Consider the following 57,671-nt stretch of genomic DNA (forward strand, 5'->3'; position numbering starts at 1 on the left):
CTAGATGATGCCATAGTTTCTCCTTCGATGTTTTCATACTGCCCAGACCAAGCTACAATTTTGGGGTTGAATGGTCTCGCGGCTTCTTCAGCTTGCCGGGTGCGGTACAGGTAAACAATGTTCAATCTTACCATGAGTGCGGATTGGCTGGAGTTGGACTGATTCATCAGGCCGTCTACACCAGCAATAAAAATGTTCATGTTTGACGATATCAAAGAGTAAACATGAACCTTAAATTATGCTACCGTAAACCGATATTCAACTTGATGGAGATAAATTATGAACGGCAGTTGGGCTGACTTCTTTCCGTACTTTGCTGGTGCCTTTAAGATTATTGTATTAGGGATTGTGGCCTACTTAGCCATTAAATGGCATTTTGATGAAGAGCGACGGGTGAGAGAAGCAGAAGGTGCGGTATTTGATACACCAAGTGCCATGAAAAAGTTGTCAATGATATTCGCCTTTATCGCCTTTTTCGTTGTGCTGATCGTTCTGGTGGTTTATGCGACGAACTGGGTACTTTACTGACGGGGTTACTACAAAGATAGAGACTCATCACAAAGAAATCAGCGAGTGTATCTCGGTGAAGTAATGACCATCATTGTTGCTTTTCGTCGTAAAATGAATGCGCGAAAAGAGCTATGGCTCAGGCGGAGCAGTGATAAGTGACTGCCCCACCAAAGTTGGTGGCGAAAGCTTAGCCCCGGGCCACATATCCTACTGCATAAAGCTCTTGCCCTTGGTAGGCACTGAGCTCAGCGTCGCAAATCCATGTGACGCTCAGTGTTTGCCAGGCATGGTAATTGATGCCTTGGATATCCGTTTCCGTTTGTTGATTGGCATCATGAGCAATAGATGCAAAGTGATGCTGTTCAGCGGGTGGTGTCGGCACAGTATCAAGAAACCAAGTTTCGACGTTGGGCCGGCCAAATTGCTGACACAGCGCTTTGAATCCGTCACTGTTGAGAAAGGCCATCATCGCCTGATGATCTTCCCACACATACAAGGGCGCATAGCAATTCACCGGGCTGTGATATTGCGTTGCATCCTGACGTGCATATAAGTAAGCCTTGAACACTAACCCCGGCCAGCCATCTAATAAATATCCCTTATCTTTGATCCTGCGTTCTATCAGTTCCATGTCGTAATCAGCAGGGAGTACGAATTTGTATTGCATTGCTATCATCATGATTTCTCCTGTGAATCTGTGGCTGGAATACCACAAGTAAAAGACCAGTCTTCCGCCTGATTTCATTGAGACGGGGTTGTATCTAAACGTTCGAACGCTGAGGCGGCGACAGGCCATCCGGCATAAAAGGCTAAGTGGGTGATTGCCGCGCTAAGCTCTTCGGTACGCAAGCCATTGTTCAACGCACGCGTCAGGTGGCCGGGTAATTGTTCCATTCGGTTGAGCACCACAAGGGCGGTAACCGTGATTAAACTCCGGTCTCTTTGGCTGAGTGTGTCATCCTGCCAAACTTGTCCGAAGAGCACCTCTGAAGTGAGCTGGTGGAACTGAGGCGCAAGCCGGGCAATCATTGCCATGAGTTCGGTTTCCTGAGCAGTCATCTGTTTTCCTCGCCTGATTGAAGTGACAGGGAAATCATAAGTTGAAATTTTGATTCAAAAAATCAAAACTATTGGTATTAATTGTTTTGTTTTTCGGGATTATTGATGATGCGTAGCCTTGATTTAGATGCTTTGCGGTGTTTTGTGTTAGGGATTGAACTGGGCAGTTTTGCACTTGCCGCCGAGCGGCTGAACCGTTCTCCGTCTGCCGCCAGCGCACAGTTAAAGAAGCTCGAACAGCAGTGTCAAACACAGTTAGCCGTGAAAGTGGGGCGGAATCTTGAACCGACGGAGGCCGGGGAAGTGGTGCTGGGATACGCCCGGCGAATGTTGCAGTTAAATGATGAATTACTGAACCGTCTGAGCGGCAGCCGACTGGCAGGTAAAGTCACCTTTGGCTTACAAGAAGATTTTAGTGATGTGCTATTACCCCAATTGTTAGGTGCGTTTTCACGCAGCCATCCACAAATACAATTACAGTCAATTGTCGGACGTCATCAAGAGCTACTGCGTGATATTGTCTCTGGTGAGTTAGACTTCTCACTGGGATGGATGGGTGAAAAAAGTGCGCCTTACAGTGAGTTTTTAGCGGAATTACCCATGCAATGGTATGGACCGGCCAGTAAACACCTCAGAGAATCCGTGCTGATGGCGCAGCCTTTGCCGTTAGTGATGCTGGACGGCTCATGCCTGATCCGTCAGCAAGCCACCGAAGCGCTAGATCATCACGGGATCCCGTGGAAAATTAACTTTGTTGGCAGAAGCTTAAGTAATTTATGGCGTGCCGTTGAAGCCGGGTTAGGGATTACCGTACGTTCCTCTTTCAGCCACCCGGAGAGCATAACCAAACTGAGCGGTTTACCATCGTTGGGGAAACTCAAATTGTGTCTGGACAGAAGCCAATATCAGCTCGATGACGTTCAGGCTCAGTTGTATGCAGAATTGAAACAGCAGCTATTGCAGTATCTGGAAATTTAGGGGGCAGACTGCTCTCGACGCTATCAATATATTCCAAATAAAGGGTTGGTGTTTGAGGTGGAATTCAGAACATTTCTCAACAAAATTCTCAAGAATACATATGATGCGAATACGCAAGGACTCTATTAAATATGTTTGATTCTCCGTCCTCTTTGCAAGGGAGAAAACCTTCGAACCCCCAGCTAAATAATCGCGTTCTGATGATATTAGCCATATCCGTTTTTTTGGTCGGCGCAACAGAATTTATGCTGTCTTCTATGTTGCGTCCTCTTGCTGATGCCTTCAATACCACGACCGTCAATGCATCATGGCTGGTTGCCAGTTATGCGATTGCTTATGCTGTCTCTGCGCCTATTTTAGGGTACATATCAGATAGAATTGACCGGCGCTCGTTACTGTTATTGGCTCTTCTGGCATTTTCTATTGATGGTGCCGCGATTTCGTTTGCTCCAACGTTTGAGGTTGCTGTTGGTCTACGTGTTTTTGGTGGGATTGCTTCTGCGATTATTATCCCAACGACCTTTGCTCTGATTTCAGAATGGGTGCCCCGGATGAATCAGGCAAAAGCGATGGGAATATTGATGTTAGGGATGACTGCCGGAATTGCTTTTGGACCGGCACTTGCAGGTATACTTACCGAAGAAATCAGTTGGCGTGCGCCATTTACAATCACGTCATTAGGCTGTGTGATGGTCTTTATTGTTGGTTTTTACATTCTTCCTCAAACAGGTAAACAGCCAATAATTTGCCAAAATCGTACTGGACGTTGGTATAGGAAATGGCTTGTTTGGCGGCCATTAGTTGCTAAAGGCTGCTGGAATGGTTCCGGTGTTGCCGCTTTCTTACTCTCCGGAGAAATCCTACAACACCGATTCGGATATGATGCGGCAGAGATAGGGATGACCGTGACTGCGTTTGGTCTTGGTCTTGGCCTTGGCAACCTTGGCGCGGGGATATTAAAAAAGAAATGTCGGCGCGAGGAATTATCATTAGTGGTCGTAACTACTGTGCTGATGTTATCCGTTTCTATATTTATGCTGGTCACACTATCTGTCTTTGGCACGATTATCTGTCTTGTCGCTTGGGGGGCTGCTCTGGGAGCCGGAGCACCATCAAGTACGGTCATTCTGGCAGAGCGCTCAGCTCAGGATAAAGGCACGGTCTTATCGTTTGCTGAAACAATGAACAATATTGTCATTTTTGCTGCGATACCACTCGCTTCATTGTTATTGGCAACACAAGGTACAAAAGAAGCGTATACGGTCATTGCGTTTGGTTTGGGGATAGGACTATTGCTGACGGTGACTGATGCCATTGAAGCCGTCAGGAAAGAAGCGACATCCAAAATAGACGAATCCTTCCGATAGCGGGTAACTTTTTATAGCTACCCGCTAATTCAGTTCGTGTCATGAGCAACACGATATTTTATCGGTGATGCTGACTTTGGTTCCAGAGAAACGGAACGTTTTTAGTGGCAGAGCAGCATTAGCAAGATTGCTCCTGTGCCTGCCATCATTTCCCGGGCAAAACTTGGATCAAGTCTTCAGTCCGGGATTTAGCCATGCCGTCTTACACACCAAAGCGTTGGATTTGCAGTTTTAACGCATCGACTTGTGCTAACAGTTGCTCCTTCACTGTGACACTAGCGCGGGTTAAGTCCGCATTTTCACTGGCGTTACTGGCAATACTTTCGATTTGCTGATTCAAATGCAGCGACGATTGACTTTGCTCATGGGTTTTCGCGGTTATCTCTTGGTTAGAGCGACTAAAATCATTAATCGCGGAGATAATTTCATCAAATAATACCATGGCGCTTTGGGCTTCAGATGACACTTTACCGGTTAGCTCTTGCGAGTCTCGCATCGCATTGGCAGCGCTACTTGAACCTTTTTGAATCCGTTCAACCACGGTTTGAATCTCAATTGTTGAGGTATGGGTACGATTTGCCAAGTTGCGTACCTCATCGGCAACCACCGCAAAACCACGTCCGGATTCTCCGGCTCGCGCAGCTTCAATCGCCGCATTGAGCGCCAGCAAATTGGTTTGTTCTGCAATACTGCGAATGACCTCCAGCACCGAACCAATGTTTTGTCCGTCTTCTTCGAGTGTACTGATCACACTGGAAGCCTGTGTCATTGAGCTGACCACTTCATCGAGAGATTTCACGGTACTTTCCAGCGTTTTCTGGCCTGTTGCTGAGCGCTCCTGTACTTGTGTCGCGCTGAGCAGCGTCTGACTGGCTGACTCAGCGACTTCATTCAGTGACAGGCTCATGTCTTGGATGGATGATGCAACCTCATTGGTATCATGATTCTGTCTGCGTGCCCGCTCATCGATTTGTTGCAGGTTATCGCCAATTGAATCAGCGAGACGGGTGGTGTTTTGCATCGTGTCACTGACCTGATTGACGATTTTGAAAACCACGTCGATAAAATGATTGATATGTCCGGCTAATTGTCCAATTTCATCGTTACTCTTTACATCGAGCTTCATATTTAGGTTGCCATTTGAGCTACCCAGTGAAGCAATACGTGTGATCATAAAATGGAGCGGCTTAAGGACTAATGTTTTAACGGTCATCACCACCGCGATAGCAATTAAAATTGCAGCGATTAAAACGATGAGTGAATAGTTTTTTATGCTCGCGGTCGTGCTCTCCAGTGCGATGGCTGTTTTCTCAACTTTTTCATCGCCGGATTCCTCCAGATGCCCGATAAATTCTTGCATCGCGTCAAACTGAGCCAGTAGTGTCTTTAAAGCGCCGGACTGAGCGTTATCACTGGCGTTGAGTAAAGCATTTTTACTGGTTTCAAATTCGGTCAGGTAAATATCTAACTGTCTGGTTTTATCTGGCTCAATTAGTCCGGCCTCTTTGAGCCGTTGGAAAGATTCTGTGGTTAAAGCAGTGTGCTCGTTTAAGGCTTCTAACGTTTTATCTCTGGAAACTTCACCGGATGCAAAGCGTTGTAACTGAATCAACTGTCCCTGTAACCCGATTGTGCCTTCCATCGCGCCATCAGCGGTTGACCATGCAGGCCCGGTCACAAACTCGATCGCATTAATTAATTTGCTTATGCCTGAGTAACTTATCCAATAATTAATCACAACCAGCGAGATAAGCACGCTAATACTAAGATAGAGCTTCGAGCTAATTTTCATCATCCATTCTCAAATGCCTTCAATATTACATAACTATAGAATTAATTATGGTTTCTGCTACTCAAGGACATCATTAGCTCGATGGTGCTTTGTGACAACATGTTGCAAAGTCTTACTGACTCATCAGATGCGGACCTGCGCCTTTTTCACCTAATTTATCGTAGGGATTGAGAAGCCGGCATCTTTCAAGCGAAAGACAGCCGCAGCCAATGCAATCGGTCATCATGTCTCTTAACTCAGTCAACTGCGTTATTTTTTTATCGAGTTCGGTTTTCCATCGGGAACCCAATGCTTCCCAATCCTCAAGTGTGACACGGGCACGGTTCGGCAGGCCTTCAAGCTCCGCTAAAATATCGTCCAAAGAAAAACCGGTTCGTTGAGCAACTTGAATCAGTGAGACAATCCGAATGACGTGTTTGGGGTATTGTCTGTGATTGGCAGCGTTTCTCTGACTCTTGATTAAGCCTTTTTTCTCATAGAAATGTAACGCTGACACTGCAACGCCGGTTCTTTCACTCAGTACGCCGACTGAGATCCACTCTGGGATGATTTTCTTCTGCATTCGTCTGTTGACCTCAACTTAAGTTTAGGTCTTATGATAAGTATCAACCGAGTATTGCTCAAGTTTTGTTCTTCATCATCCTACTGAAGAGCTGCGTGTTGCTGAATATCAATTTGATTTCAATTATTCGTCAGTTGGCGGCGTCATCACTTTCTCAAAGATGAAGTATTCATATTCATATAAATCCGTCAGGTTGTAATCGCGGAGATCGGCAGGGAAGTGCGTATCCGGATGATAGCGATTGTAAAATTCAGTAATGTGGAAGCCACACTTGTTGAGATAAAAGTGGACGTTTCTTTTTTCAAAGTAGGGCGTTCCGGTTTGCCAGACCTTGGTTGCCGGATAGGCCGCTTCTATCGCCTGCCATGCAGCAAGGCCGAGCCCTTGGTTATGATTGTCTGAGTCGATAAAAAACCATTCTAGTTCATGATGTTGCGTCTCTTCGTTGATCTGCAGAACCGCGCCGCCAACGGGGTTATCATTGGATAAGATATGGTAGAGAACCATATTCTCCGCATCAAATGACGACTCAATATCTTTATCTGAGGGAATGGGTTTACCATGATACTGACCAAACTCTTTGATCACTGCATCGGTGAATGCGGTCTTTAATTTTTGTTTGAATTCGAGCCGGTCTTCTTGTTGAACCGGCATGAGTGTGACGTGTTTTTCTTGCATCATGGAAATCACCTTTTACTGAATATAAATGCTGCTGATTGAGTATACCGCGCGAGCCGAACCGTTAATGCGATTCAGAGGAGGCCACTAATCCGCCACCTAACGCTTTGTATAGAAATACGGTATTATTTAAAGCTTGTTGTTTGAGTTCCAGCCATGTTTGTTGTGCCGCGTAGAGTTGCCTTTGCGCATCCAGTAACGTCAAATGTCTTTCCACACCTGCCTGATAACGCAGTTTAGACAGGTGTGCTCTGCGCTGTTCTGCTGCGACAACGTTCATTTGTGCCGCGATTTGTTGTTGATATGTTTCACTGCCTGATAAACCATCCGCAACTTCTTTAAACGCGGTCTGGATGGTTTTTTCATATTGCGCGATGGCACTGGAGCGGTTGACTTTTGCCAGTTGTAATGATGCATCAAGCCTTCCCCCTTGGAATATGGGCAGCTCGATTTGTGGCGACAATGACCATACGGAATGCCCTGAACCGACCAGATGCTGGATATCTGAACTGGCATAGCCAATGGCACTGGTCAGAGAGATGCGAGGGAAGTAAGCGGCTCGCGCTGCACCAATATCTTCATTGGCTGCGATGAGGTTTTGCTCTGCCTGCAAAATATCCGGCCGATACAGTAATAAATCCGAAGGCAGTCCTGCGGGGAGCCGGTTCATGACACCTTGGTCTGCCAGTGTCCGGGGCGCCGGGAGATCGGCTGGTAAGCTCGAACCGACAAGGAGCCGCAGCGAATTTCCGGCTTGTGTCAATGCGCGTATTTTGGCCGCTCGGTTGGCCTGAGCACTGGCGACCTGACTCTCCGCCTGAGCGACATCAAGTGCACTGGTTTGATTGCCCATTCTGAGCTTTTGTGTCAAGTCGAGCGACTTCTGCCAGTCAGTTAACGTTTTCTCGGTCAGCTTGAGTTGTTCAGCGGCCAGACGTTCAGAAAAATAAGCGTCAGCAATTGAACTGATCAGTGCAACTTGTGCGGCCTTACGGCCATAATCACTGGCTAAGTAACGCGCAAATGCAGCATCTGACAGTGAACGCATACGGCCGAATAAGTCAATTTCAAACGCGCTGAAGCCAATATTCAGATTGTTCTGTTGTTGGATTTCCGATGTTGTGACACCGCTGTCGTTTGTTCGGGTTCGTTGGCGACTGGCACTCATGGTTAAATCCAGATGAGGAATTCGTGCTGAACGCTGAATCCCATATTGGGCTTTCACCGCTTCAACATTGAGGATCGCAATCCGTAAATCGCGGTTATTGGCCAATGCCAGCTCGATGATCTTCTGTAAGCGCTCGTCACTGAATATATTCCGCCAGCCAAGTTCGGCAGTTGGCGTTGAAAGCGTCCCTGCCTGACTGTCATGGGGCGGATAGCCTGCCGGTACAGGGAGTGCGGGCTTGGTCATTTCGGGCGTCAGGGAGCAGGCTGAAAGTAAACCCGTCAGACAAAAAATGAATACACGTATCATATTAACTTAACCTTTGGACTGTACCGATGAATTTTGTTTCGCTTTTCGCCAGTTGGTGAGGCGTTCTTGAAAATACGTCACGAATACAAAAAATGTCGGAACAAAGTAGATAGCAAGGACAGTCGCACTGACCATGCCGCCAAATACACCCGTCCCAATCGCATGTTGTGTTTCGTGACTCGCACCGCTTGCCAGCATGAGCGGCACAACGCCCAGACCAAATGCCAGCGAGGTCATCAAGATTGGCCGTAAGCGTAATTGAGCGGCTTGTGTGGCAGACTCAATTAATCCGTGACCTTGTTCGTGTAGTTGTTTGGCAAATTCAACGATCAGAATGGCATTCTTCGCCGACAAGCCAATCACGGTAATCAGACCAACTTTAAAAAACACATCATCAGGCAGGCCGCGTAGTGTCACGGCAATTACCGCGCCCAGCAAACCTAGCGGAACCACCAACATCACGGACAGTGGAATCGACCAGCTTTCGTAGAGGGCGGCCAGCACTAAAAATACCACCAGCATGGAGAGCGCCATCAGCAATGGTGCCTGTGAAGCCGATTGACGTTCTTGTAAAGATTGTCCTGTCCACGCAATGGTAAATCCGGAAGGAAGTTGTTTTGCGAGTCGTTCAACTTCGGCCATTGCTTCGCCACTGGAGACGCCGGACGCGGCACTGCCGGAAATGCGTAACGCCGGATAGCCCTGAAAACGAACAAACTGCGGTGAAGTTTCACGCCAGCTTGGCGTGATGAATTCTGACAGTGCCACCATACCGTTATTTTGATTGCGCACATAAAGTTGCAGGACATCATCGATCTGCATCCTTGCCGGAGCATCCGCCTGCATGATGACTTGCTGCATTCGTCCGGCATTGGGGAAATCGTTGATGTATAACGATCCCATTGCGGTTGATAGTGTGTCACTGATATCTGTATATGAGACGCCTAATGTTGCTGCTTTCTGACGATCAATCTCTAAATGAATGCTTGTTCCCGAGGGAAGCCCGTCTGAGTATACCTCGGTCAGTTTCGGACTTTTTTCAGCGAGCGCCAATAGTTGCGCTTCCGCTTCTTTGAGCGCTTGCTCACTATGACCGCTCCGATCCTGTAAAAAGAAACTGATCCCCGAGCTGGTGCCGAGTTCTTCAATCGCGGGAGGCATCATATGCATGACGGTGCCTTCCGGTACATCAGCCATCGCTTGCTGAGCCAGTAATAATTCCTGCCGTGTTGAAGTGTCATCGCGGGTTTCCCAATCTCGTAAGGTGGTAAAGGTTTGGGCGGTATTGGTGCCTGAACCGGAAAAACCAAACCCGATCACCGTCATGGTGGACTGCACCGCAGGCCGGGAGAGGATATAGTCTTCAAACTTTTTGACGATGGTTAAGGTTCGCTCGGCCGTAGCATCCGCAGGCAACTGAATATTGGTCATAAAATATCCCTGATCTTCTTCGGGCAGAAACGAAGTGGGTAACTGGCGGAATATGACAACCAGTAGCGCACTCAGCACAATAAAGAGCATCATCATGCGTCCTTTACGCCGAATACAGCCTTGTACATGAACCGCATAGCGCTGGTTGAGATGTTCAAAGCCGCGGTTGAACCCTTGAAAGAATCTGCGTTTTTCGTGTGTCGCCTTGACCGGCTTGAGCAGCGTGGCACACAAGGCCGGTGTCAGGGTGAGGGCTAAAAATGCAGAAAACAGAATAGAGACTGCCATGGAGAGGGTAAACTGCCGATAGATCACACCTACCGAATCTCCGGCCAGACCCATCGGAATAAAGACTGCGGTGAGAACCAGCGTAATACCGATAATCGCACCCGTGATCTCTTTCATAGCGATTGTTGTGGCGGCCGGTGGCGAGAGCCCTTTTTCTGACATCAGGCGCTCGACATTCTCGACGACAACAATGGCATCATCAACGATGATCCCGATCGCGAGCACCATACCGAACATGGTCAGTACGTTAATTGAAAATCCTGTGACCAACATGATGGTGAATGTCCCCAGCAGCGCAATCGGGGCGACGATTGCCGGGATGAAGGTATAGCGAATATTCTGCAAAAATAAGAACATCACGCAGAAGACCAAAATCATCGCTTCAATTAACGTCTGGATCACTTTGTAGATCGAGACTTTGACGAAAGGAGCGGTATTAAACGGGATTGAATCTTTCATCCCTGCCGGCAGGCTGTGCCTTAATTCCGCGAGCCGTTGTTCGACGGCCTCCGCTGTGCTGAGTGCATTCGCCCCAGGTCTCAGGAGGATCGCGGCAGCCGTGGCATTTTTACCATTTTCCCGGTTTAAAAAACCATAGGATTGCGACCCGATCTCCACGCGAGCCACGTCACCTAACACCACTTTGGCACCATTGGTCTTGGTTCGCAGAATAATATTGGCAAATTGTTCCGGGGTCGTTAACTGACTTTGTACTGTTAATGGCACGGTCACACGCTGTCCGGATATGGTTGGTGCAGCCCCGACGCTGCCGGGAGCGATTTGAGCATTTTGTTGCGTCACAGCCTGACTGATATCTGCCATGGTTAAGCCCCGAGCATTGAGTTGATCCGGTTTGACCCAGATACGCATCGCTTTTTCTGCACCGAATGACTGTACCCGTCCGACCCCGTCAATTCGGCGGAGTTCTTCAACAATATTACGGGACAGATAGTCGTTGAGGGCGACTTCATCGAAGCGGCCGTCATCCGATCTTAATCCGACAATCATGAGAAAGTTCGAGGTGGCTGACTCAACACTTAGCCCGTTCTGACGGACAGCCTGCGGCAGTCGTGATTCAATCGTTTTGAGCTGATTCTGAATATCAACCTGAGCAATATCGGGATTGGTTCCGGGTTTGAACGTGGCGGTGATTGAGGCTGAGCCGGAGGTATCTGCGGATGATTCGAAGTACATCAGGTTCTTTACATTGGATAATTCGCTCTCGATGAGACTTAAAACTCCGTCGTTCATCGCTTTGGGCGTCGCCCCCGGATAAGTGGCCATAATACTGACGGTTGGCGGTGCCACCGATGGATAGCGGGAGACCGGCAATTTCGGAATCGCCAGACAGCCGAATAAGATAATAAATAGTGCAATCACCCACGCAAAGACCGGGCGCTGTATGAAAAACTGAGACATAAGAGGACACTCTCACCTAAATCATGGATTGTGGATGTGTTGACTGTGAATATTTAAAGGGTCGCTGACGATTGCCATGGCCGTTGATGAACTGTCATACCGTCTCGCAGTCTTTCTTTACCTTCAACGACTGCATGATCCCCGGGATGCAGACCGGATTTGATATGGTATTGGCCTTGCACCAATGCACCGAGTGAGACGGCTTTCAGTGCTGCTTTGTCTTGGGAGTCGATGATCCAGACATGGGGCATACCGCCGATGTGGGTGATGGCTTGCTGCGGCACGGTCAGGGCGTTGGCATAACGCGAGCGTAAAACACGGGCTTTGACAAACATCCCCGGTAGCAACAGGCGCTGCTTGTTATCAACCAACACCCGCAATAAAACATCTCCGGTGTTGGTATCAATATTGATCCCTGAAAATAGCAGTTGCCCTTGCAGCGGATAAGGCTGCCCGTTCGAGCGTAAAATACTGATATTGGTTGGTGTTGCAGCGATTGGTTCAGCCGTATCTGCTGCGAACGTCTCACGGAGTGATTCAAGTGATGATGACGGACGGCGGATATCGATAAAAACTTGGTCAATCTGCTCAATGCGTGTCATCGGGGTATTATCTGAGCGGCTGACAAGCGCCCCTTCGGTGACGAGAGTCTGATCAATGCGTCCAGCAATCGGGGCGGTGACACTGGCATATTTTAAATCCAGCAAGCGACGAGCAAGCGATGCTTTTGTTTGGGCAACGTCTGCACTGGCCTGATCGCGTTGTAAAACGGCATCATCATATTCCTGACGACTAATCGCGTCTGCCTCAACCAGCGGTCTGAGATAGGCGACTTTTTCTAAAGCGCGTTTTAAGGTCACTTTCGCTTTCTGTAAATTGGCTTTGGCCGTATCAACATCCGCTTGAAAGGGCGTCGGGTCAATTTGAAATAAGGGTTGACCGGCTTTGACTTCAGCTCCTTGTTTGAAGAGGCGATGTTGAACGATACCACTGACTTGTGGGCGGATCTCTGCGACGCGGACAGCCGCGACTCTTGCCGGTAGATCTTCAAAGATATCCAGTTGAGCTGGTTGCATCGTCATAGTTGAAACGAAAGGGACATCAGCCTGAGGTGCTGTTTCTTTATCTGTTTTTTTATCGTTCTCAGGCTGATGACAAGCTACTAAAAAGAGCAGGGTCAATATATGTAAGTGACAACGGACACATATATTTATCTTTTTCACTGAGGTATCCTTTTGTTAATCATTGAAGCGCTGGCGCTAGAGATAGGTTAAGTCTACCGCCCCTATGTGGAGGTTGTGCCGAGTAAATGTGGAGATTTGATGGAGATGAATGATTTACGCTTTGATGCGCAGAAATGGTGTGCTGATTCAGAAGGCGCAGAAGCAAATCATCAGGCTCTGATTCTGATCGCTGAGGATGAGCCCGAAATTGCAGATATACTGGCGGCGTATTTAGCACGCAGCGGGATGCGTACCGTACATGCAAGTGACGGGGTAAAAACACTGGCGCTTCATTCATCGCTGAAACCTGATCTGATCTTGCTCGATATTCAGATGCCGAAGATGGATGGATGGAAAGTTCTGGCTGAGCTGCGTCAGCACAGTCATACCCCCGTCATCATGTTGACGGCGATGGATCAGGATGTCGATAAACTGGTGGCGCTGAGAATTGGTGCCGATGATTATGTGATTAAACCGTTCAATCCGGCTGAAGTTGTGGCGAGGGTTCAGGCCGTGCTTAGGCGGACAATGGACAGTCGTCAACACCATGAGCAGCGGATATTGCGTGTTGCTCCCTTCGACGTTGACTTAGACAGCCATGAAATCTCAGTCAATCAAGACGGGCAGCGCTATTTGCTCTCTTTAACGCTCACTGAATTTAAGTTACTGACTCATTTTATTCGCTCACCGAAGCGGGTCTTTACCCGGGGGGAGTTATTGGATGCGTGTTTACCGGAAGGCGACACTCTGGAACGCACCATTGACAGCCACATCAGTAAGATCCGTAAAAAACTCGAAGCTGTCGGTATTCATGGTATTCCCGCCGGTGTACGTGGGGTCGGGTATCGTTTCAGGGGAGAGTCATGAAATTAGCGGGGCTGAGTCGCCAGATTGCATTATCGATGATGAAAATTGCGATGGGGTCGGCGTTACTCGTGATTTTCGGATCATTTTTATTTTATTACCTGTGGGAAAAGTATTGGCCGAATGACATTCCCAGTGAGAGTGATATCACACCGTCCTTCCCGGAATGGGTTTGGATTCTGTGTACTTTTGTGTTTGTGATTTGGTTCGCTGTCCACGTGGCGATTAAGCTATCCCGACGGATTTTAGAGCCGTTAAACTCTGTTGCGCAAGGGATACGAACCATTGCCGAAGGGGATCTGGATGTACGGGTATCGGTCGGGGATCGTTCATTAGGCGAGGCCGCACTGCTGGCTGAGGATTTCAATCTTTTAGCCGAGAAATTACAACAGATGTCTGAAGCGCAAAACTTTTGGAATGCGGCGATTGCCCATGAATTAAGAACCCCTGTGACTATCTTACGGGGGCGATTACAGGGATTAGCCGAGGGCATTTTTACCCCGGACAAAGCACAGTTTCTGAAGTTATTAACTCAAGTCGAAGGCTTATCTCACTTAATCGAAGATTTAAGAGTTGTCAGTTTAATGAATAGCGGTGAGCTGAACATCAATATCGAAGCGGTCGAGCTCGCTGCGGAAATCAAGTCGGTGACAGATATGGCTGAGAATATGCTGCAGGCCGCAGGGCAATCAGTCAGACTGGACTTGCATACCCAGTCCGTTATCTGTGATTCAATGCGGATCCGGCAAGCATTACTGGCAATACTTGAAAATACCAGCAAATATGCTGTGCCGGGAACCGTGACGATTCATTCAAGGGAACAAGACGGGCGTTATTTTGTCAGTGTTGCCGATCAAGGCCCCGGTATTGAACCGGCATTATTGCCGAATGTGTTTACGGCATTTCACCGGGCAAAAGATACTTCACAGCGAGGGAGCGGGCTAGGCTTAGCCGTCGTTGCAGCGATTGCTCATGCTCATCAGGGTGAAGTGAGCTGTGTGCTCAATGAAGCCGGCGGGACGACTATTGAGTTATGCTGGCCTGCGTCCATCCCTGCTTCAGTGAGCGATACAACGGAGCAGTGATCACGAGTGCCGGAATACATTGGTGACCAACAACAATGAAAAAGGGAGCCGATGCTCCCTTTTAACTATTTATCTATTTTACTATTTTGCTCAACCGTTATGATTCAGCCCGCTCACTCGTCAGGGGCAATACTTCACTGTCAGAGGTTGTGGTCGGTTTCTGACCGGTCAGACGCTCATAGCGACGTTCCCAGTACTCTGCGCCTTTAATGCCCAGTTTCACCGGGTTAAAGGTATATTGCTCAACCCCTTGTTTCTGTTGTTCTTCATAATCACTCAGGGCCGACATCGCCGGTTTGTTGAGGAAGAAGATAATCAGAATCCCGATGATATTGAGCCACGCCATCAGACCGACACCGATATCACCCATTGCCCAAGCGAGGTTAGCGGCTTTCACCGAACCGTAGAACGTTGCACTGAGCAAGACAATCTTGAGTAGGAAGGTCAGTGCCTGAGAGCCAAAACGACGACAAATATAGGCGACGTTGGTTTCAGCGATATAGTAGTAAGCCAGAATGGTAGTAAATGCGAAGAAGAACAGCGCAATCGCAACAAACGTTTTGCCGACGCCCGGCATCGCTTTTTCAATCGCAATCTGCGTAAATGCCGGGCTGTTGGCCGCTACATCGGCAGCCAGATGCTGAACAAGGAATGTCCCTTCAGCTGCACCGTGCACGTTGTAAGCACCGGTAATCAGAATCATAAACGCAGTTGCGGAACAGACCAGCAGCGTATCAATATAAATAGAGAACGACTGAACTAAACCTTGCTGAGCCGGGTGTTGTACATGCGCAGCGGCTGCCGCGTGAGGGCCGGTTCCCTGACCTGCTTCATTGGAGTAGACCCCGCGTTTGACACCCCAGCCAATCGCTGCACCGACACCTGCCATCGGCGTGAATGCATCTCCGATAATCAGACTGAAGACCTGTGGTACCTGACTGATATTGAGCAGGATAATCACGAAAGCGGTAATGATGTATGCAAGTGCCATAAAAGGGACGACAATCTGAGTGAAACTTGCAATACGTTTAACGCCACCGAAAATGATGAAAGCCATCAAAATAGAAATAACAGTTCCGGTTACAATTTTCGCCATACTGAATGTGCCAATGGCGGTCTCAACCATTTCACCACTGCCGAAAGCGGATTCAATCGCATTACCGATACTGTTTGACTGAACGCCCGGTAACATCACGCCACACGCAATGATGGTGGCAACCGCAAAAATCATGGCGTACCATTTTTGTCCCATCGCTTTTTCGATGAAATAAGCCGGCCCACCACGGAACTCCCCATTTTGTTCTTCTTTATAGATTTGAGCCAAAGTTGACTCGGCATAAGCTGTCGCTGCACCGAGAAACGCGACCACCCACATCCAGAAGACTGCGCCAGGGCCGCCAAAGCCGATTGCGGCTGCGACACCGGCAATATTCCCCGTTCCGACACGGCCGGAAAGTGAGACTGCCAAAGCCTGAAAGGAAGAAATCCCCTTCGTTGATGTTTTTGCCGAAAAGAGTAAGCGGCACATTTCTGCAAAGTGACGGACCTGAACAAAGCGAGTCAGGATCGAATAGAAAAGTCCGGCGCCAAGGCATAGATAAATCAGTGCCGGGCTCCAGATGATCCCATTCAAAAAATCAACAAGTGACTGCATGGTTATTTTTCCTGTATTTGAGTGTTGTTGTGTGTCATTGAGGCGGTGTTGTGTTTGCAATATATTCATCTCAATGTAAATCAAATGTTAATATATGTGACTTTCTAATGCTATCTATTTTTAAAACGATGTTAAATTTTGAGTTGTGCCAATAATTTGAATATATATTTCGAATTAAAATTAACTATATAGATAGTTGTGTCAGTTTTGGGTTTATTTATAGAATAATAAATAGCTGATGTTTTTTGGGCATTTTAAGCGAGATGTGACTTGTGAATAAAATATGTTGATATTTTATTCTGCACCCGGTCGGTATAAAGGTCAGAACTTAGTAGGAATGGTTAAATTTTAAACATCTGTGTGGGGTGGGAATGTTTCCGGTGTGGTATTAAACGTGAAACACTATTTTGGTTAAAAATGCTACAAAGATGGTCAACGGCCGATTGACCATCTTTGCGAACAATCGTGATTTACAAGCTATCAATCACACTCAATGCCCGGAACTCATCAAAAGCGAACTGATCAGTCATACCACTGATGTAATCCTGAATCAGTCGGACCCGAAAGTAATATTCCCAGCTGTCTTCATCCAGTGAATACCCTCCCGGGGAATCCCCCCGCTGAATTGCTTTCAGCGCATTTTCGTAGGCGCGCATATGTTTGTTCGGTAACTTTTTATATAAGCGCGCAGGGAGAAGAGGTTTGTTCTCACCGCCCACGATCGCTTCAAACTGCTCTCTGCTTAGTTCTAATAACGGTTTATAGAATTCGAGCAGGCCAGTGATGATCTGATAGCCTTGTAGCTCCCGGGCTTCCACTTCTTTATCACAGAACGCATGTTTTTTGGCGACGTTTTTCAGCGTCTCGACCAGCACATGTTCGGTGCTGTCATCTTCAATCAGCGCACGGTCGAGATTGCCGTGGTATATGGCCTCGATATTGTGAATAAACTGCTCGGCAGCATGTTTCGGCAAGCGCTTGCTGATTTCGACCCGTAAGGTAATAAAAAAGTGGCTCACCGCGCAGTTATTGGCACGTGTGGCACTAGCGAGTGCCGTTTCAACAATGCTATCCATCGTCTCTTGAGCGGCATTCGGGTAATCGGTTTGTCGCAGGCGCTGATACTCAGCTTTCAGTGCGGCACTGGTCTGTTCGATATCTATAATGCCTTTCTCGACGGCATCCTCAATATCAGCGACACCATATGAGATATCATCGGCTGCTTCCATAATATAAGAGAATGGCGCGCGATTGCCTTTTTCCAGAGAAAGAGAACGATACAGTTTATCGATAAAGATCTCTTCACTGAGATAGTAACCGACTTTCTTTTTCAGATATTGCAGCTCACCGGCAGTAAACTGATGACCTTGAGCCTGCAATGTCTTCGGGCTTAATTCATCGCCACGACGGGTATATTTGAGGATCGCTGAGATCTGTGTGTAGGTGAGGTTCAGGCTGAGAATCGAATGAACCAACCGGACGGCCTGAGCATTCCCTTCAAATTCGGTGAGATCCCGTTGCAATGGCTCGGGAAGCGGAATCGTTGCTGCTTTCAACGGAATATAGTGATGGAACCAGTCATTGATTGCCTGCTCTCCGAAGTGACCAAAGGGCGGGTTGCCGACATCATGCATCAGGCACGCCATTTCCACGATCGATTCAAAGTGGCGTTCCAGCGATTCAAGTCCGTAGCGTTCTGCATCTCGCCCCAGCATCTTATAAATTTGCTGTACGATATGACGCCCGACTTGCTGCACTTCCATCGAATGGGTCAGACGACTCCGGACCGAGGAGTTGCGTTCCAGCGGAAAAACCTGCGTTTTTTGTTGCAAGCGTCGAATTGCAGCGGAATTAATGATCCGGCCGCGATCACTTTCAAAGCAGGATAACGACGGGATTTTCCCATTGTGGTTATATGGAATGATACTTTCTTCTTTGCCGTTACTTTGGTCATAAGGGCGGTTGAATCTGAATCTGGCTCTGAAATCGATCGACATAACTGACTCGTTCCATCTGTGTCACACGGGTGTTTGCTATTTAAAACAATTTTTTAACGAATGAAAACTGATTCTTATGATTATCGTGACTGATCCGCGTCCGCACGTGTAGTTTATGACTGGGTCTGAATAAATTTACTGTAGGAACTGAGTTGTCCGTTAATATATTCAATACCGCAGTGAATATTTTGTTCCGCACAACCGACGACCTGATACTCAATAATAAACTCGCCACTGATCACTTTCATAAATAAGAAACCATCCACCACTTTCCACAGGCCGTGTAGCGCTTTGTCACTGAATAAATCCTGTTCGGTCAATGTTCCGTTCGGCAACAAACACAGACTGGAAGACGCTCCCTCAACGTTTACTTTGACCCACGGCTGATGATGCACCTCATAAGCAAGGATCTTACGACGTTGTTTGAGCCAGTGTTTGAGTTCCTGTGCTTGGGTTGGTGACAGTGTTGGCAAGTCTTCCATATCAAGCAGTGTGTGATACTTCTCATACCAGAATAGTTGTAAGTGAATTAATTTCATCAAATTGCGAGTGAGATCAGCGTTATATGCACAAGCATTCACCTTGCGACAACCCGGGAAAGATGTCAATTTTCCGGTTAAACTTTTTACTCTGCGTATATGTTCTTCTCAGGCGTGCTTTGGACTAAGAGATGAATCGGTTTTATGCAGAGACAGAGAGCAAGGACAGAAGAGAGCAGGACAGACACCGAGGTGCCTGTCCGAACCGTCAAGGGAGTTAATGAACGGCAACTGCCGGTTGTGGAAAGAGCGGTGGCAGGTTTGCCACCATGCAGGCTTGGTTGAGACGTTGCTGGGCGGTGTGAATATTATCTTGCCAGCGCTCATCCTGAGCCCACATTTCGAGCACTAACGGCACCACGCAGTCAAGCCGTTTAAGGGTGCTGAATACTGCCGAAAAATCAACGTCGCCTTCACCGATCACCAGATCGCGGAACTGCCCCGGATACCCCGGTTTGACCGGATGGGTATCTTTAAGGTGAATCTGCGTGATGTGCGGTAAGCTCAGCGCAAGTTCCGTACAAACGTCGTAATTCCAGCCACTGATGTTACCGACATCCGGATAAGCGGTGAAATAGGGGGAGTGCACCGCGCGATTCAGCACTTCAAATTTACTCAGCGCATTGAGATACGGCGTATCCATAATTTCTACCGCCAGCATGACCCCGGCACGTTCTGCCAATTTTGCCGCGCGCTTCATCCCTTCCACAAAATAGGCGTGAGTTTGTTCGCTGGTCGGCTCGTAATAAACATCATATCCCGCGAGTTGAATCACCCGGATACCCAACTTGTAAGCCAGCGTGATGGCTTTTTCCAGATGCAGATCCGCTTGTTGACGAACCGCCGGATCCAGCGAACCGAATGGGAACTTGCGGTGGGCACTCAGGCACATCGAATGCAGCGGTACCTGAAGTTGCTCACACAAATGACGCAAGCCATAAATGGTATCGTTATCCCAGTCGAGCCGACTACGCCGCTCGTCCGATTCATCAATCGAAATTTCAAGGAAATCGAATCCCAATGCGCGCGTCGTCGTCAGTTTTTCTTCCCATGTCATGTTGGCTGGCAGGGCTTTCTCATACAGGCCGGTCCGGTGACGTTGTACATGTTGGTACATCCGCTTACCCCCAGAAACGTTCTATCTGTCCTTTCAGCGCGGCGGCCGTTTCGCGGCCTTGCGCTCCGGCCAGCGCCCGTCCGGCAATGAAGGTCTTCGCTTTGATACCCTCAAACAGATAAAGATCATCCGGAACAATGCCACCGGTAATGGAGAGTTCGAGACCTAAATCTGACAACTGACGCATCTTATCCAGATCGTCAGGTGTCCAGCCGACACCTGCCAGCTCTGCATCGCGCGAGCGGTGATAAATAGCCTGAGTGATCCCCAGGTCAACCCATGATTTGGCGTCAGCCATTGTCCAGTTGCCATAGATTTCAATCTGAATTTCACCGTTAAACTCATCGGCGACTTGTTTACAGGCATCGATGGTTGCGATGTGAGCCGCAGCGGAAACGGTGATCCAGTTTGCCCCGGCCTCAAATGCCATCCGGGCCAGAATCGCACCGCCATCGGTGGTTTTCATATCGCAAACCAGCAGATGATCCGGATGATTGTGACGCAGTGTTCTGACGGCATTCATGCCTTCAGCAAAAGCCAGAATGGTGCCGACCTCAATCACATCGACAAAACTTTCGACACGGCGTGCCACTTCAATGGCTGAGGTCAGGTCGGTTTGGTCTAAAGCAATTTGAATCATGGGTAGGGTCATGAGATTTATCCTTGAATTTTCTGTCGTATGAGATGGGCAATGCCATCGCTGTTATTATCGGTTTGACAGATCTGTTGCGCGTGAGATTTGACGGTGTCGTCAGCATTACCCATTGCCACGCCTAAGCCGGCATAGGTCAGCATTGAGATGTCATTGTGGTTATCACCGATCGCAATGACGTGGTTGGCGTCATATCCCAGATTGGCGACATATTCGGCCAGTCGTTTGCCTTTACTATTGCCTTTAGCCGCGAAATCGATGCGATTTGACCAAGAGAATTCACCGTTGAATGTCTCTTTCACCCAAGGGTGTTCCGAGAGACGTTCGACCGAGCTTGGCACCCCTTCGACAACAAACTTCCACACGTGATCTGCCTGTTCTACTAATTGGTGAAATGAATCAATCCGATGGATCTGAGGACGGATAGATTCCGGGTATTGGTTGGCCCATTTTTCAAGTGCTTCCATATACACAATCGGATTATGTTTGGAATAGTTCATCGTATCGGTGACGTACAGAACCATTTTCATTTGGTATTGTGTCGCGAGATCGATGAACTTCCGCGCATCGTCTTTGGCAATCGCGTCGTATTGCAGGACGGTGTCGTTCTGATAGTCATAGACATACGTGCCGTTGCAGCAAATGATCGGTGTATTCAGCCCCAGTTCGAGATAATAGGGTTTTGCTGCGGTATGATGACGACCGGTGACAATCACCACGTGGCATTGTTGCTGCGCCGCCTGAATTGCCTGTTTCACTTCAGGGTGAATGGTGTGGTCGTCCGTGAGTACGGTTCCGTCTAAGTCTAATGCAAGCACTTTATACATGTAAGATTACCTTTGTCCGTAGTAAGCATTTACACCGTGTTTACGCAGATAATGTTTGTCGGAGAGTTCCTGTTGGATGGTGATCCCTTGATTCAGGGAGCGTGTCGCAATCGCCATCGCAGCAACTTCTTCTAACACCACCGCGTTATGTACGGCGTCGTTTGCATCGGCCCCCCATGAAAATGGTGCATGTCCTGCGACAATCACACTGGGGACAGACATCGGTTCAATATGGCGCATGTGAAACGTTTCGACAATCACCAATCCGGTATTCTTTTCATACCTATTGATGATTTCATCACCGGACAACCGGCGAGTGCAGGGGATGTCACCGTAAAAATAATCTGCATGCGTGGTTCCGAGAGCCGGAATATCCCGCTCAGCCTGCGCCCAGATCGTGGCATGACGTGAATGGGTATGCACTATCCCGCCAACTTGTGGAAAAGCCTGATAAATTTCCAGATGTGTGGCGGTATCACTCGACGGATTGAGAGTGCCTTCGACCCGATTTCCGGCCAGATCGACGATCACAATGTCATCAACGGTCATTGCTTCGTATGCCACACCGGATGGTTTGATTGCGACAACCCCGGCTGCTCGGTCAATCTGAGAGACATTGCCCCAGGTAAATGTCACCAGCCCATAACGTGGCAGTTGCAGGTTGGCGTCCAGCACTTGCTGTTTTAACGATTGGAATGAGTCTGACGGTACTGACATGTTGGTTCCTTAAGCTGACGCTTTCGCCAGTGCTGTATCAATGACTTGCAACACGTCTTCCTGACAACGGCAACGACGGAGTTTGTCGAGATCCACACCGGTTTCGCTCTCGTCGTCATCTAATATCTGAGTGACTTCCATCAGCCCTTCCATATGTTCGTCAGAACTACTGCCGGCCAGCGTGATCAGCACATCAACCGGCTCATCTTCTCCGGTAAAGTAGATGGGTTTTTCCAGCGTGACTAATGCAAAAGCAGTGCGTACCACGCCATTTTCCGGCCGGGCATGTGGCATTGCCAGCTGAGGGGCAATCACAATATAAGGGCCGAGCGTTTCGACGCTGCTGATAATGGCGTCATGGTAAGACGGCAGGATCGCCCCGGATGCGATCAGCAGGTCGGTACCGATTTTGATCGCTGCACGCCAGTCTGAAGCCGATGCCTGTAGCCGGATTGAATTGTTCTCAATCAGTGACTGTTTCAGTCCCATAATCATCTCCGTGAGGGGGCCGTCCTTTGACTGAGATAGATGAAAAGGACGGGCCCGTAGTCATAGTAAAATGTTCAATGTTTTATGTGGTCGATGTCACCTTACCGATGATCGGCAAAGTTATTATTGATGATCTCCAGCAGCTCATCACCGAAAGAGTTGGGGTTGAGCATGTTCTGTACACCCAGGACAAACTTCCCTTCTCCGGGATCCATTTCAGAGGACAGGTGTCTGGATGACACGATAATATCGGTGGTCGCCAGTTTGGATTTGTAGTCCGACACGGCACAGGAATCCATCACATGCGGAATGCCTTTTTTCTCCAGATATTTGCCGATCTTCATTTTCATCATCATCGATGAACCCTGACCGTTACCGCACACCGCAAGAATGCTGACCGGACGCTGCCCGTCATGCTTTTTCAGGGCTTGTTCCACGGCTTCGAGAACTTCGGGTTCTTCACTGACTTCAACCATGCCCTGAGCATCTTCTTCTGCTCGCAGCCGTTTGGCAGCGAAAAACATATAGAGGGCAGCCAGTCCGATCAGTGCGAAGAAGAACAGTTTCGACATCGACAGACCTTGCATGATTGGCGGGAAAACCAAGGCCCAGTCCGCCATGCCCATCCAGCCGTTGAATGCGACACCATGTTGACTGAATAAGTGGATTGCCCATGCAGACCCGATCACTTCAATGATGCCCATCACAAAGCAGATCTTCATCACCGCACGCCAGCCGCCGAAATGGTTGGCAAAAACCCCGATTGTGGCGTTGGAGAAAAACATCGGAATAAAGCCGGGAATAATCATGATCGGTGCATTGAAGGTGAGCATCGCCAGCACTGCGGTAAACTGACCGATAGCACCCCACATAAAACCGAATACCATCGCATTGGGAGAAAAAGCATAGATAGCAGCACAGTCAATCGCGAGGACTGCATTGGGAATCACGCGTTCAGAAATACCTTTGAAGGCCTCAGACAGTTCAGCTACGAACATCCGCACCCCGGCAACAATCACCTGAATGGCAACTGCGAATTTCAAACCGGTTTCGAGAATATAAATGGTCCAGTGAGTTTTCCCGGCCATAGCTTGGAGGTTATCAAGGCCGAAAGAGAGCAGGATAATGCCGAAGAAAACCGTCATGACGATGGCTGTCGCGGCGATGCTGTCGTGAAAAATGTGGAGCCAGCCGGGCAGTTTCAAGTGATCAACACTGTCATTTTTATCCCCGAGTTTGGGGGCAACTTTAGTGGCAATCCAAGAGGCGACTTGCTGTTGGTGACCAATCGAGAATCCGGCACCACCGGTGACCGCTTCTGTCGGCTTAAACATAATATTGGATGAAATGCCCCAGTACAGCGCCATCAATATTGCTGAACAAAGGATGGTTTCCCACATACCGGCACCGGTGATCAGGTAAAAGACGGCGATCAGACCGGCTTGCTGGAACATAATATGCCCGGTCAGCATGATGGTACGAATACCGGTATAACGGCGAAATAGCACCAACACAATATTAATTGCCAGTGCCAGTAATACCGCATAACCGACCCATGAATACCGTTCGCCCATGACCTCCATCGTGGCCATCATCGTTGTATATGGGTCAATCACCGAACCTGTCAGCCCGTGGTATTCCGAGAGCTTCGCGATCACTGGCTTAAAGCCTGCGACCAGTGTACCTGCCCCGACCTGAACCAGCATAAAACCAACGATGGTTTTAATCGATCCTTTCAAAATGGTCGTTGCATCTCTTTTTAGCAACCAGTAACCGATGAGAGTAACCAAACCGAGGAGTAGCGGGGCTTTGGTCATCACTTGGCTGTAAAAAATATAGAAGATGTTATACAAGAACTCCATATCTTTACCCCTAGATATATTTGTATTTGTCGTTAGATGTAGGTCAGAGTGATTCCGTTATGTGATATGCAGGAATCGGTGTGTTTTGCTCACGGAATAGACTTTAAAAAATCATTTGTAATCATTCAATGATTGTTTTTGATTGAATTGATTTATATCAATTTTATCTAACACCAAGTATGACAAATGCTACGCTGATCACTTGATATAACTCATTTTGTTTTAAAAACAATAAGTTATATTTTGGTGTTATTTGGCGTTTAATTTTTCATCTGAATCATTTGACATCAATCGGGATGATTAATAGAATCAAAACAAATCAAATGTAATCACAAGTAATCACTCAGTGATGACGCTCAGTGATAAATAGGATGATGCTTATGAATGAAGTCCAGAGACATCATGGCATTCTGTCTTTGTTGGAAGAGAAACAATCGATCAATGTGTCTCATATTATCGATGCATTTCACGTTTCTCCGGCAACCGCCCGACGCGATATCTCAAAACTTGATGAACTCGGTAAACTGAAGAAAGTGCGCAATGGTGCAGAACGGATTGTCGGCAAAAAGAAAAAGTGGACCCCGCTGAATATTGATAGTACCGAGCACTATCGGGAGAAATCTCTGATTGCGATGCGTGCTGCCGAGCTTTGTCAGCCGGGGGATAGTGTTGTTATCAACTGTGGTTCGACGGCATTTATGCTGGGGCAACAGCTATGCGGGCAGGATGTCCAAATCGTCACCAATTACTTTCCGCTGGCGAGCTATCTGATCAATGAGGATCACGAAGATGTCATCATTATCGGTGGTCAATATAATAAAGCGCAGAATATTTTCCTCAATCCGGCACCGGATGCATTGGGTGGTTATGCCGGCCACTGGATGTTTACCAGTGGCAAAGGTCTGACGGAAAACGGGTTATATAAGGCTGATATGTTAACCGCCGTTGCAGAACAGCAGATGCTGGAACAGATCGATAAACTGGTGGTGGTGGTTGACAGCTCCAAAGTCGGTCAGCGAACGGGGATGTTGTTCTGCCCGAGCAGCAAAATCGACATTGTGATTACCGGTAAAGATGCACCGGCAAATGTTGTGAGTGCATTAGAAGCGCAGGGGACACAGGTCATTTTGGTTTAGCCTGATACCGCGCCAAATCGCTTCCATTCTGAACTGATCATATTTTTAGGTGCCTGGACTTCGCTCCAAGCGCACGGCTCCCTACATGCAAAATTTATAATAAATCAGAAATAAAAGGTGTTGTTATGAGTAAGGTAAACGAAATTACACGCGAATCATGGATCCTCAATACGTTCCCTGAGTGGGGCACGTGGCTCAATGAAGAGATTGAGCAAACCGTGGTTGAACCGAATACGTTTTCAATGTGGTGGTTGGGATGTACCGGCATCTGGCTGAAAACCGAAGGCAATACCAATCTGTCGATTGATTTCTGGTGCGGCACCGGTAAACGCACCCAGAAAAATGCACTGATGAAGAATCAGCATCAGATGATGCGCATGGGTGGTGTGCGCGAATTACAGCCCAATTTGAGAACCTCCCCGTTTGTGCTGGATCCGTTTGCCATCAAAGAAATTGATGCGGTATTGGCTTCTCATGATCATGCCGACCATATCGATGTGAACGTGGCTGCGGCCGTGCTGCAAAACTGTGGTGAGCATGTGAAGTTTATCGGCCCGCAAGCGTGTGTGAATTTATGGATCAGCTGGGGCGTCCCGCAAGAGCGCTGTGTGGTTGCCAAAGTCGGTGATTGTATCGAGATCGGCGATGTGCGTATCAAAGTGCTGGACTCTTTTGACCGGACGGCACTGGTCACCCTGCCGGAAGGGGTCTCATCTTATGATAAATCGATTCTGGACGGGATGGACGACCGGGCGGTGAATTATTTAATCGAAACAACCGGTGGTTCAGTTTATCACTCCGGTGATTCTCATTACTCAAACTACTATGCCAAACACGGTAACGAATACCAGATTGACGTTGCCTTACTTTCATACGGTGAGAATCCACGCGGTGTCACTGATAAAATGACGGCTTCCGATATTTTGCGCGCCGGTGAAGCGCTGGATTGTCAGGTCGTGGTACCATTCCATCATGATATCTGGGCCAACTTCCAAAACGATCCGCGCGAAATCGAAGTGTTATGGCAGATGAAAAAAGAACGCTTACAGTACGGTTTTGCCCCATTCTTCTGGCAGGTCGGCGGAAAGTATACCTATCCGACGGACAAAGGCCGGATGCATTATCAGCATTTCCGGGGCTTCCGCGATATCTTTACCGATGAACCTGAACTACCTTATAAAGCATTTTTATAGTTTGCTGAATGAGGTTGATTGCCGCCCTGTTGCAGGGCGGTTGTGACTGAGAATGTTGCACAGCCCCTAGAGTTGATTCTCCCGGTTTTAAAGGGGGAATATTTCGACCGTATTGGGAACAAGCAGATTGGAAAACGTCGCGGTGATAAGTCGTAACCGATGACTATCAGATAACAAAGGAACGATCATGAAGGTGGTAGCCGTAACCGCATGTCCGACCGGAATTGCTCATACTTATATGGCAGCAGAGCAACTCCATAAAGCTGCCAGCCAGCGTGGGTTGGCGATTAAAGTTGAGACGCAAGGAGCGATGGGCATCGAAAATGAGCTGACGGTTGCCGATATCGTTGCTGCCGATATCCGGATGATCGTCTCTGATATCGAAATCGAAGAGAAATCCCGGTTTAAAGGTTGTCAGGTATTTCACTTTTCCATTGAAGAGGTTCTGCTCCATGCAGGAGCGGTCTTAGAGCGCTGTCTGAAAAAAGTATGATTACCACCCGGATCACTTTTCTGCTCAAGGATAAAGGGCTTCCGGCATGGCAGGCGAATGCACTGAAACAGCTTTGTGGTTATTTTCGTTCAATTTTCATCTTCTATAATCTGAGCCGCGGCAAGCATACCTTGCTCAGTCAGCCGCTCAATGTTCTGAGCTTGAACAACAGTGCCGAGCAGTTATGTCAGATCGCAATCGAGGGGCTGGATGCTGAACTGGCCTGCATGGTCTTCACCGAATACCTAAGTGAACACGCGATTCTGCTTTCAACTTCACATCGTCAGAATCATGCTGCGGAGCAACTCTTCGCTTCCCATCCGGCATTTTCCCTGCCATTTGCGTACCGCTGGGATTATACATCTCATGTCGGGTTTGCCGATAAGCGCTCAGCACTGGATTATCTTGCCGCCCGAATTGCGCCCGGGCAGACAGACAAGCTACTGGCACAGTTCTGTCAGCGGGAGGATATCTCGACAACCGCACTCCCGAACCGGGTGGCATTGCCGCATGTGATGAGTGAGGTGGTCGATATACCGGTACTGACCGTGATTCCCCTGTCACAACCGCTCGACTGGCAGTCCGTCTGCGCACCGGTTTCATTATTGATTTGTCTGGTGCTGCCTCAGTCGCTGAACCGGGATATTGTCATGGCGATGACCCGGCTGACTCGCTGGCTGATCGATGATCTGAATGCTCAGCTTCTGCTTGATGCTAAACGGGAAGAAACACTCAAAGGCATTCTGCTCCATGTGATGGCAAACGGTAATGAAGAACGCTAAGTCAGCCAGCTATCTTTGAGTTACTTTGAGAGGTAGAGGCGCTAAAACCTCACTATTTTAATCGACGTGGGTTCGGTACTCGGAAGGGGTCATGCCGGTTTTGGTTTTAAATACCCGACAAAAGTAATTCACATCCTGAAAACCGCAACGCTCAGCCACCTCACCGAGGCGAAACTGATATTTTTTCAGCATAAATTTCGCCCGATCAATTCTGACCCAGGCAATGTAATCAGCCAGTGTCATGTGCCCCTGCTGATGAAACAGCCGGGAAAGGTGATTGGCAGACAGACTGAAACGTGAGGCAATGGAGTCCCGGGTGATGCCGCGGTGAAAGTTTTCCTGAATATAAATACAGATTCCCTGATAGAGATCTTCACTACGGCTTTTGGCTGAACGTTCCGGCTGACGGAGAATACTTTGGGTGTAAGTCAGCAGGGCACAGAGCAGGTGTTCATCCATCGGTGATTTTTGCGATTCTCTGGCCAGTGCATTGAGACTTTCCAAAATATTATCGATCGCATAGCCGGTACGCATTTGCACACTATGCTTCTGGACATCATAAAATCCGTCGGTTCCTTTGCGCTTGGCGACAAAGCTGAACCCAATCTGACGGCGGCCATACAACAGGCTGAGTACCGAACACTCATCTTCCCAGTCCGGTTTATTCCAGCAATTGGGGGGAATATATAGTGCATTCCCGGCTTGAATACGAACGGCACTGACCCCGTGCAGCTCATCTTCGATCTGATTGTTGTAACTGCCTTTGAGCGCAATTTCCAGACGGGGAAAGTTAACCTGATAACTGAAAGGCGGTGGTGTATGTTGATCACCGGCAAAGCAGATGTGCTGACAACAGTCCCGTTCATCAATAATCGCTTCAATCATATTGTGAAATACTTGGCTCATCATTTCCTGCCATCAGTCATTCATGCAGAATTGTATGACAAGTCATATTGTTATCATCATACATTTTTCTGTTCCTGAACCGCTGTGTGATTTATTGATATAAATATTATTCATGATCCAAGCAGAGAACTTAAGTACCACAGACCGATACAGATCACATTTGAATCATGATGATACAATCCTCCAGTAAATGCATTTTTGTTTCACTACCAACTGACGGGGACTGTCCCCACAATATGAGTGTTACTGGGACTGTTTACGGGGACAGACACTAAAACGTTACAGGGACAGACACCCAAACGGGGACACAACGTTACGGGGACAGACGCCCAAACATGTCTGGTTGTGATGACCGCGCTGCTTATGGGGACAGACACTTTTTATGCTTATGGGGACAGACACTTTTTCGTCTTCTTCTTTCCCATCATCGCAGCGACGGCAGACAGAACGAATGCTTATGAGGACAGACACTTTTCGTCTTTTTCTTTCCCATCATCGCAGCGACGGCAGACAGAACGAACGGGGAACGAAAATGATTACTCAACTTATCTCATCGCGATTGATTCGGCTGAATCTTTCGTCAACCACCAAAGATGACGTGCTTGCCGAGCTGGCTGAAATGCTGGCCGCGGAAGGGCGCATCACCGATCAACAACAATTTTTAGCGGATATTTATGCCCGGGAAGCGCTCGGCAATACCGGTTTTGACGATGGTGTTGCGATTCCTCATGCCAAAAGTGCAGCCGTGACCGAGCCTGCCGTTGTGATCGGGATCAGCCGTCAGGGTATTGATTACGGCGCCGAAGACGGACAGCCATCGAAACTCTTTTTTATGATTGCTTCTCCCGATGGCAATGCCAATCATCACGTCGAAGTGCTGGCGGAGCTTTCTGCCAAACTGATTGAAGAAGGATTTATTGCGCAGTTGTTTGCCGCGCAGACTGAAGAGGATGCGTTGGCGCTGTTGCTGGCGAAGTCAGAACCGACACCACAGTCATCCGGAGAAAACGGCTTTCTGATTGGGGTGACCGGATGCCCGACCGGGATTGCTCATACTTATCTGGCGGCTGAATCGCTGGAAAAAGGAGCCGCGGCACTGGGCTATCAGATCAAAGTCGAGACAAACGGGTCGATTGGGGTGAAAAACAGCCCGACGGCGGAAGAGATTGCAGCGGCTGACGCGATTATTGTCGCAAGTGACAAGCAGGTATCATTGACCCGCTTTGCCGGTAAAAAACTGATTGAAACCGGCGTCAAAGAGCCGATCCGCGATGCGCAAGGTTTAATTCACAAAGCATTGCAGGCTCCCGTTTATCAGCCCGATTCTGGGGCGGAAAGTCGCGAGGCCGCACCATCCCGTAACCGTCCGGAGTTATATCGTTATCTGATGAACGGCGTTTCGCACATGATTCCGTTTGTGGTTGCCGGGGGGCTGTTGATTGCATTGGCACTGGCGATTGGCGGAGAGCCGACGGAAGCGGGGATGGCGATTCCGCAAGGGAGCCTGTGGAATAAAGTTTTGGATGTCGGGGTGGTCTCCTTCCAGCTGATGATTCCGATTCTGGCGGGCTATATTGCCTATGCGATCGCTGATCGTCCGGCACTGGCTCCGGGTATGATCGGTGGTTGGATTGCCAATAACGGCTCATTCTACGATGCCGCTGCCGGCACCGGGTTTATCGGTGCGATTATTGCCGGGCTGCTGGTGGGGTATTTCATTCGCTGGCTGACCAGTTTCAATTATCACAAAATGATTCAGCCGCTGGTGCCGATTATGATCGCACCGATTACCGGTGCGCTGTTTATCTCCGGCCTGTTTATCTTTGTCATTGGTGCACCGATTGCCAGTTTGATGCATGGCATGACTGAACTTCTGACCACGATGAGTACCGGCAATATGGTGTTGTTGGGCATTGTCTTAGGCGGACTGGCCGGGTTTGACATGGGCGGCCCGTTCAACAAAGTGGCCTTCTTGTTTTCTGTCGGCATGATTGCCAGCGGTCAGACGCAGTTTATGGGGGCGATGGCCTGTGCGATTCCGGTTGCACCGCTCGGTATGGGTTTAGCTACGGTACTTGGCCGTAAACTGAGCCTGTTTGAGTCATCAGAACTGGAAGCCGGTAAAGCGGCCGGTGCAATGGGGCTGGTCGGGATTTCTGAAGGGGCGATTCCGTTTGCAGCGCAGGATCCGGTGTCGGTGATTCCCGCCAATATGCTGGGTTCGATGGTTGCAGCAGTGATGGCTTTTTCTTTCGGCATCACGGATAGCGTGGCACACGGCGGACCGGTTGTCGCTTTACTGGGGGCAATGAACAAACCATTGCTGGCTCTGTTCTGCATGGCACTTGGCGCCGTTGTTACTGCGCTCACCTGCATTGCATTGAAGAAAATGCGTCAGGCGAAATTACAGTCGGTGGATATCTAACGTTATGAACGATCCGCACCACGTTGAATCGGTGCGGATCACAAATGGGGGGTTATGCCATATGAATGTTGGAGAAAATTTTGGATTGTTTTTCCGTAACCATCGGCTCAGTCTTTTGATCAAAAATGACTGAATGCTCGTTTTGCAAACATTCGTTGAATTCTTCTTCCGAACCGTAGAGCGCATAGAAAAAGACCTGCTTATCTTTATCATTCCAGCAAACATCAAACTGGAGACATCCTGGATCGTCCTTCGCGATGTCTGCATTCTCTTGGGCGAGCTTAATAAATGATTCAAATGACTCGGGAACAAGAGTGAAAGTTACCGTCACAACGTACATACATTGCCTCCTGAAACATACAAAACGGACAAAATCACAGACCGGCACAATCTGTACGGTATGATTTCAGCTGTTTTCTCCTTTGAACAGAACCCGGTAGAGATGTCAGGTTCCGTATGCATCATTACATCATATTGACATATTCCGATGCTATCAATCACCAGTTGCTAATCTGTGGTAATTCTTTTCTTAATCGGAGCATGGCTCAGGTGATGTTATTAGCATTTTAGTCGAGTCGGTTTATCCAAGATTAAAACAACAGAGTGAAGCGTGAGAGACGCGTATCTCTTCATCATACAGAGACAATGATGCTATACTATTGAAATATAGGTTTTTTTGATCATTGGATCTGCTTCCAGCGGGCATCTATTTGCTGCCCGATTTCTTTGATCAAGTGTTCGGGGAGTCCAAGATGTCTGGCTCGCGTTCTAAAATTCCGGGTCTCACTATAAATTTCTTCCATCATTTCCAGCAGCGGTTTTACACTGGAATACCCGGCTTGCCCGGCCATCTGTTCCAGCGCTTTTGCGGGATTTCTACCATTGCCGTGAAAGGCTGTCATGTGCTCCTGATAGGGGGATGGACTGTAGACAACATCGTAAAAAGGTGACAGCCGCCACTGATCATTGTCGTCTGCGAGAAAGGCAAAGTTTTTTGCGTGGTCATCCTGATTGACGGTCAAAAAATTAAATAGTGCTCTTTTGAGCATCTTTCTGGCTTCATCCGGATTACATAACAACCGGGTTGCTTTAATGAGATCAACATAATCCAATGATGGTTCCCGGAATGAGGCATCCAGTAGTCCACTGGCAGAGATCATGTGATAGCGGCCTTTGTCTGTGCAGTCAAAGCGAGTTTGCTGCAACCAGAACTGGCCGTCACCAGCATCGATCAGCGCAAACTCAGGGACTTCGATTCCCAGATTTTTCGCCATCGTCATATAGGTGAATTCCACCAGACTTTCCGCATGTTTTAACGCAAATTTCTCGGAGGTAAGTTTGACGATCAGCTTTTTACCGATAGCATCCGGATGGGTAGAATATCGGCCGTCACTACATTGGGTGACGTTCATTTTTGGGCGGGCACCACCGGACCCGCCTGCATTCATTAAATGCTCAATCAGATGTGATTCAGTGCCTTCAAACTCTTTTATTGCCTCTTTACCTAGCTGCATAAGATTTACATCAGCAGTATCGGGGTCTGTCAGTTGAATCTCCGGTTCATAAGACAGTGCGCCGAGACATTGATCACCGATGTAAGCAAGCCGCTCTAAAGCAGTAATCAACTGAGGATTGTAACCATGCTTTCTGAAAACCCGATCCATCAGGTAGAGACCCCAGCCGTCCGGTAAACTGTCGGCAAAGACACCATGCAGACCGTAATGTGGATGCTTCGGTGCTTTTTGCAGCGTCAGATCTGCTTTGAGATTGAAAGGAGCAAGCGACGTCGGATGCTGTTGCAGATAGGTAGTATCATATTGAAAGTAAGTGCCGTTTTTATTTTCGGCAAGGGTGCCGACGGTGATTTTCTTCCCGTCGGATAAAGTTCTTTTGACGTACAGCGGTGCATTAAGCATCTTTTAAAACCTCGTCAATACTTTTGGGTTCCGGCTGGTTCGTCTGAGTGAGTGCTCTGATTTGGCTGAGATCACCGACTGCTTCAAATAACATCAGAAACTGCCGGAGAGAGATATTACCACTGCTTTCAAATTTTCTGATCGTGCTGTAAGGCACACCGGAACGTTTTGCCAACGCTTCTACGGTGAGCTTTTGTTGCTTGCGGGATTGTTTGATGAATGTTTTCAGTTCAAGCTGAACATCATAGGCGGTATATAAAGAAAGCATGATGTACCTTTTTGTTACAGTAGTAACTAAAGTATACATATTTACTATAAATTTGCCATGATAGTATCAATTTTATGGCTCGTTTTTCGATTGAGATTACGCTGTCTAACTGTTTTTATGCATGTCGGGGTTTGCAGAACCTGCTGGATTTCAGCCAAAGATATATGCCTCCAGCTCCCCGGCATCTTTTTCGGCTTTGGCAATCAGTGATTGCTGCATGAATGCATATGATAAATCCGGGTTGTCTTCTATTATTCGACCCATTTGTTTTGCTTCCGGAGTATCAAGCTCACCGATAAGTTCATCTAAATCGTAGTCGGTATCACCACTTTACTCACCTTCGGCCAACAACTGCTGCAAGGTTTTCAATTTAGTATTGTCTGGTTGTATTCTTCTTCCTTTTCGATTGAATATTCTCTACAAATAATCATCGCACTCAGTACTCTGTCAATAAAATCAAAGCATTAACTTGGGGGGCGGGAAGTTAGAACTATTCAATATTCTCTCCAATCCTCCCCCGACAAACCTCTTCCGTCAGCACTTTCAGTTTTTACCTCTTCGGCCTGATAGTCCAGCTCTTCGACGGTGATTTCGTCATGCTCCGAGTCGCGGGCATCGCGCAAAATGGTCGCAATGGTATGAATATCTTGTTGTTTCCGCCCGGGAAGATGGTCAAGTGTCTTTTTCATGTCGGTCATCGTACTACGCGGTGAGAATCGGGTAAATGGGAGTCTCGGGGTTGAGGTGAGTTTTGCGTGTGAGTGCGGTTTTTGGTGTAAATGAGGTGTTGGTAAAGGATGAGAGATTAACGAATGCGTTGGATTTTGGGGAATTGAAAAGTGCGGAACGGCATCATTTGGTGATGAATGACTTCCTAATAGAATTTATTTTGTTATACTCTGGGTATAACATCAGGAGAGCTGATGGAAGGATTAGATATTTTGTTAAGTATGCATGGCACAGTCGTGTACCGGGATGATGGTTATTGGTGGAAAATTGAAGCATGGACGGTTCCGCCAACCAGAGAACGTCCCCACGGGATCCGTTATACCATGACGCTACATAACAGATTTAACAAAAGAGTTTTTGGTTATGACAATGCTCATGCAGTGAAGCCACGGAAAAATAAACGATTCAGCGGCAAACGGTATGACTACGATCATTTGCACCGGACAGCGATTGATCAGGGAACACCCTATGAGTTTCAGGATGTTTATACGTTACTACAGGACTTTTTCTCGGGCATTGACGCAACCATCGTAGCAATAGAGGGGAAATAACATGAAAGCCAGAATCGGCATTATGTCTGAAGCACTGATTCGTTTCCGTCTGCTGGCGATCGCGCAGGGGAAATATGTGCCGCAAGCGGATGAGCCGAAGGTTTGGTACACATCGGTCAATGCGGTAGCACAGATTTTAAGGCCGGAGAATATCGCCTTATTACGCCTGATTGAGACGGAAAAACCGGCAAGCCTGACGGCGTTGGCCAAAATCTCCGGTCGGGCCAAATCTAACTTATCCAACACGTTGAAAACGCTTAGTGAAAAAGGTTTCGTCCGCATGGAGCCGACTACCGGTAAAGCTCTGAAACCGGTGGCGATTTATACGGATTTTGAGATTATTTCGGACTCTGCACTTGAGCAAAAGTTATTGAAATTAATGGCTTCGATGTCAGCGGCCTGAGGCGAAACGTTCGAAATCGTGCCTAGCATTTTTACCCGGTTAAGATTGTCTCCGCAGTGTGGAGGTAATTGAGCAGAGCGAATCTGAAAATCATTTTAGTCCATTCTCTATTGATAGCATTGTGTGTCGCTGGTGGCCGATTCTATGATGTTCTGTGCAAAAAATAACATAACGACTCTCAGGACTTTTGATACGATAAGGCTTTGTCAATCAATCGGTAATGACGTATGACGTTAAGAAAAACATCCGGTGCTTTGTGTGCACTTTTTATCCTGAGCTATGGTGCTCTTAATGCTTGGGGAACTTGGGGAGATATTGTAGAAAAAATGCTTGCCTTTTTTACAATAACTAGCATTTTCTTTGTCATTATTGCTCTTTTTGGAATATTTCGTGGGCAATTAAATCTAAAAGAGATTGAATTAAAGATAATAGCCTGCTCGTTTCCTGTTATTACATTATTAGAGCATGTATATCCACTGATTAAATATTCGGACCAAAAGAAAGATCCTGATTGGCTGTTTTCTTTAGGGATGGATTTCTCAATATCTGTTCTGGTCTTTTATATACTTTGGAGTAATTTAAAAAAATGTCAGTAAATACCTCAATACTTAGTGCCATAAAATCACTGTCCCCGGCTTCAGTTGTCTTTAATCTTCTGTATAAAATGTATAAGCAAGTCGGAGCGCAAGAAGATGCTGACGAAATATATAAGAACACCATTGTAATTTTAGAAGAGTTGCTACAGCGCGGTTATAGATTTGAATCACCAGAGATTCAGGCTGTTGTTAATATTCTTCGGGACTTGCCCGCAATGGGAGCCAAAAGAGCTAACTTTGAAAGAATATACTTACAAGATGAGTATACTCTTAGACGACTACCGCATGATCCCCGAAAACTCCATGCACAAGGATGTTGGCACTGACGATAGGCTTACTGTCAGTTTAGATTGTTCACGCAGTGCGTGAACAATTACATCAATGCTTATTTCTGCCTTTGCGATTCAATATTCTCTCCAATCCTTCCCCGACAAACCTCTTCCGTCAGCATTTTCAGTTTTTCAACCTCTTCGGCCAGATAGTCCAGCTCTTCGACGGTGATTTCGTAGTGCTCCGAGTAGCGGGCATCGACGTAGGCGCGTTTGAGGCGGTGGAAGCTGCGGCGACGGAACTGGTTGTCGGCAGGGAAGAGGCGGGCGAATCGTTCGTCTTGTCCGGCACAGAAGGCGCGCAGTTTTTCCAGATCGTGGGTTTTAGGCAGATAGTTGGTACACACTAACAGGGTACAGGCAAGCAGACGCTCGGTGGCTTGATGAAGTTCAAAGGCTGCTTTTGCCAGCTCAAACTGTGGATTCTTGAAAATGATCTGAAAGACATTCAGACAGTCGAGCACACTTTTGAACCAACGATCAAAATGATTTTGCGCAATCTGCTGACTTTCTTCGGCCGTCAGATCCCCCGGTAGTGCCAGTTCCCGGCCATCGGCACTGTACAACTCGATACCTTGTTCGCGGATATCCCGAAAGAAATAGTGCCCGTCGTGCAGCCACTGGTTGACTTCACCAAGGGTGTGAACAATCAGCCCCAGCGGTGTTTTGGGGATGCGACGGCTGATACGGTCTTCCGCCAGACTCCACAGGGTGAATTCTTCCACCAGTTCGAAGCGATTGACGATCACCAGCACATCATAATCGCTGACATAGCCGTTGGCCGGGTCATTGACCCAGTTACCTTTGGCATAACTGCCGAACAGGATGATTTTGTGGATTTTAAAACCGGCTTTTTTGCCGCTTCTTCCAGCGACGTATTCATCCACCACATCGCGCAAAATGGTCGCAATGGTGTGAATATCCTGTTGTTTCCGCTCGGGAAGATGGTCAAGTGTCTTTTTCATGTCGGTCATCGTACTACGCGGTGAGAATCGGGTAAATGGGCGTCTCGGGGTTGAGGTGAGTTTTGCGTGTGAGTGCGGTTTTTGGTGTAAATGGGGTGTTGGTTGAGGATGAGGGTGGTTGAACTACAATCTATTCTTGTGTTTCTTCAAGAACAAAAATTTACAGGTAGTGACAATTTTATTGCTCACGCTATCTAAAATGCTTAAGTTTTAATAGAAAATGGTGTTTTTTGTGTCTAGGTTTTATATTATATATTCATTATGTTAATCGTCAGTTTTACAAAGGTTTTTTATGAAAAAGCTAGAATTTCCTGCAATTAGGCTTCGACAAACAGCTAGTTCTGAGTGGATAGCCTATTTTTCTGCTAATGTTTTAGATATTGAAGATTTTTCAGGTATACCTCAAAAAAGGAATTTTGATAATGCAGAATCGATTGGATTTCAGAGAACGGTTAAAGAAGACAGATTGTCGAATTTAGTTAATTTCTATTCGGATGAAAGAAATGTAATACAGAATCCATTAATTTGTGCTACTAGAAACTCTCCTACTCACTCAGAAATTCAATCTAAAGTTTCATTTAGAGTAGCTCCTGAGTATAAAGATAATGATTCAATTCAAATAGGTTTTATTGAAGTTGAATATGAGAATTTTGATAGCTATCCCTTATTGTACTGCCTAAATGAATTGAAAAAACAATTAATTGAACGTCTTCCTGATTTGGAGGATTTAGGTATTGATCAGTCATTGTTAGAACAGTTGAAATCTAGGTATTATTCAGATGATTATGATGATAAATTAATAGAAAATAATGATTACAATTCAGATGATTATAACTCAGGCGATGTGAGTCTTGATGATAGTTATATTAAAGAGTTTTGGCAAGAAGTTATATGTCGAATTCGTCTCCTTGAGGCCGATCCTAAAAAAGATGACAGAAGTGAAATATTAGGATTCTCAAAAGATGCCGTATGTTCATATTTAAAACCCGTAGTTATTGTGGATGGTCAACACCGATTGTCTGGGGCTATTGAATGTGCCAAAAAAATAGCAAATTCAGAGAAGTTTGAGGATGTTAGGGATTTAGTTGAGCAGGGGATATCACCAGAAGATGCGACAAAGAAAGTTACAAGAGAAAATGCAAGATGTTTGCCTATATCCTTGTTAATGTCAGATGATCCTGCTGAGCATGTTTTCCAGTTTATTGTAGTAAATCAAAAAGCTACACCTATTAATAAGGCATTACTTGGGACTATTGTATCAACGACACTTTCTGATGATGAATTAGGAAAGGTAACGTCACGCTTGAAGAATTCAGATATTCCTCTAGAAGATTCTCGATCTGTATCAATGGTTACTCGTCGGGCAGATAGTCCTTTTAAAGATTTGGTTCAAACAGGAATAGATAAAGAAAAATCAGGTAAGTTACAGTGGCCAGTCATGAAAAGTTTGGTTTCAATGTTTCGAGATCTAAAAGGCGGAAAATATTATTCTGATGAAGATAAAAATGATCATATATATAATTGGCGGATAGACTATTTGTCAGAATCCAGAATTGTGTCTGATGAGGCTGGACTGAGAACGTTATCTACGTGGCAAGATAATGAAATATGGTATGATGTTTTTAGGGTTTTTTGGTCAAAAGTAAGAGATCATTTTGCTAACGTTGATGATCCTGAAGAACCTAATTACTGGGGGAACACAGAGTCAAATCTATTTAATAAAGTATATTTGAATATATTAGCAGTAGACTTTTTTTCCTTCATGAATGATAAAGAATATACATTGGATTCTTTAGATGATTTAGAAGAAAAAATAGAGAAATGGCTGGATGGAATGAGTGATAATTATTTTTCAAGACCATTGACATTAACCGTAAAAAAAGACACTCCAGCATTGAGAAAAGTTTGGAATAAGGAATGGGTTAATTATAGGAAAACACCTAAATCTCGAAAGTCTCTACCATCTGTTAAAGCACTTTCTAAAATTTGATTATGAATATTCAAGCATTGCAATTGTTCATTAAAAAATCTCAAAATTTTTTGAATTGTGGGAATACTAATTTCCGAGATAATTTTATAGAGTTAGCTCAGCAACAGGTACCATCAGAAATTTTTGGAAACAGACAAAGCTTACATGATGCGGATTATCGATTGTTATTATATAGCTGGTTTGTTGAATCAATTTGTGATTTTGAACGTTTGCATAATGATACTGAAAAAGTTCGAGTTTGGAGTTGGGTTGAGTCTGGATTAAACTCTCTCTTTCCTGGACAGAAAATTGAGAATGATTTAATCGGAATAATTACAGAAGAATTATTTCAAAAGTTTGTATTGAATAACCAAAAAAAAAGAGGTGGTCGTTGGAAAATATCAGTAAAACAAGATCTACTTGCTAGAAACAGAGAGCCTAAATGTTGGATATGCAAGAGACCTTTTTCTACGGAAGCTATAGACAATTTTACTGAGGCTCATAAATGTCAAATTCAGACTCCAAATACAGTAGATTTTATGTTTCCTCGAGGATTAAGAGACACAGATCTGTCAATTCAGGTTGAACATATTGTTCCATTTAGTCTTGCAGGGAATGATCCTGACAATATTGATAATTTAGATTTATCTTGTGGTTGGTGTAACTTGTCCAAGTCGAATACAGTCTCAATGTATACTCGAAACCGTAATGGTAAATACTACAATCATCCCAATTTAGGGAGAGTATCTATACCCAATAGATATTGGGTTGTTAAGTTATTGATGTCCCATGATGAATGTCAAGTATGTGGAAAGAAACCTCAAATTAAAGGGAATGAATTAAGACCTGTTCTTATTAATGATAAAGGGGTTGCCAATATAAATAACTTAAAGGTTGTATGTGGTAACTGTGATCCAATCAGAGGCGATAGAATTGTTGATGCAATGACATATGAACAATTGGTTACAGTCAAAAAATCGAACTTAATTTAATAAAATTGACGCTATCGCGTCAATTTTATTAAACTATCAATTTTATTTGTTTTATTAGACAAATAAGAAATCCCCCGATGAAGATGTAATTTGAAATAATAGTAAAGTTCATCTTCATTGATTGTTCCATAATCTTGGTAGACGCGCTGTTTCAACATAGCAAGATAAATCTCTGCGAACTCTCCACCGAAGACTTTCCAGGTCATTTCTACGTTACTGTCTGTGACAATCTCTTCATGTGGGGGAATGCTTTCTTCTTGAAGGGATAGCATCAGAGCCCAACGACACAACACATTCCAGGTTTCTATTTTGGTGTCTTTTTTTATTTTAATCAGATGCCCTTTGGCTTTTTCTGATAAGCGGATTGTCTCAATACTCATACTTCCTCCGCAAAGTATCCGGGGCGAATGGTGGATGTTTTCTGGGACTCGTCATAAGCAATGTGGTACTCACTGGCAATATAAGGTTTCAGTTTCTTATAGTATTCACCGGAAATCTCTTCATCGGTCGAGAGCAGGATGACTTGCTCTGCCGCCTGAGGGAAGTAATTCTCGACCAGTTTGGTTCGGTGTTTTCCATCAAGCCGTCCCATCGGTGTATCAATGATGGTTGGGATCTCTTTGCCGGATTCATCGGCCAGTGCCCACAGTGTCGCCACCGATAAAAGTTGCCGTTCACCAGCCGAAAGGCGAGCTGAATCAATGGGCTGATTGTTGTTACCCAATATTTGCAGCTTAAAGTTTTGTGTGTTGATGTGAACTTTTGAGATCAGCTCTGATTTACGTCCCAGAGAGTCAAACTTTCTTTTGATCTTGTCTTCAAGCTTAGAAATGTTTTCACGAATGAGCATTTCTTTAAAGTCATCAATGATCGACTTCATTTCAACCAGATGATCGGCAACCTGTTGATTGCGCTGATGCTCGAAGGTCTCAGCATTTTGCTGAACTAACGTTGCATCAAGCCGGGACTCATTTTCATGTAGCTGATTCTGACATTGATTCCGTTCTTCAAGGGTCGCTTCGAGATGCAGTTTACTTTGTTCGATCCGCGCTTCTACATTCTCTTTGGCAGCAATGAGGTCTTTGACCGATTCATAATCCGGTACTGCTTCGAGTTTTTTATCAATGAGAGCCAGTTTTTCAACCAGTTCATTTTTCTGCTTGAGCAGGGTCTGACTTTCTTCGGCCTCATTAGCGAGTAATGACTGAGCAAACTCAAAGAGGGTTGGATTGGTATGCAGATAGATTTCAGCACCTGAGGCGTTATTGTCTGTTTCTTGGTGAATTTGTTCTAATAACTGCTGGACGAGGTTTACCGTCTCGGCATTTGCTGATTGAGTTAAACGTGCCATTAAAGCAGTATTTTGTGCCGTAATATGTTTTTGGGCATTGCTTATTTCAGAGGCTTGCTGTTCTTTCTGGGATTGTTGATGAGCAGCCTTGAATAATTTACTCCCAAGACGTAAGGGTAAAGCACCGGAAGCTAATTTACCTAAATGAGAGTCGATGGCATCTAGTTGTAAGGTCGCTTCTCTTCTTTCTGCTTGGATCTCTGCTAAAGACTCCAATAGGTGAGCGCCTGTACTGTGCATTTGAACCTCTGCGGACTTAAGTTCCTCTTCCAGTGTTTCTCGTCGAGCAATGGTTGCTTTAATTTCTTGTTCGAGCTCTTGCAGATTGTTTTCAAGTGATTGTTTTCTGTCTAAAAGCTCTTGTACGCGCTCACTGGCTTTTTTATCCAGATTTTTTTCCTGACGGCGTTGTCTTTGTGAATTTAAGTCTTTCGATAACTGACTCAGGAGTTCCAGCCCCAATAGTGCTTCAATGCCCGTTTTAATTAACTGCGCAGATCGGGACTCATCTGCCAGATCTTCGATCTTCTCGCCATCGAAGAAGAACAGCTCTGACATATTTTGCGGAATAAACTCAGAAACAAAGTCGTTCCAGTTGTCGGTTAATAAACGGTCTTGCTCACCGTTGATAAAAACCTGAACTGTATCACTGATCTCTGCATTGCCGTTATCTGTCCAAGAACGAACGACCTGATATTGGTTGTCCTTGGTTCCTTGACTGTGTCTGAATGTAAGCGATACCGACGCCGATTTTTCGCCGCTGAAACGGTTAATGCTGCGTTTTAGGTAGTCACTGTATGGGAGCCTCCCACGATTCGAGCACTTGGCATGTTTTCCATATAGAGCCAATTGCATTGAGTCGAGAAAAGTGGTTTTGCCGCCACCATTTAATCCACCAAACAGAATAATCGGTTTACTGGCGTCACTGCTATTCAGATCAATGGTGTGCTCACCCTGATAAATGCCAAAGTTGTTGAGTTTTACTTGTTCAAAAATCATAACGGTTTCTCCTGAACAATCAGTTGCTCCGGAGCCAGAAGCTTACTATTTCTCTTGTTGTTGTCTTTTTCTTCTTGTGCTTTTTTATCTAACAAGCTGAACGAAAGATCGATTTGCCGGATGTAATAGGCATAGAGCTTTTTCAGCCCCAGTACAATCTCTTTGGCTGTTTCTTGTTCAGCACCTTCGTTAGTGATTTTTGCATAGAGTGATTTATACTTTTTCACTTTGGACAGGTCTTTTTTGGCATCAAGAATCTGGATGTTTTTGCTGATATTGTTGAGGAATTCGTTGGTATCTCCTGCATCCTCAAGGCGTTTCAGTTTGATCGCATACTCATTTTTTACCCGGCCAAGCGCAAAACGGCGGGCATCATCAATACTGCTGAAAGCGCCTTTTTCTATCTCAGACTCAAGCTCGTCGGCAATTTTGGCTCGACGTAGTTGGTGTTTGTATCGGTCTTCAATTGAGAGCAGACCACGTAACTGTTGATATTTGAGTTCGTCTTTATCCTGATATGTCGCACAATGTTCTTTTAATTTATCGAGGATCTTGTGGTTGAGGATCGGGCTGTAAGCGCGTTTTGGACCCAGATAATATTTTCCGGTGACTTCGCGGTAAATCAGTGGTACTGAATCTTCAGCTTCCTTTTTCTCCTCGACCCAGATGCGACGAATTTCTTCCAGTTCCTCTAAGGGAAGAAGTTCGAGTCTTTTGACTTCATCGGGGCCGGTTTCCTGAACATACATCTGTGCTTCAAGAACTTTGCGCAGCATCTTTTCGCGGAAACTCTGTTTGTACGGACCACGAACCACATCTGCCGGCAGGTTTTCGTATTTATGTTCAGTCGTATCTTCATACTGAGCTAACAGTTCGAATGGATCTTTGCTCTCTTCCAGCTCTTTGGCGTCGCTGAAATCTTTCATACTGATATGGACGGTCAGGGAGCCATTCATCCGTCTGAAATCACGATTGCTTTTGTCCCGTGCAACTTTATTCGCTTTTACCTGCGGATTGGCATCATTGATATCAATCTCGTTACGTAGTGCAAGCAGGGGAAGCATCCATTCTTTTTCATCATCGTTCGCAATCATGGCCGCCATCGATTTATCTTCACCGACCATGGTACAGACGTAACAACCGAACCGGCTGTCGCCACAGCTTGGAGTCGATTTATCAACCACTAATGGGCATTCTCCGCCTTCTGTAGCACCTTGATACATGCCCAATAGATCGGTGTTTTTATATCCCCAAGGGTTTTTTTCTTGGGTGAGGTATGCCCATACATCATCGTTGGTCCAATCTTCAATCGGGGTATACACCCAGACCCGATCCAGTTGGGTATTGACGTTTAAGCCGTCTTCTTTACGTGTATTATCAAGTTGTTCAATGTTTTCCATGCTGGCAGCACGTACCGTACTTTCGTGTTTGCGGGTGCCTAACACGAGAATGGCTTCGCCATTATTTTTGACCACATCCTGAATAAATGTATTGGAAGGGCTGATTTTTAAGCGATCAGTACACCAGCGGAACTTGTAGCGAGGTGCCGGATAGCCGCGTCCGATCAGGTTGACCCAGAAGCGATCTTTGACTTCCGGAGTTAAACGGTGTGGCACGATCGGCAGATCTTGTTCAGCGACTGCTTTTTTCATTTGGTTGAGAGAGCGTTCCACCCACAGAGCAACAATAGGGTTTTCGACCAGAGTATCAGTGCTGATAACGTGCACGGTTTTATGTGCTTTCCCTTCTTTTTTGAGTTCTGTTACGGCAGCCCAGACTAGCTGGACTATCGCCGTTGAATCTTTGCCACCACTATAACCAATGACCCAAGGAATCTGATCTTTGAGATAGATTTCCTTGGTTTTGTCTATCAGGTTACGGATAGCTGGCTTGAACCCGGCAGGTTCAAATGCAGAGTATTTTGCTTCTGCGATATTTACTGTCATTATTGCCTCTGGTTAAGTGATATCACTTAATCTGGTATCAATCGTTTAATTTATCTTCTTCAGCCAGTTCCTTGTTATTTAAAGGAATGTTCAAATGTTTCTTGATTCTGTTGGCTGTTAATTTGACGGCTATCGATGAATTTCTCATTGCGCCATTGACGATACAACGGCCTTCCCAGTCTATTTTATTGGTTCTGGACCAATCGATGTCTTTCAACTTTTTAAGTCTGAGTTTCCACTCGCTGTCATTGGCTAGTAACCATTTCCCAACAGCTCCCAATGCTTGGAAAGTGACTGAGTATGCCAGTACATTTTCTTCTCTCACCTCACCACCGGATACTTGTTCGTTATAGACCAGTTTTAAGGAAGGGATCGCCATAACGACCGATTCCCAATACTCTTTAGCAATTGGAATTTGGTCTGTGTAGGTGTTTTGATCGATTTTATCAAATAGCTCGCACGTTGCTTTGTTGAGTGCACTATGACTGACCAGCTTTTTCGATCTCTGTCCTAAATTTGTTTTTTCCATATGGATCAGCTTTGACAATATTTTACTTTCATAAATGACTGTTTTTGAAAGTAAAGCTGCGGGTTTGTCATCATAGGTAATACTTAATGAACTATCGGTTTTGACCGGATATAAATTCAGATCTTTAAAGATTTTTTGTCTTTCCGCCAAAGATTTATCAGCGAAGAATACAACGGTGATTGTCTCATTACTTAAGGTTGGATCTTGTTTGAGTGCTTCAAGAATTGCGGCATTCCGATGCTGACCGTCAGTAATGAAGACCTCGGCATCTTCATCAATGGTTAAGGTACCGATCTTTTGTTGATGTCCCATATCACCAATAGGGGTGAATTCACTATCACCTTCGATACAGGCTGTGAGTGCAGAGAATACATAAGCATCACGTTCATTCAGAATGTAGTTTGTGATCTCAGGAATACGTTCCGGGTTCAGGATCCTCTGCGCCCGCTCAGATACGGGGAGTTCCCCTTCATCAAAAGTAAAAATTTTTCTCAATCTTTTGAGTGGGCACATCACGGTGTAGAATTCTGCGCCAGCTTGAACTCCCCGAATTGCAGGGAATGAGTTACCTGAAATTATTCTTGTCATTTCTATCAATACCAACGTGTTGTTTGTACGAACAATCCGTTATTGTTCTTACGAACATGAGGCGTTAATATACTTGAATTCTTGTAGTGTGTCTTGCCATTTTTCCCGTCCGAAGGATCATCAAATGACCGTTTATCTTGATACCAATGCAACAACACCTGTCGCAAATTCCGTGGCCGATTTAGTACAAAAGTATTTAGTTGAGGAGTTTGGTAACTCTGGTAGCCGGACTCATGAATTTGGTGCCAGAGCAAAGCAGGCAGTTGAACTAGCAAGAAAACAGGTTGCGGCGGTTGTAGATTTGGATAGCTCAGCGGTCACTTTTACCAGCGGTGCCACCGAGAGTAATAATATCGCGATTTTAGGGTTACAAAGCTATGCCGAAGGCCTGCAGAAAAAACATATCATTACCACATCTATCGAACACAAAGCAGTCCTTGAGCCTTGTCAGGAACTGGAGGCCAGAGGATTTGATGTCACCTATTTGCCATGTGATGAAAGTGGCGTGGTGAGTGTTGACTCATTAAAGAATGCTTTGCGTGAAGATACGGTGCTTGTCTCCATAATGCACATCAATAATGAAACTGGTTCAATACAGGATATTCAAGGTTACTGTGATGTTTTGCAGCATCATGATGCATTCTTCCATGTCGATGCCGCGCAAAGTTTCGGCAAATATAGTGATGCGCTGAAGAACGAGAGAATCGATATGATGAGCGTCAGTGGCCATAAAGTTTATGGGCCAAAAGGTGTTGGGGCATTACTGTGTCGGCGACGCGGTTTTAAGAAAATTCCGTTAAAACCGTTAGTGTTTGGTGGTGGTCAGGAAAAAGGGTTAAGACCGGGCACATTACCTGTCGCGCTGATTGCTGGATTAGGTGAAGCGTGCCGTTTAGCTGCTGAAAACTATGACCAATGGGCGCAACACTGTTTGGATATCAAGCAGGATTTAGTTGCAGGTCTAGAAGATGTTGGAGCTCAAATCAACGGGACTCATTCCGCACCACATGTCTTAAATTTCTCTATCCCCGGCCTGAATTCTGAAGCGGCAATGGTTGCTTTGAAAGGGATTGTGGCGGTGTCGAATGGTTCTGCCTGTACTTCTTCCAGCTACACACCCAGCCATGTATTGAAAGGGATGGGATTGTCAGATGAGCGAATAGAAGGAGCTATTAGAATGTCTTGGTCTCATATGACAAAAGAGATACCATTGGCGGAAGTCATTGGAAGGATTAAGCAATATCTGTGAGACATATGAAGATTTTTGAAGCTGCGATTCAGGCAATACATGTTCTGGGTAAACCCTCAAAACTTGATGAGATTTACAATACAATTGTTGAATATAATTTTTATCGTTTTGGTTCGAAGACACCTTTAGCTGCTTTGAGAGTCACTTTAGATCGACATTGTCAGAATAAAAATATCTCACAGATGCACAAAGAGCGTTATTTTTACAAACATTCAGATGGTGAATACGAGTTATTAGAGCAATATCGAACAGCATTTCCCTCTTCTCATGTTGTTCGTGAACCAATGAACAGTGAGCTACAAGCTGAGCAGTATATTCAACAAATTTCTACTTTGGCTGATAAGCAAAAAGAAAAGGCTAAGGCTGAAATTTTGGAATATTTGAGAACCATTTCACCTCAACAATTCGAAGAGTTCAGTTGTCACTTTTTGTCTAGATACGGATTTAAAAATATGTTGGTTACTTCTATCAGTAGAGATGGTGGAATTGATGTGAAAGGTGCCCTTAAGATTGGTATTGCGGAGATGAGAGTTGCGGCTCAATGTAAAAGATATGCTGAACACAATAAAGTTGGGCGCCCCGATATCTCTCAGTTCAGAGGGGATATATCCGGAGAGTTTGAGCAGGGGATTTTTATTACGACAAGCCGCTTTACGAAAGAAGCGATGGATATATCGTATAAAACCGGGTGTGTTCCTATTGTTCTCATCGATGGTGAACAGCTGGCTGAGATTATGATTGATAAAGAAATTGGTATTCAAAAGCAAACGATAGCTGTTTATGATTTTGATGCGGATTTGATATTTGAATAACAGTTTGAATATTAATAATTTTATTGCAATAGTTCATTTTTGGCTGAGTACATCATATTCTGTTCGATTCATGATGTTCTCGCTGTCAGAATCACATTCCATCCTTTTTGCCAAGCGCTGATCAAAACTCAACTGTTTCTTATAATCCGGGTGTTCAATCGGGATGTATAAATGCCGGTTGAGTAGTGGCGGGCGTTTGTCTGCATCGACATAATCAAAGAAATCAATTTCCTGATCGGCCATTTTGATTTTGATGCGCTCAACGAGGAATGGGACGGATTGTTCGAAATTATCGTAAGCGGTGAGAGTTAACTTCCCTGAAGTGATGTGGATTTTGATTAAGTCGATGGATTCATCTAATTCCCCGTACATTTGCAATCCGGCTCCGACGTAGACGCGCAGCAAGAGTGGCAGCTCATCAATATAGTTTTTGTGGAAAATCAGCGAGTGTTCTTGATTGAGCACGCTGGCTGGGAGTCGTTGATGGGCTTTTTCACATTGGGTAAGAATTAAGTCCGTATCGGCAATGGCAAACAGCAGTTCGGTTGCTAAGTTGAGCGCGGTTTTGTAATCACCAAACAGCGCTTTAATATCGCGTTTTAAAGACTCCGGCTGTTGAGTATAGGGTTTGCGCTTTTCAAACAGTCCCATCGAGAAATACAGAAGCAAGTCTTCTTTACGGTTCTGCTCTGCCTGTTCAAATTCACGGGTATCAAATAACTCCCGCAGCAAAGTAAATATCTTCTTATGCGAGCCGATCAGTTGCCGGACTTGATCTGATGGTTCAAATTCATCGTGAGCCGGAATGCGCCCGAGTTCCAGACAGGTATTCCAGAATTGGTCAAACAATGCCTGATGCTGTGTGATGACGAGTTTGGCTTTATCCTTAGCTTCAATCGGTGATGGCGACGTGAGTTGTCTCCATACATGATGACGGGTGTATTTTTTCTGCAAGTATTGCTGTTCTTCAAGCTTATCTTTGAAGATATAAAAAATCCCCGGTGCAACTGCAATCACATCCTCTTGCAGGCTTCTTTCGAGATAAGCCTTGATTTCTGATTGGGCGTAGTATTTCTGAAAGGTATTGCGTGAGGTAATGACGCCGTCTTTGTAGGGGGGGAACTGTGCGATATAGCTTTCGTTGGCCAGCATAACTGAGACAACCAGAAACTTATCGGTTAACTCCCATGCGCCGAGCAGGGCATCGAGCCGTTCGTCTTTGTCCTCAATGACGTTCAGGACGAAACCCAAATTGACGATATCAGAAGGAACTTTGTCTGTGTCCGGGCAGTAAATCGGATCCCAGCCTAATGCATCGATCCCGTGCGCTTCCAGTTCGCGCAGGTCATCTGATTTTCCGCAGCCGTAATCAAAGATCGAATAACCGCCTTCGAGAAAGCCGTGTTTGGCCAATGATTTCATCGGGGCGGAGAGTTCATGGCGGACCAATGCCGTTTTATAGCGATCAATATTGTCTTCCGTCGCTTCAAGGGGAAGCGCCGAGCGACGAAACAAGCGACCATCGACCAGTTCATAACCATGCTTGTGGATCAGATTTTCCCAGGTTCTTTTAAAACCGATGATGCGGGTATTTTCATACAGTCCGGCGTTTTCTCCTTCCTGTGTGATTGCAATAAAGTGTTCGTAGTGGGGATTATCCTCAAGCACCATGGTTTCTTTGCGGTGCAGAATCGGTGGATTTTCTGAGTCATGGTAGGTAATGATTTTATGGGTCAACTTGGACAGGTCAACGTTCAGACTCTGTTTTAATGCCGGGTAGGAATCCGTATAAAATTCAGGGTAGCTCAAGAGTGAGAGACGGAATTCTTTTTTGAACAGTTTGACTAAGTTCCATTGTTCTTGCGGTAAATTGACGGCCTGACCGACGGCCGGAATAAACTTTTGCAGCACTTCAGGGAGAGCTGAAAACGCATCTTTATGTAAGTAGATTGCTTCCGGGAGATGTTTACCTGCGGTGATTTGAGCGACTAAATGGGAAAACTGTTCCTTGTCCATTGCAAAACTCCATCGTTATCCATGATGTTGCATTGTATCGGCTTTGGGAGGTGTTTTCTTCCTCTTATCTCCAATCCCCGACAACCCTCGGCATCCACGAAGACATGCACTGTACTCTGCATCGGGAGCACCGGAAATATCTCGATTATCATCGGGGTGAGTTGTTTAAAGGGTTCTGAGTGTCAATTGGCATAAAAAAGACCTGCTCATTCCTGAGCAGGCCGAAACAGTATCGTTTGATAGACAGTGGATTTTGTTTGAGCGTCATCCGCTCAATTGCGGCTTATGCGAGTTTTTTTAACAGCGCTTGCGCAACCGCTTCTGAGCTGGCTGGGTTCTGGCCGGTGATCAGCAGACCATCTTCAACCACATAAGGTGCCCAGTCATCGCCTTTCTCATACAGGCCGCCCAGTGCTTTGAATTCATCTTCAATCAAAAACGGCACCACGTCAGTCAGTTGTACGCCAGCTTCTTCATTGTTAGTAAAGCCAGTGACTTTGCGACCTTGAATCAGCGGTGTCCCGTCGGCTGCTTTGACATGACGCAGAACGCCCGGTGCATGACAGACAAAGCTGATCGGTTTGTTGGCACGCTCGAAGCTTTCAATCAGTTTGATTGAATCTTGTGAGTTGGTCAGATCCCACAGCGGGCCGTGTCCGCCCGGGTAAAAGACCGCATCAAAATCTTGTTGTTTGACGCTTGCCAGCTTAACGGTATTGGCAAGAGCCGCCTGTGCTGCCGGGTCTGCTTTAAAACGGTGCGTCAGCTCTGTTTGAAAATCAGGGAGATCACTCTTCGGATCGAGTGGCGGCTGTCCGCCCTCTGGTGAAGCGAGAACCACTTCGGCACCGGCATCGAGGAAGCTGTAGTACGGGGCTGCGAATTCTTCGAGCCAGAAGCCCGTTTTTTCACCGGTGTTGCCGAGTTCACTGTGTGAGGTCAGAACCATTAAAATCTTCATTATTTTCTTCCTTTTCAAGTCTTTGTTGTTGATATGTGGTGAGTCATTGCTCGGGTTTATTGACTCAAAAATGCTTCCAGTTGTGCCATTTTATCGGCATAGGGCGCACGGATACGCTGGCTGGATGCGCCTTCTTTACTTTGGATAACTATTGGTTTGGCATGGGTAAAGCGACGGAATCCGTGGATCCCATGATACGCGCCAATCCCGGATGCACCAACACCACCAAATGGGAGTTCTTCAATGGTTACGTGTGTCATCACATCATTAATGACCAGCCCGCCAGAGGTAGTTTGGTTGGCGAACTGGGCTTGTTGCGTCTGGTTCTCTCCGAAATAATAAGCTGCCAGCGGGCGAGGGTGTTGATTGATGTAGTCAATCGCCTCTTCCAACGCTTGATAGGTTTTGACCGGTAAGAGCGGGCCGAAAATTTCTTCTTGCATAATTGCCATCTCATCGGTGACATCAAGTACCAGATGTGGCGCAATTTTGCGGCTGGATGCATCAAAATCGACTTCTCCCGATGGTGCCAGACTGACGACGCGGGCCCCTTTTTGTTTTGCATCTTCAAGGACATGAATCAGCCGTTGATAATGTCGTTCGCTGATTATCGCGGTGTAATCCGGGTTTGACTGTAGCGTCGGAAAGCCTTGTTGCATAAATTTTTGGGCAGCATCGATGAGTTGTTGCTCAGACCCTTGAGGGAGCAGGATGTAATCCGGGGACAGGCAGATCTGGCCTGCGTTAAATGTTTTAACCGTCAGCGTTCTTGTGATTGCTGTCGGCAAATCAGCATCCGGTGCGATAACGACCGGTGATTTGCCGCCGAGTTCGAGGGTGACCGGAACCAGATTCTCTGATGCTGCCCGCATCACTTGTTTGCCGACTGCGGTGCTACCGGTAAACAGCAGGTGATCAAACGGTAACGAACTGAACTGTTGTGCGATTTTGCTATCGCCCAGTACCACGACAAATTCCATCGGGTCAAAGTAACGTCCGACTAGTTCTGCGACCAGTTCCGATGTTCTCGGCGTCAGTTCCGACGGTTTGAGCATCACGGTGTTGCCTGCAGAGAAAACTCCTGCCAGCGGGCCAAATGAAAGGTTGAGCGGAAAATTCCATGGACTGATGATGCCAACCACGCCCAGTGGCTGAGGCTGAATCCGGGCTTGCATACCTTGTTCAACATCGACCGTTTCGGCTGACATCCATTCTGCGACATGTTCAGCTGCGTGTTGGAGTGCCAGTGTTGATGTCATGATATCGGCTAACATCGACTGATAAGTGCTACGGTGTCCAAAATCTTCACTCATGGCTTGCGCCAGAGCAACTCGATTGTCTTTGAGTAAACGAATGGCCCGCAGGAGGCGGTCCTGACGTAATTCAGCATCCGCTGGACCGGATTTCAGATGAGCCCGTTTCATGCTGCTGAGAATTGAGTTCATCTCATGAAAAGATGAAGTATCGGAAGACTCGAGGTTCGCTGCTGTGACCTGAGCGGATGATGTTTGTACAGACATATAGACTCCTTAATAAAGCTGACAGTGTTGGTCGAACATGGCGTGTTTTACAACGTCACTTTTCAACATAACTGAGTCGTTCGACTACTGTGCTTGAGATGGGAAAAGCATATATGAAAGTGGCGTAATAGCGCTAACAAGGTTATTTTAGATAGGGTATAAATATTTTTATGGTCTTTTCGAGGCGCAGGAGTTTCGATGTCACTGGTTCGTTTAAGAACGTTTGTGGAAGTTTATCGTCAGCGGTCAATCAGCGCGGCGGCAAGAAATTTGAATCTGACTCAACCGGCTGTGTCACAGCATATTGCCGGGCTGGAAGTGGCAGTCGGGAGAAAGTTATTCACCCGTGAAGCCTCTGGTGTTGAGCCGACTACGGCTGCTAATGAACTGGCAGCTGATATCGGCGATAAGTTGGATGCCGTTGAATCAGCCCTTGCTCAGGCGAGAGCCCGTTCCGTGAATATGGAGGGGGTACTGCAAATTATTGGGCATGCGGACTTTATGGCCGAGGTGATCGCACCGCGGCTGTTGCCATTATTACAATCGGATATTCGGGTCAGAATGCATGCCGGTGACGGTGATTTGGTGCATCATATGCTGGTGGAAGGGCACTGTGACCTGGGGTTTACCGCTCATCCGGTAACCGATAAACGTCTGCGCAGTGAAATCGTGATGGAAGTTGCAGTGACGGCAGTTGCTGCACCGGTAGTCGCGACGCGTATTGCTCAGGCAGCGGATTTAACACAAGCGTTGCTCAATGAGTCGATGTTGACTTACAACCTTGAATTATCAGTGATTGACCGCTGGCTGAAGAAGAATAACATTCATCTGGGCAGCCATCCTCCTGCTTTGGTCAGTCAGGATTTACGGGCACTACGTCGCTTACTGATGCAGGGATTTGGCTGGACAGTCATGCCGGATTATTTGTGTCATGAACAGATTCAGCGTGGAGAGCTGCAACCGATCAAAGCCCCGATAGCCGATACTCGGTTAGCGTATTATATGGCATGGGCCCCCAGCGCTTTACGACAACCGCGGATCGCCCATGCGCGGCAGACGCTTTTATGGTTGTTGAATCCACAGCACTAATCGTATGTTCGTGATTGATACTTGCTATAAGGTATGGTTATATTGATTTTTTTGTTATTTATATGGGTAATAAACGTTTGGATAGCTTTGTTTCAGCGGATTGTTTTTCTCTAAGGTTTAAAATCGACTATATTCATTATGAGGTTTTAAAAACTTCTTATTTACAAGATGCTTACAATGAATTGTGTGGTGATATTAATATTTTTAGCGTCATGAAGTGGGTGAAGTATGAAAGAGATTTTTGTTGAGCTATTGAGTTTTTTGTTTTCCAAAAAAAGCCGAATAATTTTGATTCCTTTTTTATTGGTTTTATTTCTTTTGTCCGGTTTGTTTGTTTTCTCCAGTGGTTCCAGCTGGGCACCTTTCATCTATGCAGTTTTCTAAAAATCTGTGGCCAAAGGCGATGTTCATATTTTTTCTGTAATGATTCGCTGCCTCATTCTGCCTTGATTTTTGTAAGTAAGTGGTTACTTATTTTTGGGTGTTTTGATAATATCTCTTTGATTTAGATGAAGAAAAGGATTCAGTCAATATGGTTTTATGGGTGCGCAATAGCCTTCTGATGCTATTAGGTGTGGTCTTAGCACTGATTCTCGGGGAAGGGCTTGTACGTTTGGCGACGATGAGTCAAGAGAATTATGTCATTGAAATGTGGCGTTATGCTAATTTGCTGAAAGAGAAAAGCCCAGACCCGGATATCGGACACCAACATATTCCGAATCGTTCTGCGAAGTTACAAAATGTTACGATTCAAATTAATAGTCTGGGAATGCGAGGCCCTGAGCCGGATAAAACATCTATGCATCGTGTGGCGATTGTTGGGGATTCAATTGCTCTGGGATGGGGTGTAGAAGATAAAGATAGCCTCAGAGGACAACTAAAGCGTGAGTTACCAGCCGATGTTGATGTAGTCAATGCTGGTATCGGAAACATGAACTTAAATCAGTCGGTGACATTATGGGAATCTATTGGAAAAAATCTATCGGCAGATTTCCTTGTTGCGCTTGTTACGCCCAGATCTACAGCTCAAGTCATGACTCAATCACCTGGATGGTTGGTTGAACATAGTGAATTGGCGGCGCTGGCATCGACATTTATCCAGCAAATGCTCAGTGGAAAGTTTGGTAAAGATGCTTTACTCGATGGGTATCGTAAGCAGTGGCAAAGTGAGACTGGTCAGATGGTATTGTCTCAGGCATTTAATCAGCTGAAACAGATCCAAGATAAAACTGGCAGCCAAATTATTATTGTCTCTATTCCTGAGATGCATGATTTTAATCACTACCAGTTTTCATTTATGGATGAGATCACCCAAAAATTTGCTCAACAGTATCATTTTGATTTTATCAACCCTTTACCGATGTTTCAGGGGGCTCCGACATCATCATTCTGGGTCTCTCAAAATGATATTCATCTGAATAAGAAAGCATTGGGAATTATCTCTGACTTGGTCGCTGAAAAGATAACAAAGGAGCTTGGGGATGATCAGTAATGCGCCTGTAGGAATTCGACAAATCCGTATCAGACTTTTGGCTCTAGGCTGTGGATTGCTGATGCTTTCTGCTGTGATGAGTTTCGTCAAAGAGACAATCTGGCTATGGACTGTTCCATTTGCAGTTATCGTATTGTTGTACGCCTTGATTGCGCCAATGAAGTTACAATTTGTAATCAAAACTTTTGATAAAATTCATACCTTGATTGGGAAAATATTATTCTGGGTCTTATTTTTTATTTTTATTACACCGCTGAGTTGGTTATTGCGTCTGTTCCGTCCAAAGTTGATACCGTTAAAAATAGATAAAAATATCTCTAGTTATTGGGGGAAACCAGAAAAAGACACGCTTACCTCAGATGATTTTATAAAGCAATTCTAAAGGACTGAATTGATGGCCTATATTCTTGGTATTTCAGCTTTCTACCATGACAGTGCTGCTGCATTAATTTGTAATGGTGAGATCATTTCAGCTGTTCAGGAAGAACGTTTTAGTCGAGTGAAGAATGATGATGGGTTCCCACAACATGCGATTGAATGGATTTTACAAGAACACAATATTACGATGGAAAATATCGATTATGTGATTTTTTATGAGAAACCATTTAATAAGTTTGAAAGAATTCTGGAGACTTGTATACGTTTTGCTCCTAGGGGATATCAGTTATTTAGTCAGGCAATTCCGGTTTGGTTGAAAGATAAATTATTTCAGAAAGTAGAGTTGAAAAAACAGTTGACTGAGCTTAAAGGGGGAGCATTTTGGAATCAGAAGCTACTTTTTTCTGACCATCACCTTTCTCATAGTGCTGCTGCTTTTTATCCGTCTCCTTTTGAATCTGCCGCTATATTAACGATTGATGGGGTCGGGGAATGGGCGACAACAACAATATCAATAGGGGCGGGAAAGGATATTTGCAGAGTAAAAGAAATGTCATTTCCTCATTCTTTCGGAATGCTATATTCTGCGATAACGGCTTTTCTGGGATTTAAAGTTAATTCTGGTGAATATAAGATCATGGGGCTTGCTCCTTATGGTCAGCCTGTCTATAGCAATCTGATCAAAGAAAATCTAATTAATATTAAATCAGATGGCAGTTTTCGGCTGAATATGAAGTATTTTCGTTTTGCAACTGAGCTTCGTATGTATAGTCCGGAACTTGAACACCTATTCGGAATATCAGCCAGATTGCCGGAAAGTCGTTTAGAACAAGTTCACATGGATATAGCCGCGTCTATTCAGGCCGTCACTGACGAGATATTTTTGGCTCTGGCTCGTTATGTCAGAGAGCTTACCGGAGAAGTCAACCTGTGTTTGGCTGGTGGTGTAGCATTGAATTGTGCAGCCGCTGGAAAAGTTCTGAAAAGTGGGATATTTGAACGAGTCTGGATTCAGCCTGCTGCTGGTGATGCCGGAAGTGCGTTAGGGGCTGCACAAGTCTGTCAGTATATGTATCTTCAATCCCCCAGAACACCTATATCGGATTATATGCCTTATCTTGGGCCGGTATTTGAACAGGATATAGCATTGGTGCAATTAGATAGTATGGATGCACATTATCGTCTTGTTCCGGATGAACTGCTATTTCAATTAACGGCTGATGCATTAGCTGGTGGTAAAGTTGTTGCTTGGTTCCAAGGGAAAGCTGAATTTAGTCCCAGAGCGTTGGGAAATCGTTCTATTCTGGCTGATCCCCGGGAGCCTGATTTGAAGCGCGATCTGAATCTAAAGATTAAATATCGTGAGTCATTCCGGCCTTTTGCTCCGGTGATATTGGAAGAGTATGCAAGTGAATGGTTTGATATTGAAGGTGCTTCGCCATATATGAATTTTATCTATATGGCCAAAGATGGCGTCAGTCACAAACTACCATCCGTTATTCATGTTGATGGGACGGCAAGGCTTCAAACGGTATCCGAGCGTACGAACCTGCGTTTTTATCAGTTAATGAAGCAGTTTTATGAAATAACCGGATGTCCGGTCTTAGTTAACACAAGCCTGAATGTCAGAGGAGAGCCTATGGTTCTGTCTCCTGAAGATGCATTTAACTGTTTCATGAATACCGAAATCGATATGTTGGTCATTGGTAACGTCGTGCTTGATAAACATGAGCAAACCAGCCAAAAGTATCAAAAATATAACTACGATTTAGACTAAGCGAAATTTATTCGGTGGAGTTCAGATAGCCATATGCTTTTTCAATTGCCTGTTTTTTTGCTGTTTTTTACATCTGTATTGCTTACGATTCGTTTGGTTCGGGACAATTGGTGGCAAAAGGTAATTCTTTTGCTTTGTAGTGTATTTTTCTATGCATATTGGAATGTTCATTATATTTATGTATTGGTTTTCTATATTTTTCTGGGCGTTTTATCATGTCAGCTGCTGATCCAGCGACAAAGGTTACTGATTTTTTTAGTGATTATTAGCTTAATTCCTTTGGTGTTTTTTAAATATACTAATTTTTTGCTAGGCAGTATTGGATTAGATATGAAGCTTAATCTCGGCCTGCCATTAGGACTTTCGTTCATTACTTTTACATTGATCAGCATGATGGTTGATTTTTCACGCTCTTCTAAAAAAAAGTTCACGGTATTAGACATTAGCCTCTATATCAGTTTTTTCCCCCATTTAATTGCAGGACCTATTTTAAGAAGTCGAGAGCTAATTCCACAACTCTCTAAGATCAAAGTGTCTTGGCAGAATATTGTTTATAATCTCCCTCTGTTTTCAATTGGTATGATAAAAAAAGTGTTGATCGCAGATCAGATCGGGGCTTATGTTCATCCTATATTCTTGAATCCGGAATCACATGATAGTTTTAGTCTATTGCTTGCTGCGATTGGATTTAGTATTCAGATTTATTGTGATTTCAGTGCCTACT

General features: G+C 45.8%; 54 protein-coding genes (2 of these 54 cut by a window edge). 23 read left to right on the top strand and 31 right to left on the bottom strand.

What is annotated here, in order from left to right:
* Positions 1-37: the 5' portion of a LysR family transcriptional regulator substrate-binding protein gene (locus VR7878_RS13145; RefSeq protein WP_077336550.1), read on the bottom strand. 341 nt of this gene lie to the left of the window's left edge; the window shows 37 of its 378 coding nt (coding positions 1-37); its start codon is at positions 35-37; its stop codon lies beyond the left edge, outside the window.
* A gap of 242 nt (positions 38-279) precedes the next feature.
* Between VR7878_RS13145 and VR7878_RS13150 the strand changes: the two genes are divergently transcribed.
* Complete coding sequence (locus VR7878_RS13150) at positions 280-528, top strand: hypothetical protein (RefSeq protein ID WP_038182457.1); 249 nt, start codon at positions 280-282, stop codon at positions 526-528.
* 169 nt (positions 529-697) lie between these two features.
* On the opposite strand, the gene VR7878_RS13155 is transcribed toward VR7878_RS13150, so the two are convergent.
* Positions 698-1,189, bottom strand: coding sequence for a DUF4865 family protein (locus tag VR7878_RS13155; RefSeq protein WP_306345803.1), 492 nt, complete (start codon positions 1,187-1,189; stop codon positions 698-700).
* A 62-nt stretch (positions 1,190-1,251) separates the two neighbouring features.
* Complete coding sequence (locus VR7878_RS13160) at positions 1,252-1,569, bottom strand: carboxymuconolactone decarboxylase family protein (protein ID WP_077336551.1); 318 nt, start codon at positions 1,567-1,569, stop codon at positions 1,252-1,254.
* A 105-nt stretch (positions 1,570-1,674) separates the two neighbouring features.
* Between VR7878_RS13160 and VR7878_RS13165 the strand changes: the two genes are divergently transcribed.
* Entirely contained in the window at positions 1,675-2,547 is an 873-nt protein-coding gene (locus VR7878_RS13165; RefSeq protein ID WP_235862880.1) for a LysR substrate-binding domain-containing protein, read from the top strand.
* A gap of 200 nt (positions 2,548-2,747) precedes the next feature.
* Complete coding sequence (locus VR7878_RS13170; RefSeq protein ID WP_261855970.1) at positions 2,748-3,914, top strand: MFS transporter; 1,167 nt, start codon at positions 2,748-2,750, stop codon at positions 3,912-3,914.
* 202 nt (positions 3,915-4,116) lie between these two features.
* Here VR7878_RS13170 and VR7878_RS13175 read toward each other — a convergent pair whose 3' ends face one another.
* The 6 genes from VR7878_RS13175 to VR7878_RS13200 all read right to left on the bottom strand — a co-directional run bounded on the left by VR7878_RS13175 (position 4,117) and on the right by VR7878_RS13200 (position 12,784).
* Positions 4,117-5,709 (bottom strand): methyl-accepting chemotaxis protein, encoded by a 1,593-nt coding sequence (locus VR7878_RS13175; protein WP_077336553.1) that lies wholly within the window; start codon positions 5,707-5,709, stop codon positions 4,117-4,119.
* Positions 5,710-5,818: 109 nt separating this feature from the next.
* Entirely contained in the window at positions 5,819-6,268 is a 450-nt protein-coding gene (soxR, locus tag VR7878_RS13180; RefSeq protein ID WP_139344087.1) for a redox-sensitive transcriptional activator SoxR, read from the bottom strand.
* Between the two features lie 123 nt (positions 6,269-6,391).
* A complete protein-coding gene (locus VR7878_RS13185) occupies positions 6,392-6,949 on the bottom strand; it encodes a GNAT family N-acetyltransferase (protein ID WP_235862882.1) in 558 nt (185 codons plus the stop codon).
* Positions 6,950-7,010: 61 nt separating this feature from the next.
* Positions 7,011-8,423 (bottom strand): efflux transporter outer membrane subunit, encoded by a 1,413-nt coding sequence (locus VR7878_RS13190; RefSeq protein ID WP_077336554.1) that lies wholly within the window; start codon positions 8,421-8,423, stop codon positions 7,011-7,013.
* Between the two features lie 6 nt (positions 8,424-8,429).
* Positions 8,430-11,561: a multidrug efflux RND transporter permease subunit gene (locus tag VR7878_RS13195; protein ID WP_077336555.1), complete on the bottom strand. Its 3,132-nt coding sequence runs from the start codon at positions 11,559-11,561 to the stop codon at positions 8,430-8,432.
* Between the two features lie 53 nt (positions 11,562-11,614).
* The gene (locus VR7878_RS13200; RefSeq protein WP_235862883.1) at positions 11,615-12,784 is read right to left on the bottom strand and encodes an efflux RND transporter periplasmic adaptor subunit; all 1,170 of its coding nucleotides are present in this window, start codon (positions 12,782-12,784) and stop codon (positions 11,615-11,617) included.
* 99 nt (positions 12,785-12,883) lie between these two features.
* On the opposite strand from VR7878_RS13200, the gene VR7878_RS13205 reads away from it, so the two are divergent.
* Entirely contained in the window at positions 12,884-13,651 is a 768-nt protein-coding gene (locus VR7878_RS13205; RefSeq protein WP_077336556.1) for a response regulator, read from the top strand.
* Positions 13,648-14,733, top strand: a complete 1,086-nt coding sequence (locus tag VR7878_RS13210; protein WP_077336557.1) for an ATP-binding protein — start codon at positions 13,648-13,650, stop codon at positions 14,731-14,733. The genes VR7878_RS13205 and VR7878_RS13210 overlap by 4 nt, the downstream gene beginning before the upstream one ends.
* Before the next feature lie 97 nt (positions 14,734-14,830).
* Here the strand turns inward: VR7878_RS13210 and VR7878_RS13215 are convergent, their stop codons facing one another.
* The 9 genes from VR7878_RS13215 to VR7878_RS13255 form a co-directional block, all read right to left on the bottom strand.
* Positions 14,831-16,387: an alanine/glycine:cation symporter family protein gene (locus tag VR7878_RS13215; RefSeq protein WP_077336558.1), complete on the bottom strand. Its 1,557-nt coding sequence runs from the start codon at positions 16,385-16,387 to the stop codon at positions 14,831-14,833.
* A gap of 470 nt (positions 16,388-16,857) precedes the next feature.
* Positions 16,858-18,384: a dGTPase gene (gene dgt / locus VR7878_RS13220; protein WP_077336559.1), complete on the bottom strand. Its 1,527-nt coding sequence runs from the start codon at positions 18,382-18,384 to the stop codon at positions 16,858-16,860.
* Positions 18,385-18,497: 113 nt separating this feature from the next.
* A complete protein-coding gene (locus tag VR7878_RS13225; protein ID WP_077336602.1) occupies positions 18,498-18,923 on the bottom strand; it encodes a hypothetical protein in 426 nt (141 codons plus the stop codon).
* Between the two features lie 217 nt (positions 18,924-19,140).
* Complete coding sequence (locus tag VR7878_RS13230) at positions 19,141-20,040, bottom strand: L-ribulose-5-phosphate 3-epimerase (RefSeq protein WP_077336560.1); 900 nt, start codon at positions 20,038-20,040, stop codon at positions 19,141-19,143.
* Between the two features lie 4 nt (positions 20,041-20,044).
* Positions 20,045-20,692: a 3-keto-L-gulonate-6-phosphate decarboxylase UlaD gene (locus VR7878_RS13235; protein WP_059120136.1), complete on the bottom strand. Its 648-nt coding sequence runs from the start codon at positions 20,690-20,692 to the stop codon at positions 20,045-20,047.
* 5 nt (positions 20,693-20,697) lie between these two features.
* A complete protein-coding gene (locus tag VR7878_RS13240; RefSeq protein ID WP_077336561.1) occupies positions 20,698-21,519 on the bottom strand; it encodes a pyridoxal phosphatase in 822 nt (273 codons plus the stop codon).
* A 6-nt stretch (positions 21,520-21,525) separates the two neighbouring features.
* Positions 21,526-22,236, bottom strand: a complete 711-nt coding sequence (locus VR7878_RS13245) for an L-ribulose-5-phosphate 4-epimerase (protein ID WP_077336562.1) — start codon at positions 22,234-22,236, stop codon at positions 21,526-21,528.
* 9 nt (positions 22,237-22,245) lie between these two features.
* A complete protein-coding gene (locus VR7878_RS13250; protein WP_077336563.1) occupies positions 22,246-22,725 on the bottom strand; it encodes a PTS sugar transporter subunit IIA in 480 nt (159 codons plus the stop codon).
* 101 nt (positions 22,726-22,826) lie between these two features.
* The gene (locus VR7878_RS13255; protein WP_077336564.1) at positions 22,827-24,587 is read right to left on the bottom strand and encodes a PTS ascorbate-specific subunit IIBC; all 1,761 of its coding nucleotides are present in this window, start codon (positions 24,585-24,587) and stop codon (positions 22,827-22,829) included.
* 380 nt (positions 24,588-24,967) lie between these two features.
* Here VR7878_RS13255 and ulaR point away from each other — a divergent pair, with 380 nt between their 5' ends.
* The 4 genes from ulaR (at position 24,968) to VR7878_RS13275 (ending at position 28,191) form a co-directional block, all read left to right on the top strand.
* Complete coding sequence (ulaR, locus tag VR7878_RS13260; protein ID WP_077336565.1) at positions 24,968-25,723, top strand: HTH-type transcriptional regulator UlaR; 756 nt, start codon at positions 24,968-24,970, stop codon at positions 25,721-25,723.
* A 125-nt stretch (positions 25,724-25,848) separates the two neighbouring features.
* Positions 25,849-26,916 carry an L-ascorbate 6-phosphate lactonase gene (gene ulaG / locus VR7878_RS13265; RefSeq protein WP_059120142.1) on the top strand — a complete coding sequence of 356 codons (1,068 nt, stop codon included), beginning with the start codon at positions 25,849-25,851 and terminating at the stop codon, positions 26,914-26,916.
* Positions 26,917-27,103: 187 nt separating this feature from the next.
* Complete coding sequence (locus tag VR7878_RS13270; RefSeq protein WP_077336566.1) at positions 27,104-27,409, top strand: PTS fructose transporter subunit IIB; 306 nt, start codon at positions 27,104-27,106, stop codon at positions 27,407-27,409.
* On the top strand, positions 27,406-28,191 hold the full coding sequence (locus tag VR7878_RS13275; RefSeq protein WP_077336567.1) for a PTS sugar transporter subunit IIA: 786 nt from the start codon (positions 27,406-27,408) through the stop codon (positions 28,189-28,191). The genes VR7878_RS13270 and VR7878_RS13275 overlap by 4 nt, the downstream gene beginning before the upstream one ends.
* Positions 28,192-28,248: 57 nt before the next feature.
* Here the strand turns inward: VR7878_RS13275 and VR7878_RS13280 are convergent, their stop codons facing one another.
* Positions 28,249-29,097, bottom strand: coding sequence for a helix-turn-helix transcriptional regulator (locus VR7878_RS13280; protein WP_077336603.1), 849 nt, complete (start codon positions 29,095-29,097; stop codon positions 28,249-28,251).
* 532 nt (positions 29,098-29,629) lie between these two features.
* On the opposite strand from VR7878_RS13280, the gene VR7878_RS13285 reads away from it, so the two are divergent.
* Positions 29,630-31,522: a PTS fructose transporter subunit IIABC gene (locus VR7878_RS13285; RefSeq protein WP_077336568.1), complete on the top strand. Its 1,893-nt coding sequence runs from the start codon at positions 29,630-29,632 to the stop codon at positions 31,520-31,522.
* Between the two features lie 52 nt (positions 31,523-31,574).
* On the opposite strand, the gene VR7878_RS13290 is transcribed toward VR7878_RS13285, so the two are convergent.
* From VR7878_RS13290 to VR7878_RS13305, 4 genes are all read right to left on the bottom strand, one after another.
* Positions 31,575-31,862: a putative quinol monooxygenase gene (locus VR7878_RS13290; RefSeq protein WP_077336569.1), complete on the bottom strand. Its 288-nt coding sequence runs from the start codon at positions 31,860-31,862 to the stop codon at positions 31,575-31,577.
* A 340-nt stretch (positions 31,863-32,202) separates the two neighbouring features.
* Positions 32,203-33,438 (bottom strand): type II toxin-antitoxin system HipA family toxin, encoded by a 1,236-nt coding sequence (locus VR7878_RS13295; RefSeq protein WP_077336570.1) that lies wholly within the window; start codon positions 33,436-33,438, stop codon positions 32,203-32,205.
* Positions 33,431-33,706, bottom strand: coding sequence for a helix-turn-helix domain-containing protein (locus VR7878_RS13300; protein WP_077336571.1), 276 nt, complete (start codon positions 33,704-33,706; stop codon positions 33,431-33,433). The genes VR7878_RS13295 and VR7878_RS13300 overlap by 8 nt, the downstream gene beginning before the upstream one ends.
* A 494-nt stretch (positions 33,707-34,200) precedes the next feature.
* Positions 34,201-34,395, bottom strand: a complete 195-nt coding sequence (locus tag VR7878_RS13305; RefSeq protein ID WP_077336572.1) for a hypothetical protein — start codon at positions 34,393-34,395, stop codon at positions 34,201-34,203.
* A 234-nt stretch (positions 34,396-34,629) separates the two neighbouring features.
* Between VR7878_RS13305 and VR7878_RS13310 the strand changes: the two genes are divergently transcribed.
* The 3 genes from VR7878_RS13310 (at position 34,630) to VR7878_RS13320 (ending at position 35,985) form a co-directional block, all read left to right on the top strand.
* Positions 34,630-34,986, top strand: coding sequence for a toxin-antitoxin system TumE family protein (locus tag VR7878_RS13310; protein WP_059120152.1), 357 nt, complete (start codon positions 34,630-34,632; stop codon positions 34,984-34,986).
* 1 nt (position 34,987) lies between these two features.
* The gene (locus VR7878_RS13315; RefSeq protein WP_038182310.1) at positions 34,988-35,389 is read left to right on the top strand and encodes an HVO_A0114 family putative DNA-binding protein; all 402 of its coding nucleotides are present in this window, start codon (positions 34,988-34,990) and stop codon (positions 35,387-35,389) included.
* 227 nt (positions 35,390-35,616) lie between these two features.
* On the top strand, positions 35,617-35,985 hold the full coding sequence (locus VR7878_RS13320; protein ID WP_077336573.1) for a hypothetical protein: 369 nt from the start codon (positions 35,617-35,619) through the stop codon (positions 35,983-35,985).
* Positions 35,986-36,370: 385 nt separating this feature from the next.
* Here the strand turns inward: VR7878_RS13320 and VR7878_RS13330 are convergent, their stop codons facing one another.
* A complete protein-coding gene (locus tag VR7878_RS13330) occupies positions 36,371-37,279 on the bottom strand; it encodes a HEPN domain-containing protein (protein WP_159440466.1) in 909 nt (302 codons plus the stop codon).
* Between the two features lie 292 nt (positions 37,280-37,571).
* Here VR7878_RS13330 and VR7878_RS13335 point away from each other — a divergent pair, with 292 nt between their 5' ends.
* Together VR7878_RS13335 and VR7878_RS13340 are read left to right on the top strand one after the other, a co-directional pair.
* Entirely contained in the window at positions 37,572-39,269 is a 1,698-nt protein-coding gene (locus tag VR7878_RS13335) for a ParB N-terminal domain-containing protein (RefSeq protein WP_077336576.1), read from the top strand.
* Between the two features lie 2 nt (positions 39,270-39,271).
* On the top strand, positions 39,272-40,240 hold the full coding sequence (locus tag VR7878_RS13340; RefSeq protein WP_077336577.1) for an HNH endonuclease: 969 nt from the start codon (positions 39,272-39,274) through the stop codon (positions 40,238-40,240).
* A gap of 11 nt (positions 40,241-40,251) precedes the next feature.
* Here VR7878_RS13340 and dndE read toward each other — a convergent pair whose 3' ends face one another.
* From dndE to dndB, 4 genes are read right to left on the bottom strand one after another with little or no spacing between them, the layout of a single operon-like run.
* A complete protein-coding gene (gene dndE / locus VR7878_RS13345) occupies positions 40,252-40,620 on the bottom strand; it encodes a DNA sulfur modification protein DndE (protein WP_077336578.1) in 369 nt (122 codons plus the stop codon).
* The gene (dndD, locus tag VR7878_RS13350; RefSeq protein ID WP_077336579.1) at positions 40,617-42,590 is read right to left on the bottom strand and encodes a DNA sulfur modification protein DndD; all 1,974 of its coding nucleotides are present in this window, start codon (positions 42,588-42,590) and stop codon (positions 40,617-40,619) included. Before dndD ends, dndE begins: the two co-directional genes overlap by 4 nt.
* The gene (gene dndC, locus VR7878_RS13355; protein WP_077336580.1) at positions 42,587-44,536 is read right to left on the bottom strand and encodes a DNA phosphorothioation system sulfurtransferase DndC; all 1,950 of its coding nucleotides are present in this window, start codon (positions 44,534-44,536) and stop codon (positions 42,587-42,589) included. The genes dndD and dndC overlap by 4 nt, the downstream gene beginning before the upstream one ends.
* Positions 44,537-44,573: 37 nt before the next feature.
* Positions 44,574-45,653 (bottom strand): DNA sulfur modification protein DndB, encoded by a 1,080-nt coding sequence (gene dndB / locus VR7878_RS13360; protein WP_077336581.1) that lies wholly within the window; start codon positions 45,651-45,653, stop codon positions 44,574-44,576.
* A gap of 124 nt (positions 45,654-45,777) precedes the next feature.
* On the opposite strand from dndB, the gene dndA reads away from it, so the two are divergent.
* Together dndA and VR7878_RS13370 are read left to right on the top strand one after the other, a co-directional pair.
* Complete coding sequence (dndA, locus tag VR7878_RS13365) at positions 45,778-46,902, top strand: cysteine desulfurase DndA (protein ID WP_077336582.1); 1,125 nt, start codon at positions 45,778-45,780, stop codon at positions 46,900-46,902.
* 5 nt (positions 46,903-46,907) lie between these two features.
* Positions 46,908-47,714 (top strand): restriction endonuclease, encoded by an 807-nt coding sequence (locus VR7878_RS13370; RefSeq protein ID WP_077336583.1) that lies wholly within the window; start codon positions 46,908-46,910, stop codon positions 47,712-47,714.
* Positions 47,715-47,747: 33 nt separating this feature from the next.
* Here VR7878_RS13370 and VR7878_RS13375 read toward each other — a convergent pair whose 3' ends face one another.
* From VR7878_RS13375 to VR7878_RS13385, 3 genes are all read right to left on the bottom strand, one after another.
* Positions 47,748-49,730 (bottom strand): DNA phosphorothioation-associated putative methyltransferase, encoded by a 1,983-nt coding sequence (locus VR7878_RS13375; RefSeq protein WP_077336584.1) that lies wholly within the window; start codon positions 49,728-49,730, stop codon positions 47,748-47,750.
* A gap of 283 nt (positions 49,731-50,013) precedes the next feature.
* Positions 50,014-50,691: a type 1 glutamine amidotransferase domain-containing protein gene (locus VR7878_RS13380; RefSeq protein ID WP_077336585.1), complete on the bottom strand. Its 678-nt coding sequence runs from the start codon at positions 50,689-50,691 to the stop codon at positions 50,014-50,016.
* A gap of 56 nt (positions 50,692-50,747) precedes the next feature.
* Positions 50,748-52,211, bottom strand: a complete 1,464-nt coding sequence (locus VR7878_RS13385; protein ID WP_077336586.1) for a coniferyl aldehyde dehydrogenase — start codon at positions 52,209-52,211, stop codon at positions 50,748-50,750.
* Between the two features lie 198 nt (positions 52,212-52,409).
* Here VR7878_RS13385 and VR7878_RS13390 point away from each other — a divergent pair, with 198 nt between their 5' ends.
* From VR7878_RS13390 to VR7878_RS13410, 6 genes are all read left to right on the top strand, one after another.
* Complete coding sequence (locus VR7878_RS13390; protein ID WP_077336587.1) at positions 52,410-53,300, top strand: LysR family transcriptional regulator; 891 nt, start codon at positions 52,410-52,412, stop codon at positions 53,298-53,300.
* 228 nt (positions 53,301-53,528) lie between these two features.
* Positions 53,529-53,684 carry a DUF5989 family protein gene (locus VR7878_RS21620; RefSeq protein WP_369075449.1) on the top strand — a complete coding sequence of 52 codons (156 nt, stop codon included), beginning with the start codon at positions 53,529-53,531 and terminating at the stop codon, positions 53,682-53,684.
* 148 nt (positions 53,685-53,832) lie between these two features.
* Positions 53,833-54,792, top strand: coding sequence for an SGNH/GDSL hydrolase family protein (locus tag VR7878_RS13395; protein ID WP_077336588.1), 960 nt, complete (start codon positions 53,833-53,835; stop codon positions 54,790-54,792).
* A complete protein-coding gene (locus VR7878_RS13400; protein ID WP_077336589.1) occupies positions 54,782-55,174 on the top strand; it encodes a hypothetical protein in 393 nt (130 codons plus the stop codon). Before VR7878_RS13395 ends, VR7878_RS13400 begins: the two co-directional genes overlap by 11 nt.
* Positions 55,175-55,186: 12 nt before the next feature.
* Positions 55,187-56,947, top strand: a complete 1,761-nt coding sequence (locus VR7878_RS13405) for a carbamoyltransferase family protein (protein ID WP_077336590.1) — start codon at positions 55,187-55,189, stop codon at positions 56,945-56,947.
* Between the two features lie 33 nt (positions 56,948-56,980).
* Positions 56,981-57,671, top strand: the 5' portion of a protein-coding gene (locus VR7878_RS13410) for an MBOAT family O-acyltransferase (protein ID WP_077336591.1). 653 nt of this gene lie beyond the right edge of the window; only the first 691 of its 1,344 coding nucleotides appear in the window; the start codon lies at positions 56,981-56,983; the stop codon falls past the right edge of the window.

It is taken from the genome of Vibrio ruber DSM 16370, assembly GCF_900163965.1.
GTDB lineage: Bacteria > Pseudomonadota > Gammaproteobacteria > Enterobacterales > Vibrionaceae > Vibrio > Vibrio ruber.

Coding starts and splice junctions, on each gene's coding strand:
- VR7878_RS13185 (WP_235862882.1), bottom strand. CDS start 6,949: ATGATGCAAGAAAAACACGTCACACTCATGCCGGTTCAACAAGAAGAC.
- VR7878_RS13340 (WP_077336577.1), top strand. CDS start 39,272: ATGAATATTCAAGCATTGCAATTGTTCATTAAAAAATCTCAAAATTTT.
- dndA (WP_077336582.1), top strand. CDS start 45,778: ATGACCGTTTATCTTGATACCAATGCAACAACACCTGTCGCAAATTCC.
- VR7878_RS13285 (WP_077336568.1), top strand. CDS start 29,630: ATGATTACTCAACTTATCTCATCGCGATTGATTCGGCTGAATCTTTCG.
- VR7878_RS13295 (WP_077336570.1), bottom strand. CDS start 33,438: ATGCTTAATGCACCGCTGTACGTCAAAAGAACTTTATCCGACGGGAAG.
- VR7878_RS13160 (WP_077336551.1), bottom strand. CDS start 1,569: ATGACTGCTCAGGAAACCGAACTCATGGCAATGATTGCCCGGCTTGCG.
- VR7878_RS13330 (WP_159440466.1), bottom strand. CDS start 37,279: ATGAAAAAGACACTTGACCATCTTCCCGAGCGGAAACAACAGGATATT.
- VR7878_RS13190 (WP_077336554.1), bottom strand. CDS start 8,423: ATGATACGTGTATTCATTTTTTGTCTGACGGGTTTACTTTCAGCCTGC.
- VR7878_RS13280 (WP_077336603.1), bottom strand. CDS start 29,097: ATGAGCCAAGTATTTCACAATATGATTGAAGCGATTATTGATGAACGG.
- VR7878_RS13400 (WP_077336589.1), top strand. CDS start 54,782: ATGATCAGTAATGCGCCTGTAGGAATTCGACAAATCCGTATCAGACTT.
- VR7878_RS13380 (WP_077336585.1), bottom strand. CDS start 50,691: ATGAAGATTTTAATGGTTCTGACCTCACACAGTGAACTCGGCAACACC.
- VR7878_RS13225 (WP_077336602.1), bottom strand. CDS start 18,923: ATGAAATTAATTCACTTACAACTATTCTGGTATGAGAAGTATCACACA.
- VR7878_RS13270 (WP_077336566.1), top strand. CDS start 27,104: ATGAAGGTGGTAGCCGTAACCGCATGTCCGACCGGAATTGCTCATACT.
- soxR (WP_139344087.1), bottom strand. CDS start 6,268: ATGCAGAAGAAAATCATCCCAGAGTGGATCTCAGTCGGCGTACTGAGT.
- VR7878_RS13195 (WP_077336555.1), bottom strand. CDS start 11,561: ATGTCTCAGTTTTTCATACAGCGCCCGGTCTTTGCGTGGGTGATTGCA.
- VR7878_RS13250 (WP_077336563.1), bottom strand. CDS start 22,725: ATGGGACTGAAACAGTCACTGATTGAGAACAATTCAATCCGGCTACAG.
- VR7878_RS13275 (WP_077336567.1), top strand. CDS start 27,406: ATGATTACCACCCGGATCACTTTTCTGCTCAAGGATAAAGGGCTTCCG.
- VR7878_RS13205 (WP_077336556.1), top strand. CDS start 12,884: ATGGAGATGAATGATTTACGCTTTGATGCGCAGAAATGGTGTGCTGAT.
- VR7878_RS13215 (WP_077336558.1), bottom strand. CDS start 16,387: ATGCAGTCACTTGTTGATTTTTTGAATGGGATCATCTGGAGCCCGGCA.
- VR7878_RS13175 (WP_077336553.1), bottom strand. CDS start 5,709: ATGATGAAAATTAGCTCGAAGCTCTATCTTAGTATTAGCGTGCTTATC.
- VR7878_RS13155 (WP_306345803.1), bottom strand. CDS start 1,189: ATGATGATAGCAATGCAATACAAATTCGTACTCCCTGCTGATTACGAC.
- VR7878_RS13385 (WP_077336586.1), bottom strand. CDS start 52,211: ATGTCTGTACAAACATCATCCGCTCAGGTCACAGCAGCGAACCTCGAG.
- VR7878_RS13335 (WP_077336576.1), top strand. CDS start 37,572: ATGAAAAAGCTAGAATTTCCTGCAATTAGGCTTCGACAAACAGCTAGT.
- ulaR (WP_077336565.1), top strand. CDS start 24,968: ATGAATGAAGTCCAGAGACATCATGGCATTCTGTCTTTGTTGGAAGAG.
- VR7878_RS13245 (WP_077336562.1), bottom strand. CDS start 22,236: ATGTCAGTACCGTCAGACTCATTCCAATCGTTAAAACAGCAAGTGCTG.
- VR7878_RS13405 (WP_077336590.1), top strand. CDS start 55,187: ATGGCCTATATTCTTGGTATTTCAGCTTTCTACCATGACAGTGCTGCT.
- VR7878_RS13370 (WP_077336583.1), top strand. CDS start 46,908: ATGAAGATTTTTGAAGCTGCGATTCAGGCAATACATGTTCTGGGTAAA.
- VR7878_RS13375 (WP_077336584.1), bottom strand. CDS start 49,730: ATGGACAAGGAACAGTTTTCCCATTTAGTCGCTCAAATCACCGCAGGT.
- VR7878_RS13310 (WP_059120152.1), top strand. CDS start 34,630: ATGGAAGGATTAGATATTTTGTTAAGTATGCATGGCACAGTCGTGTAC.
- VR7878_RS13165 (WP_235862880.1), top strand. CDS start 1,675: ATGATGCGTAGCCTTGATTTAGATGCTTTGCGGTGTTTTGTGTTAGGG.
- VR7878_RS21620 (WP_369075449.1), top strand. CDS start 53,529: ATGAAAGAGATTTTTGTTGAGCTATTGAGTTTTTTGTTTTCCAAAAAA.
- VR7878_RS13210 (WP_077336557.1), top strand. CDS start 13,648: ATGAAATTAGCGGGGCTGAGTCGCCAGATTGCATTATCGATGATGAAA.
- ulaG (WP_059120142.1), top strand. CDS start 25,849: ATGAGTAAGGTAAACGAAATTACACGCGAATCATGGATCCTCAATACG.
- VR7878_RS13320 (WP_077336573.1), top strand. CDS start 35,617: ATGACGTTAAGAAAAACATCCGGTGCTTTGTGTGCACTTTTTATCCTG.
- VR7878_RS13390 (WP_077336587.1), top strand. CDS start 52,410: ATGTCACTGGTTCGTTTAAGAACGTTTGTGGAAGTTTATCGTCAGCGG.
- dndC (WP_077336580.1), bottom strand. CDS start 44,536: ATGACAGTAAATATCGCAGAAGCAAAATACTCTGCATTTGAACCTGCC.
- VR7878_RS13170 (WP_261855970.1), top strand. CDS start 2,748: ATGATATTAGCCATATCCGTTTTTTTGGTCGGCGCAACAGAATTTATG.
- VR7878_RS13290 (WP_077336569.1), bottom strand. CDS start 31,862: ATGTACGTTGTGACGGTAACTTTCACTCTTGTTCCCGAGTCATTTGAA.
- dndB (WP_077336581.1), bottom strand. CDS start 45,653: ATGACAAGAATAATTTCAGGTAACTCATTCCCTGCAATTCGGGGAGTT.
- VR7878_RS13315 (WP_038182310.1), top strand. CDS start 34,988: ATGAAAGCCAGAATCGGCATTATGTCTGAAGCACTGATTCGTTTCCGT.
- VR7878_RS13255 (WP_077336564.1), bottom strand. CDS start 24,587: ATGGAGTTCTTGTATAACATCTTCTATATTTTTTACAGCCAAGTGATG.
- dndE (WP_077336578.1), bottom strand. CDS start 40,620: ATGAGTATTGAGACAATCCGCTTATCAGAAAAAGCCAAAGGGCATCTG.
- VR7878_RS13305 (WP_077336572.1), bottom strand. CDS start 34,395: ATGAAAAAGACACTTGACCATCTTCCCGGGCGGAAACAACAAGATATT.
- VR7878_RS13240 (WP_077336561.1), bottom strand. CDS start 21,519: ATGTATAAAGTGCTTGCATTAGACTTAGACGGAACCGTACTCACGGAC.
- VR7878_RS13300 (WP_077336571.1), bottom strand. CDS start 33,706: ATGCTTTCTTTATATACCGCCTATGATGTTCAGCTTGAACTGAAAACA.
- VR7878_RS13230 (WP_077336560.1), bottom strand. CDS start 20,040: ATGTACCAACATGTACAACGTCACCGGACCGGCCTGTATGAGAAAGCC.
- VR7878_RS13150 (WP_038182457.1), top strand. CDS start 280: ATGAACGGCAGTTGGGCTGACTTCTTTCCGTACTTTGCTGGTGCCTTT.
- dndD (WP_077336579.1), bottom strand. CDS start 42,590: ATGATTTTTGAACAAGTAAAACTCAACAACTTTGGCATTTATCAGGGT.
- dgt (WP_077336559.1), bottom strand. CDS start 18,384: ATGTCGATCGATTTCAGAGCCAGATTCAGATTCAACCGCCCTTATGAC.
- VR7878_RS13395 (WP_077336588.1), top strand. CDS start 53,833: ATGGTTTTATGGGTGCGCAATAGCCTTCTGATGCTATTAGGTGTGGTC.
- VR7878_RS13235 (WP_059120136.1), bottom strand. CDS start 20,692: ATGACCCTACCCATGATTCAAATTGCTTTAGACCAAACCGACCTGACC.